Annotated in this window: 57 protein-coding genes, 2 tRNA genes and 4 pseudogenes (2 of these 63 only partly in view); 31 read left to right on the top strand and 32 right to left on the bottom strand. The window is 70.7% G+C overall.

Going from position 1 to position 54,222, the window contains the following annotated elements:
- The 13 genes in view from SLUN_RS34590 to SLUN_RS34530 are tightly spaced (at most 8 nt apart) and all read left to right on the top strand, a layout consistent with a single transcriptional unit that may run on beyond the window.
- Positions 1-816, top strand: the 3' portion of a protein-coding gene (locus SLUN_RS34590; RefSeq protein WP_108153857.1) for a right-handed parallel beta-helix repeat-containing protein. The gene continues 705 nt to the left of window position 1, outside the view; the window shows 816 of its 1,521 coding nt (coding positions 706-1,521); its start codon lies beyond the left edge, outside the window; it ends in the stop codon at positions 814-816.
- 1 nt (position 817) lies between these two features.
- On the top strand, positions 818-2,059 hold the full coding sequence (locus tag SLUN_RS34585) for an O-antigen ligase family protein (protein WP_108153856.1): 1,242 nt from the start codon (positions 818-820) through the stop codon (positions 2,057-2,059).
- 2 nt (positions 2,060-2,061) lie between these two features.
- Entirely contained in the window at positions 2,062-3,336 is a 1,275-nt protein-coding gene (locus tag SLUN_RS34580; protein ID WP_108155102.1) for a glycosyltransferase, read from the top strand.
- Positions 3,333-4,568: a class I SAM-dependent methyltransferase gene (locus tag SLUN_RS34575; RefSeq protein WP_108153855.1), complete on the top strand. Its 1,236-nt coding sequence runs from the start codon at positions 3,333-3,335 to the stop codon at positions 4,566-4,568. Before SLUN_RS34580 ends, SLUN_RS34575 begins: the two co-directional genes overlap by 4 nt.
- Complete coding sequence (locus SLUN_RS34570; RefSeq protein ID WP_108153854.1) at positions 4,565-5,395, top strand: glycosyltransferase family protein; 831 nt, start codon at positions 4,565-4,567, stop codon at positions 5,393-5,395. The genes SLUN_RS34575 and SLUN_RS34570 overlap by 4 nt, the downstream gene beginning before the upstream one ends.
- Positions 5,392-6,039 carry a PIG-L deacetylase family protein gene (locus SLUN_RS34565; RefSeq protein WP_108155101.1) on the top strand — a complete coding sequence of 216 codons (648 nt, stop codon included), beginning with the start codon at positions 5,392-5,394 and terminating at the stop codon, positions 6,037-6,039. Before SLUN_RS34570 ends, SLUN_RS34565 begins: the two co-directional genes overlap by 4 nt.
- 3 nt (positions 6,040-6,042) lie before the next feature.
- Entirely contained in the window at positions 6,043-7,068 is a 1,026-nt protein-coding gene (locus tag SLUN_RS34560) for an NAD-dependent epimerase/dehydratase family protein (RefSeq protein ID WP_108153853.1), read from the top strand.
- Positions 7,065-8,339: a DUF4910 domain-containing protein gene (locus tag SLUN_RS34555; RefSeq protein WP_175313022.1), complete on the top strand. Its 1,275-nt coding sequence runs from the start codon at positions 7,065-7,067 to the stop codon at positions 8,337-8,339. Before SLUN_RS34560 ends, SLUN_RS34555 begins: the two co-directional genes overlap by 4 nt.
- Positions 8,336-9,634: an MATE family efflux transporter gene (locus tag SLUN_RS34550; protein WP_108153851.1), complete on the top strand. Its 1,299-nt coding sequence runs from the start codon at positions 8,336-8,338 to the stop codon at positions 9,632-9,634. Before SLUN_RS34555 ends, SLUN_RS34550 begins: the two co-directional genes overlap by 4 nt.
- Positions 9,631-10,578, top strand: a complete 948-nt coding sequence (locus tag SLUN_RS34545) for a glycosyltransferase family 2 protein (protein WP_108153850.1) — start codon at positions 9,631-9,633, stop codon at positions 10,576-10,578. The genes SLUN_RS34550 and SLUN_RS34545 overlap by 4 nt, the downstream gene beginning before the upstream one ends.
- Positions 10,575-11,807, top strand: a complete 1,233-nt coding sequence (locus tag SLUN_RS34540) for a polysaccharide pyruvyl transferase family protein (protein ID WP_108153849.1) — start codon at positions 10,575-10,577, stop codon at positions 11,805-11,807. Before SLUN_RS34545 ends, SLUN_RS34540 begins: the two co-directional genes overlap by 4 nt.
- Positions 11,804-12,355 (top strand): dTDP-4-dehydrorhamnose 3,5-epimerase family protein, encoded by a 552-nt coding sequence (locus SLUN_RS34535; RefSeq protein WP_108153848.1) that lies wholly within the window; start codon positions 11,804-11,806, stop codon positions 12,353-12,355. The genes SLUN_RS34540 and SLUN_RS34535 overlap by 4 nt, the downstream gene beginning before the upstream one ends.
- 8 nt (positions 12,356-12,363) lie before the next feature.
- A complete protein-coding gene (locus SLUN_RS34530; protein WP_108153847.1) occupies positions 12,364-13,707 on the top strand; it encodes a glutamate-1-semialdehyde 2,1-aminomutase in 1,344 nt (447 codons plus the stop codon).
- A gap of 7 nt (positions 13,708-13,714) precedes the next feature.
- Here SLUN_RS34530 and SLUN_RS34525 read toward each other — a convergent pair whose 3' ends face one another.
- Entirely contained in the window at positions 13,715-14,401 is a 687-nt protein-coding gene (locus SLUN_RS34525) for a phosphatase PAP2 family protein (RefSeq protein ID WP_108153846.1), read from the bottom strand.
- 585 nt (positions 14,402-14,986) lie between these two features.
- Positions 14,987-15,568, bottom strand: coding sequence for a DoxX family membrane protein (locus tag SLUN_RS34515; protein ID WP_108153844.1), 582 nt, complete (start codon positions 15,566-15,568; stop codon positions 14,987-14,989).
- A gap of 202 nt (positions 15,569-15,770) precedes the next feature.
- On the opposite strand from SLUN_RS34515, the gene SLUN_RS34510 reads away from it, so the two are divergent.
- The gene (locus SLUN_RS34510) at positions 15,771-16,193 is read left to right on the top strand and encodes a DUF350 domain-containing protein (protein ID WP_108153843.1); all 423 of its coding nucleotides are present in this window, start codon (positions 15,771-15,773) and stop codon (positions 16,191-16,193) included.
- Between the two features lie 7 nt (positions 16,194-16,200).
- Here the strand turns inward: SLUN_RS34510 and SLUN_RS34505 are convergent, their stop codons facing one another.
- Positions 16,201-17,667, bottom strand: a complete 1,467-nt coding sequence (locus SLUN_RS34505) for an AlkA N-terminal domain-containing protein (protein WP_108153842.1) — start codon at positions 17,665-17,667, stop codon at positions 16,201-16,203.
- A 204-nt stretch (positions 17,668-17,871) separates the two neighbouring features.
- Positions 17,872-18,261 (bottom strand): VOC family protein, encoded by a 390-nt coding sequence (locus SLUN_RS34500; RefSeq protein ID WP_108153841.1) that lies wholly within the window; start codon positions 18,259-18,261, stop codon positions 17,872-17,874.
- A 129-nt stretch (positions 18,262-18,390) separates the two neighbouring features.
- Between SLUN_RS34500 and SLUN_RS34495 the strand changes: the two genes are divergently transcribed.
- Positions 18,391-18,711, top strand: coding sequence for a hypothetical protein (locus SLUN_RS34495; protein WP_108153840.1), 321 nt, complete (start codon positions 18,391-18,393; stop codon positions 18,709-18,711).
- Between the two features lie 75 nt (positions 18,712-18,786).
- Here the strand turns inward: SLUN_RS34495 and SLUN_RS34490 are convergent, their stop codons facing one another.
- The 3 genes from SLUN_RS34490 to SLUN_RS40185 all read right to left on the bottom strand — a co-directional run bounded on the left by SLUN_RS34490 (position 18,787) and on the right by SLUN_RS40185 (position 20,993).
- Positions 18,787-19,740 carry an SMI1/KNR4 family protein gene (locus tag SLUN_RS34490; RefSeq protein WP_257153850.1) on the bottom strand — a complete coding sequence of 318 codons (954 nt, stop codon included), beginning with the start codon at positions 19,738-19,740 and terminating at the stop codon, positions 18,787-18,789.
- Positions 19,741-20,011: 271 nt separating this feature from the next.
- Positions 20,012-20,380 (bottom strand): hypothetical protein, encoded by a 369-nt coding sequence (locus SLUN_RS34485; RefSeq protein ID WP_175313023.1) that lies wholly within the window; start codon positions 20,378-20,380, stop codon positions 20,012-20,014.
- 211 nt (positions 20,381-20,591) lie between these two features.
- Positions 20,592-20,993, bottom strand: a complete 402-nt coding sequence (locus SLUN_RS40185; RefSeq protein WP_170146528.1) for a hypothetical protein — start codon at positions 20,991-20,993, stop codon at positions 20,592-20,594.
- 128 nt (positions 20,994-21,121) lie between these two features.
- Between SLUN_RS40185 and SLUN_RS34475 the strand changes: the two genes are divergently transcribed.
- Complete coding sequence (locus tag SLUN_RS34475) at positions 21,122-22,246, top strand: tyrosine-type recombinase/integrase (protein WP_257153849.1); 1,125 nt, start codon at positions 21,122-21,124, stop codon at positions 22,244-22,246.
- 100 nt (positions 22,247-22,346) lie between these two features.
- On the opposite strand, the gene SLUN_RS34470 is transcribed toward SLUN_RS34475, so the two are convergent.
- A tRNA-Pro gene (locus SLUN_RS34470) sits at positions 22,347-22,420 on the bottom strand.
- A gap of 86 nt (positions 22,421-22,506) precedes the next feature.
- Entirely contained in the window at positions 22,507-23,004 is a 498-nt protein-coding gene (locus tag SLUN_RS34465; protein WP_108153837.1) for a winged helix-turn-helix transcriptional regulator, read from the bottom strand.
- Positions 23,005-23,085: 81 nt separating this feature from the next.
- Here SLUN_RS34465 and SLUN_RS34460 point away from each other — a divergent pair, with 81 nt between their 5' ends.
- The gene (locus SLUN_RS34460; protein ID WP_108153836.1) at positions 23,086-23,559 is read left to right on the top strand and encodes a DUF309 domain-containing protein; all 474 of its coding nucleotides are present in this window, start codon (positions 23,086-23,088) and stop codon (positions 23,557-23,559) included.
- Here SLUN_RS34460 and SLUN_RS34455 read toward each other — a convergent pair.
- From SLUN_RS34455 to SLUN_RS34445, 3 genes are read right to left on the bottom strand one after another with little or no spacing between them, the layout of a single operon-like run.
- Positions 23,548-24,180 carry a LutC/YkgG family protein gene (locus SLUN_RS34455; protein ID WP_108153835.1) on the bottom strand — a complete coding sequence of 211 codons (633 nt, stop codon included), beginning with the start codon at positions 24,178-24,180 and terminating at the stop codon, positions 23,548-23,550. The two genes, SLUN_RS34460 and SLUN_RS34455, sit on opposite strands and share 12 nt — an antisense overlap.
- On the bottom strand, positions 24,177-25,595 hold the full coding sequence (locus SLUN_RS34450) for a LutB/LldF family L-lactate oxidation iron-sulfur protein (RefSeq protein ID WP_108153834.1): 1,419 nt from the start codon (positions 25,593-25,595) through the stop codon (positions 24,177-24,179). Before SLUN_RS34450 ends, SLUN_RS34455 begins: the two co-directional genes overlap by 4 nt.
- Positions 25,592-26,302, bottom strand: a complete 711-nt coding sequence (locus SLUN_RS34445) for a (Fe-S)-binding protein (protein WP_108153833.1) — start codon at positions 26,300-26,302, stop codon at positions 25,592-25,594. Before SLUN_RS34445 ends, SLUN_RS34450 begins: the two co-directional genes overlap by 4 nt.
- 71 nt (positions 26,303-26,373) lie before the next feature.
- Here SLUN_RS34445 and cobF point away from each other — a divergent pair, with 71 nt between their 5' ends.
- Entirely contained in the window at positions 26,374-27,129 is a 756-nt protein-coding gene (gene cobF / locus SLUN_RS34440) for a precorrin-6A synthase (deacetylating) (RefSeq protein WP_175313024.1), read from the top strand.
- On the opposite strand, the gene SLUN_RS34435 is transcribed toward cobF, so the two are convergent.
- From SLUN_RS34435 to SLUN_RS34395, 8 genes and pseudogenes are all read right to left on the bottom strand, one after another.
- Complete coding sequence (locus SLUN_RS34435; RefSeq protein ID WP_108153831.1) at positions 27,098-27,925, bottom strand: cobalt-precorrin-6A reductase; 828 nt, start codon at positions 27,923-27,925, stop codon at positions 27,098-27,100. The genes cobF and SLUN_RS34435 overlap by 32 nt on opposite strands.
- A gap of 10 nt (positions 27,926-27,935) precedes the next feature.
- A pseudogene (locus tag SLUN_RS34430) lies at positions 27,936-28,292 on the bottom strand (GntR family transcriptional regulator); the annotation flags it as partial.
- Positions 28,293-28,333: 41 nt separating this feature from the next.
- Entirely contained in the window at positions 28,334-29,227 is an 894-nt protein-coding gene (locus tag SLUN_RS34425) for a dihydrodipicolinate synthase family protein (protein WP_108153830.1), read from the bottom strand.
- Between the two features lie 30 nt (positions 29,228-29,257).
- A pseudogene (locus tag SLUN_RS34420) lies at positions 29,258-29,689 on the bottom strand (NAD(P)/FAD-dependent oxidoreductase); the annotation flags it as partial.
- Between the two features lie 175 nt (positions 29,690-29,864).
- A pseudogene (locus SLUN_RS34415) lies at positions 29,865-30,029 on the bottom strand (sulfite exporter TauE/SafE family protein); the annotation flags it as partial.
- 53 nt (positions 30,030-30,082) lie between these two features.
- Positions 30,083-30,843: pseudogene (locus SLUN_RS34410) on the bottom strand (DeoR/GlpR family DNA-binding transcription regulator).
- Between the two features lie 438 nt (positions 30,844-31,281).
- Positions 31,282-31,575 carry a WXG100 family type VII secretion target gene (locus SLUN_RS34405; protein ID WP_108153828.1) on the bottom strand — a complete coding sequence of 98 codons (294 nt, stop codon included), beginning with the start codon at positions 31,573-31,575 and terminating at the stop codon, positions 31,282-31,284.
- Positions 31,576-31,976: 401 nt separating this feature from the next.
- Positions 31,977-32,053 (bottom strand) — tRNA-Pro (locus tag SLUN_RS34395).
- Between the two features lie 97 nt (positions 32,054-32,150).
- On the opposite strand from SLUN_RS34395, the gene SLUN_RS41745 reads away from it, so the two are divergent.
- Positions 32,151-32,273 carry a hypothetical protein gene (locus SLUN_RS41745; protein ID WP_257153848.1) on the top strand — a complete coding sequence of 41 codons (123 nt, stop codon included), beginning with the start codon at positions 32,151-32,153 and terminating at the stop codon, positions 32,271-32,273.
- 229 nt (positions 32,274-32,502) lie between these two features.
- Here SLUN_RS41745 and SLUN_RS34385 read toward each other — a convergent pair whose 3' ends face one another.
- Positions 32,503-32,871 carry an MmcQ/YjbR family DNA-binding protein gene (locus SLUN_RS34385; RefSeq protein WP_108153825.1) on the bottom strand — a complete coding sequence of 123 codons (369 nt, stop codon included), beginning with the start codon at positions 32,869-32,871 and terminating at the stop codon, positions 32,503-32,505.
- Between the two features lie 664 nt (positions 32,872-33,535).
- Here SLUN_RS34385 and SLUN_RS34380 point away from each other — a divergent pair.
- Entirely contained in the window at positions 33,536-34,732 is a 1,197-nt protein-coding gene (locus SLUN_RS34380; protein ID WP_108153824.1) for an acyl-CoA dehydrogenase family protein, read from the top strand.
- Between the two features lie 133 nt (positions 34,733-34,865).
- On the opposite strand, the gene SLUN_RS34375 is transcribed toward SLUN_RS34380, so the two are convergent.
- The 7 genes from SLUN_RS34375 to SLUN_RS34345 form a co-directional block, all read right to left on the bottom strand.
- Positions 34,866-35,438: a GAF domain-containing protein gene (locus SLUN_RS34375; protein WP_108153823.1), complete on the bottom strand. Its 573-nt coding sequence runs from the start codon at positions 35,436-35,438 to the stop codon at positions 34,866-34,868.
- Positions 35,435-36,049 (bottom strand): GTP-binding protein, encoded by a 615-nt coding sequence (locus SLUN_RS34370; protein ID WP_108153822.1) that lies wholly within the window; start codon positions 36,047-36,049, stop codon positions 35,435-35,437. Before SLUN_RS34370 ends, SLUN_RS34375 begins: the two co-directional genes overlap by 4 nt.
- Positions 36,027-36,398: a DUF742 domain-containing protein gene (locus SLUN_RS34365; protein WP_175258013.1), complete on the bottom strand. Its 372-nt coding sequence runs from the start codon at positions 36,396-36,398 to the stop codon at positions 36,027-36,029. Before SLUN_RS34365 ends, SLUN_RS34370 begins: the two co-directional genes overlap by 23 nt.
- A gap of 2 nt (positions 36,399-36,400) precedes the next feature.
- A complete protein-coding gene (locus SLUN_RS34360; RefSeq protein WP_108153820.1) occupies positions 36,401-36,835 on the bottom strand; it encodes a roadblock/LC7 domain-containing protein in 435 nt (144 codons plus the stop codon).
- Positions 36,836-36,842: 7 nt separating this feature from the next.
- Positions 36,843-38,711, bottom strand: coding sequence for an ATP-binding protein (locus tag SLUN_RS34355; protein WP_108153819.1), 1,869 nt, complete (start codon positions 38,709-38,711; stop codon positions 36,843-36,845).
- A gap of 293 nt (positions 38,712-39,004) precedes the next feature.
- Positions 39,005-40,189: an MBL fold metallo-hydrolase gene (locus SLUN_RS34350; protein ID WP_108153818.1), complete on the bottom strand. Its 1,185-nt coding sequence runs from the start codon at positions 40,187-40,189 to the stop codon at positions 39,005-39,007.
- A 110-nt stretch (positions 40,190-40,299) separates the two neighbouring features.
- On the bottom strand, positions 40,300-40,746 hold the full coding sequence (locus SLUN_RS34345) for a PPOX class F420-dependent oxidoreductase (protein ID WP_108153817.1): 447 nt from the start codon (positions 40,744-40,746) through the stop codon (positions 40,300-40,302).
- A 138-nt stretch (positions 40,747-40,884) separates the two neighbouring features.
- On the opposite strand from SLUN_RS34345, the gene SLUN_RS34340 reads away from it, so the two are divergent.
- The 4 genes from SLUN_RS34340 (at position 40,885) to SLUN_RS34325 (ending at position 44,714) form a co-directional block, all read left to right on the top strand.
- Positions 40,885-41,454 carry a carboxymuconolactone decarboxylase family protein gene (locus SLUN_RS34340; protein ID WP_108153816.1) on the top strand — a complete coding sequence of 190 codons (570 nt, stop codon included), beginning with the start codon at positions 40,885-40,887 and terminating at the stop codon, positions 41,452-41,454.
- Between the two features lie 122 nt (positions 41,455-41,576).
- Complete coding sequence (locus tag SLUN_RS41740; RefSeq protein ID WP_254709790.1) at positions 41,577-41,729, top strand: acyl-CoA dehydrogenase family protein; 153 nt, start codon at positions 41,577-41,579, stop codon at positions 41,727-41,729.
- Between the two features lies 1 nt (position 41,730).
- Positions 41,731-43,539, top strand: a complete 1,809-nt coding sequence (locus SLUN_RS41735; RefSeq protein ID WP_254709791.1) for a thiamine pyrophosphate-dependent enzyme — start codon at positions 41,731-41,733, stop codon at positions 43,537-43,539.
- Positions 43,536-44,714 carry a Glu/Leu/Phe/Val dehydrogenase dimerization domain-containing protein gene (locus SLUN_RS34325; RefSeq protein ID WP_108153815.1) on the top strand — a complete coding sequence of 393 codons (1,179 nt, stop codon included), beginning with the start codon at positions 43,536-43,538 and terminating at the stop codon, positions 44,712-44,714. Before SLUN_RS41735 ends, SLUN_RS34325 begins: the two co-directional genes overlap by 4 nt.
- Positions 44,715-44,753: 39 nt before the next feature.
- On the opposite strand, the gene SLUN_RS34320 is transcribed toward SLUN_RS34325, so the two are convergent.
- The gene (locus SLUN_RS34320; RefSeq protein WP_108153814.1) at positions 44,754-45,341 is read right to left on the bottom strand and encodes a hypothetical protein; all 588 of its coding nucleotides are present in this window, start codon (positions 45,339-45,341) and stop codon (positions 44,754-44,756) included.
- A gap of 51 nt (positions 45,342-45,392) precedes the next feature.
- On the opposite strand from SLUN_RS34320, the gene SLUN_RS34315 reads away from it, so the two are divergent.
- Both SLUN_RS34315 and SLUN_RS34310 read left to right on the top strand, forming a co-directional pair.
- Positions 45,393-46,013 carry a TetR/AcrR family transcriptional regulator gene (locus tag SLUN_RS34315; protein WP_108153813.1) on the top strand — a complete coding sequence of 207 codons (621 nt, stop codon included), beginning with the start codon at positions 45,393-45,395 and terminating at the stop codon, positions 46,011-46,013.
- A 98-nt stretch (positions 46,014-46,111) separates the two neighbouring features.
- Entirely contained in the window at positions 46,112-46,990 is an 879-nt protein-coding gene (locus SLUN_RS34310) for a carbohydrate kinase family protein (protein ID WP_108155099.1), read from the top strand.
- On the opposite strand, the gene SLUN_RS34305 is transcribed toward SLUN_RS34310, so the two are convergent.
- Together SLUN_RS34305 and SLUN_RS34300 are read right to left on the bottom strand one after the other, a co-directional pair.
- Positions 46,981-48,015 (bottom strand): DUF6745 domain-containing protein, encoded by a 1,035-nt coding sequence (locus tag SLUN_RS34305; RefSeq protein WP_108153812.1) that lies wholly within the window; start codon positions 48,013-48,015, stop codon positions 46,981-46,983. The two genes, SLUN_RS34310 and SLUN_RS34305, sit on opposite strands and share 10 nt — an antisense overlap.
- A 58-nt stretch (positions 48,016-48,073) precedes the next feature.
- The gene (locus tag SLUN_RS34300) at positions 48,074-48,400 is read right to left on the bottom strand and encodes a DUF8820 family protein (RefSeq protein WP_108153811.1); all 327 of its coding nucleotides are present in this window, start codon (positions 48,398-48,400) and stop codon (positions 48,074-48,076) included.
- A gap of 192 nt (positions 48,401-48,592) precedes the next feature.
- On the opposite strand from SLUN_RS34300, the gene SLUN_RS34295 reads away from it, so the two are divergent.
- The 5 genes from SLUN_RS34295 (at position 48,593) to SLUN_RS34275 (ending at position 53,925) form a co-directional block, all read left to right on the top strand.
- Complete coding sequence (locus tag SLUN_RS34295) at positions 48,593-49,546, top strand: STM4015 family protein (protein WP_108153810.1); 954 nt, start codon at positions 48,593-48,595, stop codon at positions 49,544-49,546.
- Between the two features lie 5 nt (positions 49,547-49,551).
- Entirely contained in the window at positions 49,552-50,697 is a 1,146-nt protein-coding gene (locus tag SLUN_RS34290; RefSeq protein ID WP_108155098.1) for an STM4014 family protein, read from the top strand.
- 64 nt (positions 50,698-50,761) lie between these two features.
- On the top strand, positions 50,762-51,568 hold the full coding sequence (locus SLUN_RS34285) for an STM4013/SEN3800 family hydrolase (RefSeq protein ID WP_108155097.1): 807 nt from the start codon (positions 50,762-50,764) through the stop codon (positions 51,566-51,568).
- Complete coding sequence (locus SLUN_RS34280) at positions 51,565-52,914, top strand: STM4012 family radical SAM protein (RefSeq protein ID WP_108153809.1); 1,350 nt, start codon at positions 51,565-51,567, stop codon at positions 52,912-52,914. Before SLUN_RS34285 ends, SLUN_RS34280 begins: the two co-directional genes overlap by 4 nt.
- Positions 52,915-52,923: 9 nt before the next feature.
- Positions 52,924-53,925 (top strand): STM4011 family radical SAM protein, encoded by a 1,002-nt coding sequence (locus tag SLUN_RS34275; RefSeq protein WP_218929504.1) that lies wholly within the window; start codon positions 52,924-52,926, stop codon positions 53,923-53,925.
- Positions 53,926-53,958: 33 nt separating this feature from the next.
- Here the strand turns inward: SLUN_RS34275 and SLUN_RS34270 are convergent, their stop codons facing one another.
- Positions 53,959-54,222: the 3' portion of an SGNH/GDSL hydrolase family protein gene (locus SLUN_RS34270; RefSeq protein WP_108153808.1), read on the bottom strand. 528 nt of this gene lie beyond the right edge of the window; only the last 264 of its 792 coding nucleotides appear in the window; the start codon falls outside the window, past its right edge — the gene reads right to left on this strand; the stop codon is at positions 53,959-53,961.

The raw sequence follows: 54,222 nt of genomic DNA, 5'->3' as shown, positions 1-54,222 counted from the left end.
GGAGGCGTCAAGTTCTGGGCCGTCAACGGCGCCGACGTACGCGGCAACTGGGTGCACGACAACCGCGGAGCCGGGTTATGGGCGGACACCAACAACAACGACTTCCGCATCGAGGACAACGTGCTCGAGGCCAACGACGGTGCCGCGCTGATCTACGAGACCAGCTACAACGCGGTCATCCGGAAGAACACGATCCGGCGGAACAACTGGGTCGAGGGCCGCAGGTACGCCGACCGCGGCGACAACTTCCCGTTCGCGACCATCTACCTGTCCGAGTCCGGCGGCGAACCACGCATCCGGGCCCGCACCGACAAGATCGAGATCTACCGGAACGTGCTGGAGAACAACTGGTCCGGGATCACCCTCTGGGAAAACGCCGACCGGTTCTGCAACAGCCCGGCCAACACCTCGTCCGGTAACTGCACGTTGCTGGTGAAGAACACCGACAGCTGCGCACAGCCGGCGATCGCCACCGCACCGCTCTACGGCGACTGCCGGTGGAAGACGCAGCGGGTGGACATCCACGGCAACCGCTTCGTGCTGGACACGTCCGTCGTCGACTGCACGGCGAAGTGCGACCGAATGGCGGTGCTGGCCAACTACGGCACCTATCCGGACTGGTCGCCGTACCAGGGCGAGCGGGTGGCCGAGGCGATCACCCGCAAGCAGCACAACCGCTGGCACGACAACGTCTACCTCGGCCCATGGAAATTCGTCGCCCACGACCCGAGCCGGATACTCGACTCCGGGCAGTGGCAGGGCACGCCGTACCAGCAGGACGCGGGCAGCACCTTCCGCGCACGGGACGGTGGTTGAGATGAGCCCAGACCACACGGACCACACGTCGAAGATCGTCGGGACGGTCTGGGGGCTGCTGGTCCTCAACACGCTCGGCTCCGCCGGGGCGAAGACCGTCATCCCGCTGCCCCGCTCTCTCATCCAGATGGTCACCATGGGCGCGCTGGTCGCCGCGTTCGCGCTGGCGCTCGCGGTCAATCTCCAGCTGCGCATCCGACCCAGCGCCTTCGTGTTCCTGCTCACCCTGCTGCTGGTGCCGAGCGTGATCTCCAGCGCCAACCTGGAGTCCGGGTTCGGCGCGCTGTTCCGCTGTGCCCGGCTGGCTCTCTTCATCGGCACGCTGTGGCTGCTCGGCCGCTGGTGGGACGGCAGCCTGACGTTCGTCCGGCACCACATCCGGATGTACTTCGCGGTGCTCGGGTCGGTGGCCGCCGGCCTGGTCATCTCACCGGGCGCGGCCATGCCCGAGCTCTACGGCGGGCGGCTGGTCGGCGCGTTGTGGCCGCTCACCCCGCCGCAGATCGGACAGTACGCCGCGGTGATCATCGGGCTCACCGTGCTGCTCGTACTGGGCCGCCGGACCGACAAGGCCAGCGCCGCGGTAGTCATCGTGCCGTCACTCGTCCTGCTCGCTCTGACCCATACCCGGACGGCCACGCTCGGCCTGTTCATCGGGCTGACGTTGGCGATCGGCTCGCTCATCCTGACCAGCGCCGCCGCCCGCCGGTTCTTCATCTGGGCGGTGCTGTGCGCCGCCGTGGCCGCGGTGGGGTTCAGCTCCGCGCTGCAGGCGTGGTTCCTGCGCGGACAGAGCCAGGAGAACTTCACCAGCCTCACCGGTCGGGCCAAGGTCTGGCACGCCCTGCTGGCAGCACCCCGCACGGCCTCGGAGCACCTGTTCGGCGCGGGCCTGGGCGACAAGTCGTTCGGCGGGCTACCGATCGACAACAGCTGGCTGGCCGTTTACCACGAGCAGGGTATGACGGGCGTCGCCCTGGTGGCGGCGATCATCATCGTGCTGGGCGGCGTCGCGTTGCTGCGGCCACCGTCGCTGCCGAGGGCCTGCGCGATCTTCCTGATCAGCTACTGCGCGATCGCGTCGTACACCGAGGCCGGCCTTGGCGACGCCTCGCCCTATCTGCTGCATCTGGCCCTGGCCGCCTCGCTGCTGGCGGCACCTGCCGCGGCCGCTCCCCTCTCGACGCCCGAAGTCCCTCGACGACGCATCCCACGATGGGCCCGAAGATCGGAGGTGACCTGAGCATGCACATCCTCGTGGTGCACAACCACTACGCCTCGGCGCAGCCGAGCGGGGAGAACAAGGTCGTCGACCAGGAGGTGGAGCTGCTGCGCACGGCCGGCCACCGGGTCGAGGTGTTCGAACGGCGCAGCGACGACATCGCCGCCCGGTCCCTGCTTGCCAAAGCCGCGGTGCCGCTGCTTGTGCCGTGGAACCCTGCGGTCCGCGCGGAACTCGCCACCCGGCTTCGCACCGAGCGGCCGGACGTGGTGCACGTCCACAACGTCTTCCCGCTCCTGTCGCCCGCGGTGCTTGCCGCCTCCGCCGACGCCGGCGTGCCCGCCGTGGCCACGCTGCACAACTACACCCAGGTCTGCCCGCCCGGCACGCTGCAGCGGGACGGCCGACCGTGCACCGAGTGCGTCGGGGCGGCGCCGCTGCCCGCCGTCCGGCACGGCTGCTACCGGAACTCCCGGCTTGCGACGGTGCCGCTCGCGGTCAGCCTGTCGGTCAACCGGCGGCGGTGGTGGTCCGGCGTGGACCGTTTCTTCTGCATCTCCGCGGCGCAGCGCGACGTCCTGGTGCAGGCGGGCATGCCACCCGAGCGGCTGGCGGTGAAGCACAACTTCGTGCCCGACCCGGGCGCCCGCCGAACGAGCGCCGGCGACCATCTGCTCTATCTCGGCCGGCTCGCGGAGGCCAAGGGCGTGAGGCTGCTCATGGCCGCGTGGGACGAGATCGCCGCGAACGGCGGTGTGGGCGTGCCGCTCGTGGTCGCCGGCGCGGGGCCGCTGGAGCGAGAGGTGACCGCCTGGGCGGCGGGCCGGGACGACGTGCGGTACGTCGGCCTGTACGACACGGCGGAGTGCCAGAAGGCCATCGCGCGGTCGGTGGCCGTGGTGGCTCCCTCAACGTGGCTGGAGGCGTTCGGCCTGGTGGTCGTGGAGGCGATGGCGGCGGGGGTCCCGGCCGTCGCCGCCGGTCACGGCGCCTTCGTCGAACTCGTCGAGGACGGGGTGACCGGGCTGCTGCACCGGCCGGGCGAGTCAGCCTCGCTCGCGTCCTGCATACGCCGGATCGCGGCGGAGCCGGACCGCAACCGGGAGATGGGCCAGGCGGCCCGGCGCCGTTACGAGCAGGGGTTCAGCCCGGCCGTCGGCCTTGAGCGCCTGGTGGAGGGGTACCGCACCGCGATCGCGGGTCGGTCCGGCGGCGGGGACAGCGCGCCGCCGGTAGGGAACGGAAACGCTGGCTCGCGGCGGGGCACCCGCGCGAGCAGGGATGGGGGCAGTACATGACACGATGCCGACTCTGCGGCTCGGCGACGCTGGCGAGCGTCGTCGATCTGGGGGCGACCCCGCCGTGTGAGAGTTTTCTCGCCGCGGACCAACTGGACACGCCAGAGCCTGCGTACCCGCTGCACCTGCGGGTCTGCACCGACTGCTGGCTCGCGCAGATCCCGCCGCTGATCACGCCGGAGGAGACGTTCAAGGAGTACGCGTACTTCTCCTCCTACTCGACCTCCTGGGTGGAGCACGCGCGCAGGTTCGTCGCCGACGCCGTACAGCGGGTGGGTCTCGGCCCCGACGCCTTCGTGGTCGAGGTGGCGAGCAACGACGGATATCTACTGAAGCACGTGGTGGACCGGGACATCCGCTGCCTCGGCATCGAGCCGTCGGTGAACGTCGGCGCTGCGGCGCGGGACGCGGGAGTGCCCACGCTCACGGAGTTCCTGGACCCTGCCACCGGCTCGGCCGTCCGCGCCAAGCACGGCCCGGCGGACCTGGTCGTGGCCAACAATGTGTACGCGCACATCCCCGACGTGGTCGGATTCACCCGGGGGCTGCGCGCCCTGGTCGCCGATGACGGCTGGGTCTCCATCGAGGTGCAGCACCTGCTGACCCTGATCGAGGAGAACCAGTACGACACGATCTACCACGAGCACTTCCAGTACTACACGGTCGCGTCCGCGATCCGGGCGCTGGCGAGCGGCGGACTCGCGCTCGTGGACGTCGAGTTGCTGCCCACGCACGGCGGCTCCATCCGGCTGTGGGCCCGGCCGGCCGACGTGGCCGGCGAGCCGACCCAGCAGGTGGCCGACGTGCTGGACCGGGAGAAGGCCGCCGGGCTGCAGGAGCTCTCCGGATACACCGAGTTCTCCGCTCGGGTGGCCAAGGTGCGCCGGGACCTCCTGCGGTTCCTCATCGAGGCGGCCGAGCGCGGCGAGACGGTCGTCGGCTACGGCGCCCCGGGCAAGGGCAACACCCTGCTCAACCACTGCGGCATCCGGCCCGACCTGCTCCCGTACACGGTCGACCGCAACCCCTACAAGCACGGCAGGTTCACCCCGGGCACCCGCATCCCGATCCTGCCGCCCGAGCAGATAGCCGCCGACAGACCGGACTACGTCCTCGTTCTCCCGTGGAACCTGCGGGACGAGCTGGTCGAGCAACTGTCCTTCGTGCACGCCTGGGGCGGCCGGCTGGTCTTTCCCATCCCGGAACTGAGCATTGTCGAGGTCAAGCCATGAAGGTCGTTCTGTTCTGCGGCGGTTATGGGCTGCGTATGCGCAGTGGAGCCGCCGACGACATGCCCAAGCCGATGGCGATGGTCGGCCCGCGGCCGCTGATCTGGCACGTCATGCGCTACTACGCGTACTTCGGGCACACGGAGTTCATCCTGTGTCTCGGGTACGGGGCTCACCACATCAAGAACTTCTTCCTCAACTACGAGGAGACGACGTCCAACGACTTCGTGCTGCGGGGCGGGCAGACCGAGCTGCTGTCCACCGACATCGCCTCCTGGACGATCACGTTCGTGCAGACCGGCATCGAGTCACCGATCGGGGAGCGGCTGCGCCGGGTGCGGCACCACCTGGACGGCGACGAGATGTTCCTCGCCAACTACGCCGACGTGCTCACCGACGCCCCGCTGCCGGAGATGATCGACCGGTTCGCCCGGCGCGACGCCGGTGCGTCGATGATGGTGGTGCCGCCGCAGTCCTCGTTCCACTGTGTGGACCTGGGCGAGGACGGCCTGGTAGGAGGCATCACCGCGGTGAGCGACATGCCTCTGTGGGAGAACGGCGGCTACTTCGTGCTCCGCCAGGAGGTCTTCGACCACATACCGGAGAACGGGGACCTGGTCGCCGACGGATGTGCCCAACTGGCCAAGTGCGGACGGTTGGTGGCGCATCAGCACCGTGGCTTCTGGAAGCCGACCGACACCGTGAAGGAGCGGGCAGCGCTCGACGACGCGTACGCCCGGGGCGACCGCCCGTGGGCCGTGTGGGAACGGGACGGCGCGGGGGCGAGCGCGACCGGCAGCAGGGACGGCGCCGGGGCGAGGACCGCGTGATCCGGCTCGGGGCAGGCCGCCTTGACCGGATCGTCGCGGTGGGCGCGCACTGCGACGACATCGCCATCGGCGCCGGCGGCACGCTGCTGACGATGTGCCTCGCGCACCCGGGTACCCGTGTCGACGCGCTGGTGCTCTCCGGCGGTGGCAGCGAGCGGGAGCAGGAGGAGCGGGCCGCGCTCGCCGCCTTCTGCCCGGGCGCCGACCTGCGGCTGACCGTGCTCAAGCTGCCGGACGGCCGGCTGCCCGCCCACTGGGAGGAGGCCAAGGCCGCCGTCGAGGAGCTGCGCGCGCGGACCGAGCCGGATCTCGTGCTGGCCCCGCGCACCGATGACGCGCACCAGGATCACGGCGGCCTGGCGAAGCTGGTACCCACCGCATTCCGCGACCACCTCGTGCTCGGCTACGAGATCGTCAAGTGGGACGGTGATCTCGTCCGTCCGCCGGCGTACCAGCCGCTCTCGCCGGAGATCGCCGAACGGAAGGTGCGGCTGCTGCAGGAGCTCTACCCCTCACAGCGGCACCGGCCCTGGTACGACCGGGAGGCCTTCCTCGGCCTTGCGCGGATCCGCGGCATCGAATGCCACGCGCGCTACGCCGAGGCGTTCGCCGTCACCAAACTCACGCTCAATCTGGGGGACTGAACCTTGCGCGTACTACTGACCGGACACCAGGGCTACCTGGGCACCGTGATGGCCCCGGTCCTCACGGCCGCCGGACACGAGGTCGTCGGTCTTGACGCCGGCCTGTTCGCCGACTGCGTCCTTGGCCCGCCGCCCGCGGACCCGCCGGGACATCGGGTGGACCTGCGCGACGTCACGGCCGACCACGTGGCGGGGGTGGACGCCGTGATCCACCTGGCCGCGCTGTCCAACGACCCGCTGGGATCGCTGGCGCCGGATCTCACCTACGACATCAACCACCACGCGTCCGTACGGCTTGCCCGGCTGGCCCGCGACGCCGGAGTGCGGCGCTTCCTGTACGCGTCGACCTGCTCGGTCTACGGCGCCGCCGGCGGGGACGACCTGGTGACCGAGGACGCCCCGCTGCGCCCGGTGACGCCGTACGCGGAGTCCAAGGTGCGGGTGGAGGACGACCTGCACGCGCTGTCCGACGGCGACTTCAGCCCGGTGTTCATGCGCAACGCCACCGCCTTCGGCTACTCGCCCCGGCTGCGCGCCGACATCGTGCTGAACAACCTGGTGGGCCACGCGCTCCTGTCCGGCGAGGTGCTTGTGCTCTCCGACGGCACCCCCTGGCGCCCACTGGTGCACGCCGCCGACATCGCACGGGCCTTCGCGGCCGCGCTGGTCGCGCCGCGCGAACCCGTGCACGACCGGGCGTTCAACATCGGCAGCGAGATCAACAACGTCACGGTCGCCGAGATCGCCGAGCAGGTCGCCGAGGCGGTATCCGGATCGAAGGTGGTGATCACCGGGGAGACCGGTGCCGATCCGCGGTCGTACCGGGTGGACTTCTCCCGGTTCCGCGCCGCGATACCCGGCTTCGACTGCGAGTGGACGGTGAAGCAGGGCGCGCTCGAACTCGCCGACGCCTACCGGAAGTTCGGGCTGACCCGGGAGGACTTCGAGCGACGCTTCACCCGCCTTGCCGTGCTGCGCGCGGCGTCCGAGGCCGGCGCCGTCGACGGCACCCTGCGGTGGCGCCGATGACCTCGTCCGGCGAAGAAATGCATGCGCTGGTGGAGCGGCTGTACCCGCTGTGCCGGAGCATCACCGGCGACGGTGTGCGCGCCACCCTGGAGATCGTCGACGAGTACGTCCCGCTGCAGGTGCACGAGGTACCGACCGGGACGCAGGTGCTCGACTGGACGGTGCCGCAGGAGTGGAACATCCGGGACGCGTACATCGCCGACACCGCCGGCAACCGGGTCGTCGACTTCGCCGCGTCCAGCCTGCACGTGCTCGGCTACAGCGTGCCGGTGTCGGCGACCATGCCGCTGGCCGAGCTGCGTGGACACCTGCACACCCTGCCGGACCACCCGGCCTGGGTGCCGTACCGCACCAGCTACTACCAGCCGGAATGGGGGTTCTGCCTGGCCCAGGAGACCTTGGACGCACTGCCGGACGGCGACTACGAGGTGCTCATCGACTCCACACTCACCGATGGCCACCTCACCTACGCCGAGCACGTGGTCCCCGGGCAGGTCCCCGACGAGGTGATCGTCTCCTGCCACGTCTGCCACCCGTCGCTGGCCAACGACAACCTGGCCGGCATCGCGGTGGCGACGTTCCTGGCCCAGGCGCTGGCGGAGGAAACGCCGTGGTACACCTACCGGTTCCTGTTCGCGCCCGGCACCATCGGGGCGATCACCTGGCTGGCCCGCAACGCGGAGCGGATCGAACGGGTCAAGCACGGGCTGGTGCTGGCCTGCGCCGGCGACTCGGGCCGGCTGACGTACAAGCAGAGCAGGCGCGGCGACGCGGAGATCGACCGGGTGATGCGGCACGTGCTTCTCGCCTCCGAACGCCCGCACCAAGTCGCCAAGTTCACTCCGTACGGCTACGACGAGCGGCAGTTCTGCTCGCCCGGGTTCGATCTCGGCGTGGGCTCGCTCAGCCGGACCCCGTACGCCAGTTACCCCGAGTACCACACCTCGGCGGACAACCTGGACTTCGTCTTCCCGGACGCGATGGAGGACACTCTCGCCGTCTGCCGTGAGGCGTTCGCCCTCCTTGACCGCAACCGCCGGTACCTCAACCTCAGTCCCTACGGCGAACCACAGCTGGGCCGACGGGGGTTGTACGACTCGCTCGGCGGCCGCAGCGACGCGAAGCAGGCCCAGATGGCCATGCTCTGGGTGCTCAGCCTCTCCGACGGCGAGCACAGTCTGCTGGACGTCGCCGAGCGGTCCGGCCTGCCGTTCGACACCGTCGCCGCCGCGGCCGACGCCCTGCACGGCGCCGGGCTGATCAAGGCATGACGCCGACGACCACCGAGGGGGAGAACACGAGGCCAACGGCGGCGACCGCCAAGCGGGCCATGGTCGGCCGGCTGTCCTGGGGACTGGCCGACCAGGCGGCCTCCAGCATGACCAACTTCGCGGTGGGGATCTACGTGGCACGCTCGCTGGGGCTGGCCGCGTTCGGCGTGTTCAGCCTTGCCTGGCTGACCTACGGCGTGGTGCTCAACGTCTCCCGCGGGCTGGCCACCGACCCGCTCGTGGTGCGCTTCAGTGGCGTGCCGGCCGCGTCCTGGCGCGCGGCGGCGGCCCGGTCGTCGGGTGCCGCGCTCGGCGTCGGTGCCGCTCTCGGCGCAGTGTGTCTGCTGGTCGGGCTCGGCCTCGGCGGCCGCGTGGGGCCCGCGTTCGTCTGCCTCGGCGTCGTACTGCCGGGGCTCTTGCTGCAGGACGCCTGGCGGTTCGCGTTCTTCGCCGCCGGCACCGGGCAGAAGGCGTTCGCCAACGACCTGGTGTGGGGCGTTGCGCTCGTCCCGGCCATGGTGGTGGCGGCCCGCGTGGGCAGCGTGGCCGCTTTCGTGCTCGCCTGGGGCGCGTCCGCCGCGGTGGCCGCGGGGTACGGCTGCCTCCAGTCCGGCATCCGGCCCCCGATGACCCAAGCGCGCGGGTGGCTTCGCGAGCAGCGCGACCTCGGCTACCGGTACCTGGTCGAGAACGTCAGCCTCAGCGGCGCGAGCCAGCTGCGGGCGTACGGGCTCGGCGCGATCGTCGGGGTCGGCGCGGTGGGCGCGGTCCGGGGTGCCGAGCACCTGCTCGGCCCGTTCCTCGCCGTGCTGATGGGTCTTTCGCTGGTCACCGTCGCGGAGGCGGCACGGGTGCTGCGGCAGGCCCCACACCGCCTTGCCAGGTTCTGCCTCCTGCTGGGCGGCGGGCAGGCCGCCGCCGCGCTGCTCTGGGGTGCGGCGCTGCTGCTGACGCCGGACCGGGTCGGCGAATTCGTACTCGGCGGCGTCTGGCACTCCGCCTCGGAGCTCATCGTGCCGGCCACGCTCGGCGTCGCGGGCGCCGGCCTCGGCAGCGGCGCGGCAGCCGGACTGCGCGCGCTCGCCGCGGCCCGGCGCAGCCTGCGCTGCCAGCTGTTCGCCTCCGCCTGCTACGTCGGCGGCGGGCTCGGCGGCGCGGCCGTGGCAGGCACGATCGGCTCGGCCTGGGGCGTCGCCGCCGCGACCGTCTGCGCCTCGGCCGTGTGGTGGCTGCAGCTGCGGTCCGCCCTGCGCGAGCGCCACCACAACCCCATCCCCGAAGTGAGGACGTCATGACCGCCCAACCCCGGCTGAGCATCGGCCTGCCCGTGTACAACGGCGAGGAGTACCTGGCCGAGTCGCTCGACGCCCTGCTCGGCCAGACCTACGAGGACTTCGAGCTGGTCATCTCCGACAACGCCTCGACCGACGGGACTCAGGAGATCTGCCGCAAGTACGCCGCGCAGGACTCGCGCATCCGGTACATCCGGCTGCCCCGCAACATCGGCGCCGCCCCGAACCACAACTACGTGTTCACCGAGTGCCGCGGCGAGCTGTTCAAGTGGGCCTCGCACGACGATCTTTACGCCCGGGACCTGCTGCGGCGCTGCGTTCAGGCGCTGGACGAGCGGCCGGACGTGATCCTCGCGCACAGCGGCCAGGCGGTCATCGACGGCGACGGCCAGGTGAAGGTCCCGTACGAGTACCGACTCGCCACCGACTCGCCGCACCCGCCCGAGCGCTTCCGCAGCCTGCTCTTCGAGCCCGGTGGCGACGACTTCTACGGGGTGATGCGGGCAGACGTGCTGCGCCGGGTGAAGCCGCACGACAGCTACCACCACGCGGACCGCACGTTCGTCGCCGAGATCACCCTGCACGGACCCTTCCACCAGGTGCCGGAGCTGCTGTACTTCCGCCGCGACCATCCCACCCGCGCCGAGCGGGCGAACCCCGGCAAGCGCGCCCGGTGCGTCAACCTGGACCCGCGCCGGGCCGGCCCGCTGCACCCGACGCCCCGGCTGCTCGCCGAGTACGTCTGGGGCTTCGCCTCGGCGATCCGGCGGGCGCCGTTGTCCCCGGCCGACCGGCGCGCGTGCTACCGCCACCTGGCCGCATGGATGACCAGCCGGGTCCGGCCGGGCGCCGGCGAGCGGGTCGAGGACCGCGCCCCGGTCGACCCGGGCCGGCTCACCGTCTCCGTCGACGCCCTCGTCGCCGGCCGTGAGGGGAGGCAGGCATGACGTCCGCTGACGAAACTCCGGTGCGCGTCGGGGTGTTCGGCCTGCTCGGCTCCGGCAACCTCGGCAACGACGGGTCGCTCGAGGCCGTGCTCGGGTACCTCCGCGCAGAGCACCCGGAGGCGGTCGTGGACGCGCTGTGCGGCGGACCCGAGGTCGTCACGGCCCGGTACGGGATCCCCGCGACGCGGCTGCACTGGTACCGCGGGGAGTACCGGACCGCGTTGCGTGCGGGCGCGATCGCGGCGAAGGGCCTGGGCAAACTCGTCGACGCCTTCCGCACCGCTGCCTGGGTGCGCCGGCACGACGTGGTGATCGTGCCCGGTATGGGCGTCCTGGAGGCCACGCTGCCGCTGCGGCCGTGGGGCTTCCCGTACTCGCTGTTCCTGCTCTGCGCGACCGGCCGACTGTTCGGCACCCGGGTCGCGCTGGTCAGCGTCGGCGCGGACGCGATCGGCAACCGGCCGACCCGGGCCCTGGTGCGCTGGTCGGCACGGCTGGCCACCTACCGGTCGTACCGCGACGCCCTGTCCCGCGACGCGATGCGGGCGATGGGCGTGAACACCGCGCGCGACGAGGTCTACCCGGACCTCGCATTCGCCCTGCCGACGCCGCGGGCGGGCGGACCCTCGGGCCCGCCGGGCCCGGTCTGCGTCGGTGTCATGGACTTCCACGGCGGCAACGACGACCGCGCCCGGGCCGAGGAGATCCACCGGCGCTACCTCGACGGGACCACCCGCTTCGTTCGCACGCTGGTTGAGGAGGGCAGGGCGGTCCGGCTGCTCACCGGCGACGAGTGCGATGCGCCGGTGGTCGCGGCGATCCTCGACGCGGTGGACTCGCCGCTGGTCACCGCCGCCGAGGCGGCCTCGCTGGCCGACCTGATGAAGGAGACGGCGGCTGCCGACACCGTGGTGGCGACCCGGTACCACAACCTGATCTGCGCGCTGAAGGTCGGCACACCGACGCTCGCACTCAGCTATGCGGCGAAGAGCGACGCGCTCATGGCGGAGATGGGTCTTGCCGCGTACTGTCACCCGGCTCGCGAGGTGGACGCAGACCGGCTGCTCGAACGGTTCCGGGCCCTGGAGAAGCACTCGGCGGAGCTGCGGCGGACCCTCGCCGAGCGGAACCTGGCCGCCGCCCGGCAACTTGAGCACCAGTTCACCGCCTTGACCACGGCCCTGTTCCCTGCGGCCGACCACGCCCACGCCCTGCGGGAGGCTCCATGAAGGCGACCGAAGTCCCGGCGATCGTCGGCGCGTACCTGTTCGAGTCGACGCCGTACGCCGACGAGCGCGGCTTCTTCTGCCGCACCTTCGACGCCGACGTGGTCCGCTCGGTGGGCCTCGACCCGGACGCTTTCGTCCAGGACAGCGTGTCCCGCTCGGTACGGGGCGTGCTGCGCGGCCTGCACCTGCGCTCCGGCGCCGGCGAGGCCAAGCTGGTGCGGTGCTCGTACGGGAGGATCTTCGACGTCGTCGTGGACCTGCGAACGGACTCGCCGACCTACCGCAACCGGGCCTTCTTCGAGCTGTCCGACGAGACGCAGGTGACCCTGTACATCCCGGCGGGGTGCGCGCACGGCTTCCAGGCGGTGACCGAAACCGCTGACACCTCGTACCGGATCGACCGCCCGCACGATCCGGCCGAGGACGTGACGATCGCCTTCGACGACCCGGAGCTCGCCATTCCCTGGCCGCTGCCGGTCACATCGATGTCCCAGCGGGACCGGGAGGCGCCGAGCCTCGCCGAGGTCCTGAAGCACAGAGAGAAGTGAGGGTCGGCGTGGACACCGAACACACCGAAGAGACCGAGGAGTTCCTCCTGCCCCGGTCGCGGACGGCGAATGAGCGGCTGCACGCGATGATCCCCGGGGGCGCGCACACCTACGCCAAGGGCGACGACCAGTACCCCGAAAACCTGGCCCCGGTCATCAGCCACGGCCGCGGTGCGCATGTGTGGGACATCGACGGCAACCGCTACATCGAGTACGGCTCCGGCCTGCGGTCGGTCAGCCTCGGCCACGCCCACCCACGCGTGATCGAGGCGGTGCGGCGGGAACTCGACCGCGGCAGCAACTTCGTCCGGCCGTCCATCGTGGAGGTCGAGGCTGCGGAACGCTTCCTTGCCACCGTGCCGACCGCCGAGATGGTGAAGTTCGCGAAGAACGGCTCCGACGTCACCACCGCCGCGGTGCGCCTCGCCCGCGCCGTCACCGGGCGCCCGCGGGTGGCCATCTGCGGCGACCATCCGTTCTTCTCCGTCGACGACTGGTTCATCGGCACCACGCCGATGTCCGCCGGCATTCCGGCGGCGACCACCGAGCTCACCGTGTCCTTCCCTTACGGGGACCTGGCCGCCACACAGGAGCTGCTCACCCGGTACCAGGACGAGGTCGCCTGCCTGATCCTCGAACCCGCCGGCCACACCGAGCCTCCGCCGGGCTACCTCACCGGCCTGCGCGAGCTGGCCGACCGGCACGGCTGCGTACTGATCTTCGATGAGATGATCACCGGCTTGCGCTGGTCCGAGGCGGGCGCCCAGGGCCTGTACGGCGTCGTCCCCGACCTCTCCACGTTCGGCAAGGCGCTGGGCAACGGGTTCGCCGTCTCCGCGCTGGCCGGGCGCCGCGAGCTGATGGAGCGCGGCGGGCTGCGTCACTCCGGCGACCGGGTGTTCCTGCTGTCCACCACGCACGGTGCGGAAACGCATTCCCTGGCAGCCGCGATGGCCGTGCAGACCACCTACGTCGAGGAGGGCGTCACCGCGCAACTGCACGCCCTCGGCGAGCGGTTGGCCGCCGGTGTCCGCGAGGCCGCGGCGGGCATGGGCGTCGGCGACCACATCGTCGTCCGGGGCCGGGCCAGCAACCTGGTCTTCGCCACCCTCGACGAGAACCGGCAGCCGTCGCAGCAGTACCGCACCCTGTTCCTGCGCCGGCTCCTCGCGGGCGGGGTGCTGGCCCCGTCGTTCGTGGTGAGCAGCGCGCTCGGCGACGCCGACATCGACCGCACCGTCGACGTGGTGGCCCAGGCATGTGCGGTGTACCGGAAGGCACTGGACGCCGCTGACCCCACCCCCTGGCTGGCCGGGCGACCGGTGAAGCCCGTATTCCGCCGCTTGGCGTGACGTGACGTCAGCGAAGCTCCCGCCGACCGGCGTCGGCCATCCGATCGACCAGCCGGTCGGCCATCCGGTCGACCAGCCACGCGGTCGCCGGTGTCACCGCCAGCGCGGTGCACCAGCCGCCGAGAACGTCGGTCGGGTAGTGCGCGCCCAGGGCGACCTGCGCCCAGCCCATGGCGACGCCGGCAACCAGCCCCGCGGCGAGCACGACTGACGTGCCGGCCGTCCTGCCGAGGCTGAGCCGGCAGGTCGCGAGCAGCGCCACCACGAGGGCGAGCGCGGTGAAGAAGGCGGTGTGCCCGCTCGGGTAGGACAGGTTGCCGTCGCCGTGGATGGTGCGTCCCACCAGGTGCTTGAGCAGCGTCGCCGTCCCCACGGTCATGCCGGCGCCGGCAACGACGAGCACCGCCGCGCGAGGACGCCGCAGCAGCAGGCAGCCCGTCACGGCGGCCACGACCAGCGCCGCCGCTCCGGCGGGCTCCCCCAAGAAGTCCGTGGCCAGAGCGACGTACCGCCACGGCGGCTGCACACTGTCCGCCGTCGGCTGGATGATCCACCTGTCCACCCTGCCGGGCTCGCTGTGGCCGGCGGACAGGACCCCGAGCACGACGACCACCAGTGCGGCGAAGGCCGCGATCAACCCGAGCCGCACGCGCAGCGATGGGGGCAGCACCGCGGGCGCCGGCCGGCCGGTCACACGCCCACCGCGGCCGGTTGACCTGCGGTGGTTTGCCGTGATCGGTGGATGGTGTTCCGGGTCTTGATTTCTTGAGGCAGGGTGAGGGTGCGGCCCTTCATCGGACCGGTGGACAGCCATGAATCAGCTCTTCCTGTTTCCGACCGCGCCCCACGACGGCGGGGCGTTGTTCCCGGACGACTCCGGTGACCGTAAGTCCGGGCACGCCACGGCGTATGTGTCCCGTCAGTACCTCGGCTCCCGCGGGCAGGTCCGAAACGGCATCGACATGGCCGGGACGTCAGATGTACGGGCTGCGCGCGGCAACACTGCCCAACAATGCGGTCGCGGCAAACCGCCGTCGGACGGTCCGCGGGTCAACATACGTCGTGGATGACGCCCTCCTGCAGGACTCCGGCTGCGCAGCGGCCGCTGTCCTGGCTTCAGGGACGCTACGACAGGCACCCTTGTTCGCAGGTTCCAGGATGGCCACGCACTCCACGTGCGAGGTCGCCGTCACCTGGTGCGCAGCACGGCGGCACACTCCTGTGGGACAGAGGGTCGCGTCCCCGGGCGGGGTACGCGCCGACGCCGGACAGAGTCCGACTACTCCTCGACGCCTTCCGGGCGGCCGCCCGAGAACGCGTCCTCGGACGGCTCCTGGTCGTCCTCGGGCTGGGCCTCGCCCTGGCCCTGCGCCCGCCTGCCGAGCACGGCGGCCGCGGCGAGCGCACTGCCGAGGAAGGCCACGGCCACCACCCACGGCCGGTCGAAGCGGTGGCCGGTCGCGTGGTCGAGGGAGTACCGGCCCGCCCCGGCGACTCCGATGGCGGCCGCGGTGAAGCCGAGGAAGGCGGGGTACTCGAAGCCACCGCCCTGGTTGAAGAATCCGGCGGGCACGTGCACCGAAACCGCCCCGGCCATGGCGCCCGCGGCCGCCGCACCGGCGGCCGGAGTGGCCAGGCCCAGGGCGAGCAGCGCCCCGCCGCCCGCCTCGCCGAGCCCCGCGGCGATGGCGCTCTCCCGGCCCGGGTGGAATCCCATGGCCTCCATGCCCTTTGCGGTCCCTTCGAGGCCGCCGCCTCCGAACCAGCCGAACAGCTTCTGCGAGCCGTGCGCGGCGAGGACCGCGCCGGTGCCCACGCGCAGGACGAGCAGGCCGAGGTCACGACGGGTGAGGCAGGCCATGGGGTCTCCCGGTGCGGATGCGATCGGTCGGCGGACGGGTCGGGGACGTACGGGATCCACTCTCCTGCGCCGGGCCGCCGTCCGCCTCGGTGCTGCGCCGTACGGGTGACGCGGGACCGGTGATCCACTGGCCGGAACCGTGCGGTAGATTTTGCGCGCCCTTGACCGGCACCACCTTTGAGACACGGAGACTGGCCCCTCAATGAGCGACATCGTCAACGGACTTGGCCGCGCGAGCGCATATGGCGCCCTCGGTGTGGTCCTCCTGATCCTCGGCATCGTCCTGGTCGACCTGCTGACGCCCGGAAAGCTCGGCCGTCAGATATGGGAGGAGCGCAACCGCAATGCCGCGCTGCTGCTCAGCTCGGCGCTCCTGGGCATCGGCGGCATCGTGTTCACCTCGATCTGGACGACGTACGACGATTTCGGCAAGGGCCTGGCCTCGACCGCCGCCTTCGGCCTGCTGGGCCTGGTGATGATGGCGGTGGCGTTCCTGGTCGTGGACCTGGTCACGCCGGGCAGGCTGGGAGCGACGCTGGTCGAGACGGAGCCGCACCCGGCGGTGTGGGTGACCGCGTCCTGCAATATCGCGGTGTCCGCGATCGTTTCGGCGTCCATCGCCTGAGGACCCGTCAGGGCGTGTTCCAGAAGTGGTGCATGGCGTACGAACTCCACGGTCGCCACCCTTCCGCGTCGGCCGTCGATGTGCCCGCGCGTCGCATCCCGGCCTGCACGGCCACGTCTGCGGCCAGCAGGACGTCCGGGTCGCCGAGGCCGCGCATCCGGATGTAGCCGGCCGTCCAAGGGCCGATGCCGGGCAGCGCGAGCAGGTGCCGCTCGGTCTCGTCGCGGTCGGCGCCCGGGTCGAGGGTGACGGCGCCCTCGGCGAGCGCGACGGTGAGCGTACGCAGGGTGGCGCGCCGCGCGTCGGGCATCCCGAGCTCCCCCAACTCGGCCTCGGCGAGGTGGTCCGCCTGCGGGAACAGATGGGTGAGGCCGCCTCTCGGCTCGGGCACCGGCTCTCCGTACGCGGCCACCAGCGCGTCGCCGCGCCGCCGCCCTGCCGCCACCGACACCTGCTGCCCTAGCACGGCCCGTACGGCGAGTTCGTGCGGGTCCGCCGTGCCGGGGGCGCGCAGTCCCGGGCGGGCGGCGACCAGCGGGGCCAGTGCCGGGTCCGCACCGAGGCGTTCGGCCACGGCGCACGGGTCGGCGTCCAGGTCGAAGAGGCGGCGCATCCGCTGCGTGGCCGTCGTCAGATCGCGCAGGTCCGCGAGGTGCAGCCGGCACTCCAGCCAGCCTCCCGCGCCCGGCTGTTCGCCGACCTCGGCGACGCCGGGGCCGCCCGGCAGGCGCAGAGTGCGCCGGTAGGTGCGGGAGCCGCGTTCGCCGACGATCTCCTCGATGCCGGTGATCGCGCGGCTGCCGAGGTAGTCGAAGACTTCCACGGAGGCGTACGGACCGCGGTGGGCCAGCCGCAGCGGCACTCCGGCGGCCGCGCCGTTCTCATGGGCGACCGGTCCGAAGCGCGAGGTGCGGCCGGGCCTGGCGGAGCGGAGTTCGGTGGGGGTGGCCGCGTAGATCTCCCGCATCGTGTCGTTGAACTGCCGAACGCTCGCGAACCCCGCCGCGAAGGCGATCTCCGCCGCCTGCAGCGTGGTGGTCTGCAGCAGTACCCGTGCGGTGTGTCCGCGCTGGGCCCGCGCCAGGGCGATGGGGCCCGCGCCGAGTTCGGCGTTGAGCTGCCGCTGCACCTGCCGGGCGCTGTAGCCCAGCCGGTCGGCGAGGCCCGCGACGCCCTCGCGGTCCACGATCCCGTCGCCGATCAGCCGCATGGCGCGCCCGACGACGTCCGCACGGGCGTTCCACTCGGCGGAGCCCGGCACGGCGTCGGGGCGGCAGCGGCGGCAGGCGCGGAAGCCCGCGCCCTGGGCGGCCGCGGCCGTCCGGTAGAACGACACGTTCCGGCGCTTGGGAGTGATCGCGGGGCAGCTGGGCCGGCAGTAGATCCCGGTGGTGGCGACGGCGAAGAAGAACACTCCGTCGAACCGGGCGTCCCGGCTGCTCACCGCCTCGTACCTGCTGTCCTCGACCGTCATACGGCCAGTATGGGCACCGCGCGGGGACCGGGCTGGCGGAAATCGGACGTGGCGTTCGCCCTGCCGCGCGGACTCGCCCGTCGGGGGCCCGCCCCGGCGAAGGACGGGCCCCGGCCGCGTCGGGTCAGCTCCCGGCGGGCCTGCCCGTGACCTTGAGATCGCGCAGGCTGCCCACGTTGGTCTGGCGCGGTGTGCGGCCTCCGATCAGGGGCGGCGGTCCGCAAGGACGCAGAACTCGTTCCCCTCTGGGTCGGCAAGTGTCACCCAGCTCTCATCGCCCGTTTGGCCGACGTCGGCGTGTCGAGCACCTAGGTCGAGCAGGCGACGGACCTCTTCGTCCTGCTCCCTGTCGGTTGGGTTGACGTCGAGGTGGAGCCTGTTCTTGACGGTCTTGCCCTCGGGCACGTGCGCGAATGTCAACGTCGGTGGCACTGGGCCAAGGTGGTTCTTGCCTTCAGGCACCACAGGGGAGCCAATTGTGACAATTCCGTCGCCTTCGTCTTGTACCTCGTAGTCAAGGACCGAGCACCAGAACCGGGCGAGACCGTGGGGATCGGCACAGTCGATCGCAAGCTCGGTGAACTTACTGGTCATGTCAGGAACTCCCAGTGAAGTAGCGGGTCCGCCAAAGGCCACACGCTAATCGCAGTGTTCAACGGCGAGGTAAGCCGCGCGTGGTGTGCGTTCGCCGAGGGCCTGGTGGGGTCGCAGAGTGTTGTAGGTGTGGCGGAACAGGTTGACTTCGACAGCGTCAACCTCGTGACGTCGGGCACCAAGTGCGCCCAGTTGTTCACCGACAAGATGGGCGACGGCTCGGCGAACTTCGGCATCCTCGCGGACACCCGCACGGCGACGAACGGGCCGAGCGGTACGGAGCGGTGCGGGCGTGCGGCGATCCCGAGCGTGCAGAACCAGAAGGCGTTCAGCGGGTTCCCGGCCCCGACGTGGCGGATGCTGGACGGTGACGGGTTCTTCGTGACCCTTCCGGGGTTCGAGCACTGCACGTCGACCGCAACTACCTGCACCTGGCGCAAGATCGGCTGACATAGCCTGAGCACCAGCACGTGAAAGCCGGAAGGGGGGCCAGCCCGCAGGGCTGGCCCCCCTTCTCGTGTGTGGTCAGCCGGTCCAGGGCTGCCACCGGTCTTCCTGTGCCGGGTCGATACTGCTGAGCCACACCAGCGCCCCGCCGATCAGGCCGGGCTTGTCCCGCGTGGCCAGGGCAGGGGCTTCGAGCATGTCGGCAGCCTCTTCCAGGTAGGTGACCAGGGTGTCGAGTACTTCATCGGGGCCTTCGTTGTAGCGGGACCACCGGCCCAGGTAGCCACTCTCGGCGTCCAGGTACAGGCCCGAGGTGCTGTCAGCCGGGCCCAAGGCCACAACCGGAATCCAGGTTGCCTTCCACACCGTGATCCGCTCGTCTTCGGGACGGTCGGCATTGAGGGCGTCCTCGTGGGCCTGGGAGTCCATCCTCACCCGGTAGACGGCGGCCACGGCGTCCAGGGTCATCAGAGCCTTATTGCCCGGAAGGCATCCCCATCCATCGCCCCCGTCGTCGCCCGCGGTCAGCAACCACAGGACGTGCAGCTCGACGGGTATCCGGATGCCGAGGTCGCCTTCCACGGCAGCGATGGCAGCGGGGCCGACACCGGCGCGGAGCGCAGCGTAGGAGTCGGGTGCGTTGTGCTTCAGCCAGCCAGTGATGCGCCGCCAGGCATCGGCGACCTCCCGTACGGTGACCGCGGCGGCAGCAGGGTCGGCGGACTGGTCCTGGTCTCGGCCCTGCTCCTGGTCCTGGTCCTGGGCGTCCGTGGAGGGCTCGGTGGAGGGAGCCGCTCTCAGAAACCGGATCTCGATCCGGTCCGGCTCGCGGATGTAGCCGACGGACAGGTCGGGGCAGTCCTCGAACACGTCGCCGTCAACCGTCACGGTCAGGATGCCGGGCAGCCCCGAGGGCCGGCCCATGTCAGGGTCGTCGGCCAGCTGGCCGGCCAGGACCTTCAGCGCGTAGGGAACGCCTGCCCCGAGCTGGGCGGCGATGTCGCGTACGTCCGGCTGGATTTCGACCTTCACAGCCTGCTGCTCCTTGCTGGTCGGATAAAGGGCGGTGCCCCTCACGCAGTAGAACGCCCGCGCTCACCGGCGGGCGGTGCGCGCGTCCTGCCGTGCGGAGGCGGGGCAGCCGGTGGTGGGCCCCCTGCGGGCGGCTGCTACGGGTTGTTGCTACGTGTCACGCCCACATCAGCAGGGATGCGAGGGTGACGGTGAATCGACTCCACTCAGCCTGAAGACCTTATTCGTGAACCAGATTCAGCGGCAGCCCGGCCCGAGCGCCGGACGTGACTCATGGCTCGGGAGAGCGGTACTCCATCCCCAGTCCCATCCGGGTCACCAACTCCAGCATCAGCAGCTCGAACATCAGCTCCTGGTCGGTGATCAGCGGTGTGAAGTGGTCGAACACCTCCAGGGCCACCTGGCTGTACATGGAGTGCCCGCAGGAGAGCATGACGATCAGTGCGCCCTGGGGGATCTCTACGCCCGTGGCGGCACGGCAGTCGGTGATCTGTGCGCGCAGCCGCGGGTCCAGCTCGTCGTCGGCGAGGACGGGGTAGGGACGGGTCGCCCACAGCCGCATGTGCTCCGTGCCCCAAAGCACCCTGAACAACCGGTTGGTGACCGGCACCACGATCTCCTTGCGGCTACTTGATGCCATGAACCAAGCCTAGGACGGGGCACTGACATCAGGGCCGATCCCCAAAGTCCGGACCCCCTGCCCTTCCTGCTCGCCCAACTACCGCGCGCATTCACCGCCGGGAAGCGTGGTCCGACGCCACAGAAGCCGAAGGGCGCCATTGGATGACGGGGAGGTGATGCAGAGAGCCTTTCGCTCCCCGGGTGCATTCGGCGGGTCGCTCGCTCCCAAGTCACCGTCCGTCCCGTCGTTCCGGCCGGTAAGGGCTCCACCCCTTCAGATGTGGTTCGAGGTCGTCCGGCGTCGGTTCACGCGTGTTCGGCATCCCCGGAAGCCGGGTCAAGGGGTCGATCGCCCGCGCGTAGCCGTACGCCCACTGCAACCAGCGCCGGGCCGAGTCCAGAGCCGACTCGTCCATGGCACCGCCCAGCTCGCCGAGACGACGTTCCAGTGCCGTGCAGTACTCACCGAGCACAGCGGCCTCCCGCCAGCGTTCGGCCTCTTCGCGAAGCACCTCGGCGAGTTGATCCTGAACTGCTCGCTCCTTCGCCTCTTCCATGGCCGCCCGCCAGCGGACTTCACGCTCCGCCCTGGCCCGCTCCTCGCCTTCCCTGCTTTGAACGGCCTCCAGCACTCGATACGGTCACCGTTAAGCAGGAGTTCCCACAGTCCACGAATCCGGAGCGCGCCGCGCGTCTCGTTGTCGAGCTTGACCACGGCCGGTCTGACCGGCCGGGTCGGTGGCGAGACCGGAAGGGCCGGGTGCTTGAGGACGCCCTGGGCTTGATTCCCGGGGGAGATCGAGGCGGGAAAGACAGCGAAGAAGAAGCGCAGGAGTGGCTCCAGGGCATCATCGAGGCCGCACAGGCCGGCCTGAGCCCGTCGCTCGCCACCATGAAGCTCGCCGAATACGGCGAAGCAAATATGGGCCTTGCCCTGCGCGGCCTGGAGTTGAAGACGCTGGACCCCTACCTCGCGGGGTGGCGGATGCGTGTGGTCCCCGCCCTGGGCCACCTCGCGGTCCCGATGATCACCAACGGCGTCGTCGACCGCACCGTGCAGAACTGGATCGCCGACGAGCACAGCCGCTCGACGGTGAAGAACACCATCGCCGTCCTGGTCCGCGTCATGGAGCAGGCAGTCCGTGACGGCATCATCAAGGTCAACCCCGCCCGGGTGACCGGCTGGCAGAAGCTATATAAGCAGGCCGAGGACGAACTCCTCGACCCACGCGCGTTGGCCCTGCCCGACTGGGAGACCTTCGTCCAACTGGCCGACGCACTCGTGGCCGCCTCCCACGACCAGTACCGCGGCTGGGGAGACGTCGTCCTCTTCGCCGCCTGCACCGCCGCCCGCATCGGCGAGGTCTCCGGATGCCGCGTTGGTGACATCGACACCAGCCAGTGGATCTGGACCGTGCGGCGTCAGACCACACCCTCACCCGGCGGGCTGACCGACAAGGGCACCAAGGGCAAGCGCGCCCGCAAGGTTCCCATCGTCGAGGAAATCCGCCCCCTCGTCGCCCAGCGCATCCTTTCCGCCGGCCCCGATCCCGATGCCCGCCTGTTCACCGGCCCGCGCGGCGGACGCATCTCCACCGCCGTCCTGCGCGACGCGACCCACTGGGACGGGGTGGTCACCAAACTCGGCTACGAACACCTGCGTCGCCACGACCTCAGGCACACCGGCCTGACCTGGTTCGCCGACGCAGGAGTGCAGGTCCACGTCCTGCGACGGATCGCCGGCCACGGCTCGCTGACCACCACGAAGCGCTACCTACACCCGGACGTACGCAAGATCACGGCCGCCGGAGCGGCGCTCTCCGCACACCTCAGCGTGCTCCGCGCCCCGCGCTCCCTGCCGAGCCCGATCGTCGTCACCCGCTGACGCCGGTCAAGGACACTGGTCCCCAACTGGTCCCCAAGAAACGGCCAAGGGCCGGTTTCGGATGCCTCCGAAACCGGCCCTGACCTGCGACTCTCTCAAGTCGGGACGACAGGATTTGAACCTGCGACCCCTTGACCCCCAGTCAAGTGCGCTACCAAGCTGCGCCACGTCCCGATGCGCGGTTCCGCCGGATTCCCGGCCGAGCACGCAGGGGGAACTTTACCCCACTCCCCGCGGGCCGCCGGACGTCCGGCCTGCGGTCATACGGGACCGTGCGCGTCCCAGCCGGGGCTGCTCACCCGCAGACGCAGATCGTCGGACACGACCTCCCGACCGCAGTGGCGGCAGCTGTGGACCATGTCCAGCTCCTCGCCGCAGGAGTGCGTGAAGACCGCCGGGGGCTCGTCGACCAGCCATCGGTCGCCCCAGGCGCGCAGCGTGGTCAGCACGACCAGCAGGTCCCTGCCCGCCTCGGTGAGGTGGTATTCGAAGCGCGGGGGGTGCTCGCTGTACTGCCGCCGTACGAGTACACCGATGGTCTCCAGATGGCGCAGGCGCACGGTGAGGACATCGCGGGGCGCGCCGGTGTTACGGGCGATCGCGCCGAAGCGGTGATTGCCGAAGCTGATCTCCCGCACGGCCAGCAGGGCCCATTTCTCGCCGACGGCCTGCAGCGAGGCCGCGACGGAGCACGGCCTGCCGCGCGAGTCCAGGGGCAGGGCGGGAAGCGTGCCGTCCCGCGTGGTACGTGCCTTCATGCCTACTAGGTTGCCACATCAAACTCACTCGCACCGATCGCCTGTAGGCCTGCGGGCCACGGCGCGGGGGACAATCGAGGCGTGGACAAGGCACGGAGGGACCGCGACGCCGAAGGGCGCGCACGCAACGCACGCCCCCGCGACGGGCTGGGACGCCCGCTTCCTTACGGCACGACAGGCGTGGAGCGGCAGCCCGAGGGCGTGCTGCGCAGCCCCGGTCAGACACTTGACGAGGCGCAGCGGCTGCTCGACGCGGGCATGCCCTTCCACGCGCACGAGGTCTTCGAGGACGCGTGGAAGTCCGGCCCCGAGGCGGAGCGCGAGCTGTGGCGGGGGCTCGCGCAGCTCGCGGTGGGGCTCACGCACGTCGCCCGCGGCAATACGGCGGGCGGCGCGCGGCTGCTGCTCAGGGGCGCGGACCGGATCGCCGCTTACCCCGACCCGTACGGCATCGATGTGACCGGGCTGACCGCGTGGGCGCGCGCGCTCGCCGCCCGCGTCGAAGGACCGGTGGACGCGGGCAGCGAGGCGCCCCGGCTGACCTCAGTCACGTAGCAGAACGACCTCCAATGTGCGGGGGCCGTGCACGCCCTCGACCCGGTCGAGTTCGATGTCGCTCGTGGCCGAGGGTCCGGAGATCCAGGTCAGCGGGCGGGTCGGGTCGAGACGGGGCATCGCCTGCGGTACGGACGCGACGATCTGGTCCGGCACGCGTACGACACAGATGTGGTGGTCGGGGATGAGCGTGATGCGCCGACGGCCCTGTCCGGGACCTGCGTCGAGCACGATCGTGCCGGTCTCGGCGATGGCGAGCGCGCATCCTGTGACGACACTGTCGACGGCGTCGAGTTCCTGTGCGGTGGAGACCGAACGGTCGTGGATCCGGGTCGCGTCGGCAGCGGAAAGCCACTCGGGCGGTAGTCCGGGCGGTACGAGCACGGTCGCGGAGCCGCGCTCCGCGAGCAGCCGCATGAGCAGCAACGGCAGTTCGTCCGCGGTCGTCCGGTGCACGATGGCCCGGTAGTCCGCGAGGTTCTCGTGCAGCAGATCGAGGATCGCGGCCGGATCGTCCGGGGTGTGGGTGGTGAGGTAGTCGCGGGTGGGCTCGGGCGCCTCGGGGGCGTCGGCCACAGCCGCACGGACACGGGCGAGGATGCGCTCGCGTGAGGCGCTCATGTGCGGTTCTTCTTCCACCAGTCACGGAAGGATTCGGCGGGCAGTTCCGGGAGTTCACGGCTGGCCGTCCAGGCACCGGCGCCCGGCGGCTTCTTCGGGTGCAGCTTGCGGGTCCTGGACGCGACGCGTTCCCCGGCGGCGAGCGCGGCGGGATGGTTCAGCACCCACCCGGCGGCCTTGATCGCCGCTTTCTCCAGCCGGTGACCCTTTCCGCCTTGGTCTGCGACCTTCTCCCGGAGGTGGACGAGGACCTCGGGGATGTCGATGGCGACCGGGCACACCTCGTAGCAGGCTCCGCAGAGGGAGGAGGCGTACGGCAGGGAGGCGTCGATCTCGCTCTGGATACCACGCAGTTGGGGGCTGAGGATGGCGCCGATCGGGCCCGGGTAGACGGAGCCGTACGCATGCCCGCCGGCCCGCTCGTACACCGGGCAGACGTTGAGGCAGGCGGAGCAGCGGATGCAGCGCAGCGCCTGCCGCCCGACCTCGTCGGCCAGCGTGTCGGTCCTGCCGTTGTCGAGGAGGACCAGGTGGAAGGTCTGCGGGCCGTCGGCGTCCACGGTGCCGGTCCACATGGAGTTGTACGGATTCATCCGCTCGGCGGTCGATGAGCGGGGCAGCGTCTGCAGGAACACCTCCAGATCACGCCAGCTCGGCACCACCTTTTCGATGCCCACGACCGAGATCAGCGTCTCGGGGAGGGTCAGGCACATCCGGCCGTTGCCCTCGGACTCGAAGACGACGAGGGTGCCGGTCTCGGCGACCATGAAGTTGGCACCGGAGATGCCGACCTTGGCCCGCAGGAACTTCTCCCGGAGGTGCAGGCGTGCCGCTTCGGCGAGTTCGGTGGGGGTGTCGGAGAGACCGTCGGGGGCGGGCCGCCCCCAGCTCCCCATCTTCTCCGCGAAGATGTCGCGGATCTCGCCGCGGTTGCGGTGGATGGCGGGCACCAGGATGTGCGACGGCCGGTCGTCGCCGAGCTGCACGATCAGTTCGGCGAGGTCGGTCTCGTACGCCGAGATGCCTTCGGCCTCGAGCGCTTCGTTGAGGCCGATCTCCTGGGTGGCCATCGACTTGACCTTGACGACCTCGCGTTCGCCGGTCGCCTTCACGAGATCGGCGACGATCCGGTTGGCCTCCTCGGCGTCGGCCGCCCAGTGCACGGTTCCGCCGGCCTCGGTGACCGCGGTCTCCAACTGCTCCAGATAGCGGTCGAGATGACGCAGTGTGCGGTTCTTGATCTGCTTGCCAGCCTCGCGCAGCTGCGCCCAGTCGGCGAGCTCCGCGACCGCCCGTGCCCGCTTGTCGCGGATGGTGTGGGTGGCGTGCCGCAGGTTGGCGCGCAGCGTCACGTTGTGCACGGCGTCCTTGGCCGCCTCGGGGAAGGACGGCATCCCGAGATACGTACCGCTCACAGCAGAGGCTCCTCTTCGGTGCTCGCGAGGATGTCGGCGATGTGCAGGGCCCGCAGCGGTTCGTCCTGACGCCGGAGGATGCCGCCGATGTGCATCAGGCAGGAGTTGTCGGCGCCGCACAGCACGTCGGCTCCGGTGGAGGCGGCGTTGCGTACCTTGTCCTGGCCCATGGCGGCGGAGACCTCGGCGTTCTTGACGGCGAAGGTGCCGCCGAAGCCGCAGCACTCCTCGGCCCCGGGCAGTTCGCGCAGCTCCAGGCCCTTGACCGCCCCGAGGAGCTTGAGCGGCCGCTCCCCCAGGCCCAGCGCCCGCAGCCCGTGGCAGGAGGGGTGGTAGGTGACGGTGTGCGGGAAGTAGGCGCCGACATCGGTGACGCCGAGGACGTCGGACAGGAACTCGGTCAGTTCGTACGTACGGGACGGGAGCGCCGTCTCCCCGAACTTCGGGTAGTGCTCACGCACCATCGCCGCGCACGAACCTGACGGGGTCACCACATACTCGTATCCCTCGAAGGCCCGGGTCGTGCGCCGTACCAGGGGCTCTGTCTCGCGCCGGTAGCCCGTGTTGAACTGCGGCTGTCCGCAACAGGTCTGCGCCGCCGGGAAGTCCACCTCCACCCCCAGCCGCTCCAGGAGTCTCACCGTGGCGATGCCGGTTGCCGGATACACAGCGTCATTGACGCAGGTGACGAAGAGTGCGACACGCATGATCGGAGGATATGCCGCTACCGGCGCCCCCGGTAGGTCCCACGATCCTCCGGGTACGGCAGACTCGAAGGGTGAGAAAGATCTATGTGATCGGCATCGGTGCGGGCGACCCCGACCATCTGACGCTGCAGGCGGTCAAGGCGCTGAACAAGGCGGATGCGTTCTTCATCCTCGACAAGGGCGAGGAGAAGTCGGATCTGACCCGACTGCGGCACGACATCCTGGACGCGCACATCGAGGACCCTTCGTACCGTCTGATCGAGGCGCGTGATCCGGAGCGGGACCGGCAGACATCGGACTACTCCCCCGCGGTCGACGACTGGCGCCGCCGACGGGCCGATCTCTACGAGCGGTTCATCGCCGAGGAACTGGGCGAGGAGGAGTGCGGTGCGTTCCTCGTCTGGGGCGATCCGGCGCTGTACGACTCGACCCTCGGCATCCTTCAGGAGATCCTGGAGCGGGGCGCGGTCACCTTCGATCATGAGGTGGTTCCCGGCATCAGCAGTGTCTCGGCACTGCTGGCCAGGCACCGTACGGGTCTCAACCGCGTCGCGCGCCCTGTGCAGATCACCACGGGCCGGCGGCTCGCCGAGGGCTGGCCGGAGGGGGTCGACGATGTGGTCGTGATGCTGGATGCCCGGCAGGCCTTCACCCGCCATCTCGACCAGGACCTGTTCATCTACTGGGGCGCCTATGTGGGCACCGAGGACGAGATCCTGGTCTCGGGGCGGTTGTCGGAGGTGTCCGGCCGGATCGAGGAACTGCGGGCCGAGGCGCGCGCCCGCAAGGGCTGGATCATGGACACCTATCTGCTGCGGCGCGGCTGAGCAGTACGCCGAGCAGTCCGAGCACCCCCGCCACATCCGGCGCGACCGGCACGTCCGGCGGCGCCGGCGGCCGGCGCACCACCACGACGGGCACCTCCAGCTCGCGCGCGGCGGTGAGCTTGGCGGCGGTGGCGGGTCCGCCGCTGTCCTTGGTGACGAGGACGTCGATCTCGTGCGTACGCAGCAGCTCCCGCTCGCCGTCGACGGTGAAGGGCCCACGGTCCAGCAGGATGTGGGTGTGGCGGGGCAGCGGCGGCTCGGGGGGCTCGACGGACCGTACGAGAAAACGCAGTTGACCGAGGTCCGCGAAGGCGACGAGGCCGAGCCGCCCGGTGGTGAGGAAGATACGCCGCCCCAGCGCGGGAAGCTGCGCGGCCGCGTCGGCGAGCGAGGCGGCCGGATACCAGCGGTCGCCCGGACCGGCACTCCAGCCGGGCCGCCGCAGCGCGCAGAGCGGGACACCGACGGCGGTCGCGGCCTGCGCGGCGCCGGCGCTGATGGCGGCGGCGAAGGGGTGGGTGGCGTCGACGACGGCGTCCACGCTCTGCTCGCGCAGCCAGTGGGCGAGGCCTTCGGGTCCGCCGAAGCCGCCGATGCGTACTTCTCCGGCGGGCAGCCGGGGCTGGGACACGCGCCCGGCGAGCGAGGTCGTCACACGGAAACCGCCGCGCCCGGTCAGCCCGGTAAGCCCCGTCAGCTCGGTCGGCTCGGTCGGCTCGGTCAGCTCGGTCAGCTCGGCGGCGAGCTGCCGGGCTTCGGCCGTGCCGCCGAGGATCAGGATGTGCGTGCCGGGCATGGCATGGATGCTACTTCGCCCACAGATCGCGTACGTGGCCGAGGTGCCGGGTCATCACGGCACGTACCGCCTCCTCGTCCCTGGCCGGCAGCGCGTCGAGCAGTTCGTGGTGTTCCTCGGCGGATTCCTCCAGCAGACCGCGCTCCACCAGGGCCGTCAGTCCGTACAGCCGTGAGCGCTTGCGCAGATCGCCGACCACATGGACCAGATGCTCGTTTCCGGCCGGCGCCAGCAGTCCGAGGTGGAAGCGGCGGTCGGCCTCGACGTAGCCGATGAGGTCGCCGGCCGCGGCGGTCGTGACGATCTCGTCTGCGGCCGGGCGCAAGGCTTCGAGCGCCGCCGGGTCCGCGTCCGCCGCGAGGGCTACGACCTTGCTGCGCATCTCGCTTCTCCCTTAGGTGGGCGGGGTCAGTTGAGGCCGGCGGCGAGTGCCTTGCCGGTGGCCGCGCGCACGGCGGCCTCCTGCTCGGGGAGGAGGGGAGTACGGGGCGGCCGGCACGGACCGCCGTGGCGTCCGGCCAGATCCATGGAGAGCTTGATCGCCTGGACGAACTCGCTACGGGAGTCCCAGCGCAGCAGCGGATGCAGCTGCCGGTAGAGCTGGGAGGCGCGGGTCAGGTCACCGGAGGTGGCCGCGCGGTAGAGCTCGACGGTGGAGGCGGGCAGGGCGTTGGGGTAGCCCGACACCCAGCCCTTGGCCCCGGCGACGGCGAGCTCCAGCAGGACGTCGTCGGCCCCGGCCAGCAGGTCCAGTTCCGGAGCGAGTTCCGCGATGCGGTAGGCCCGGCGAACATCCCCGCTGAACTCCTTGACGGCCTGGATGTGACCGTCGGTGTAGAGCGCGGCGAGGAGTTCGGGGGTGAGGTCGACCTTGGTGTCGTGCGGGTTGTTGTAGGCGACGACCGGGAGGTCCGCCTTCGCGACCTCGGCGTAGTGGGCTCGTACGGACCGCTCGTCGGCGCGGTAGGCGTTCGGCGGCAGCAGCATCACGCAGGCGCAGCCGGCGTCGCGGGCGTGCTCGGCCCAGCGGCGGGCCTCCGCCGATCCGTACGCCGAGACGCCCGGCATCACCCGCTCGCCGCCGACCGCGGCGACGGCGGTCTCGACGACCCGGGCCCGCTCCTCGGGGGTGAGGACCTGGTACTCGCCGAGCGAGCCGTTGGGGACGACGCCGTCACAGCCCTGGTCGATGAGCCAGGCGCAGTGCGCGGCGTACGCGTCGTGATCGACGCTCAGGTCGTCGCGGAACGGGAGCGCGGTGGCGACCATGACCCCGTGCCAGGGCCTTCGGATACGCGTCATGACTGCCTGCCTTCAGGGAAACGAGGTGTGGGGGTAGTGGATGCCGCCCGCGAGCCCTGGCGCCAGGTGCGGTTCCAGATCCGCCAGTTGATCTGCCGCGACCGGTGTCGCCTCGACTCCGGCCGACTTCTGGCCGTCGGCGAACCCGGCCAGGGCGGCGAGGCCGGCGGGCCTGGCGGCGACCACCAGACCGCCCTTGGCCCGGTACTCGAGGCGGCCTCCCAGCTCGACGGCGAGCCGGCGCCACAACGTCAGGGAGAGCAGGGCGAGTTGGAGCTCGGGTCCCGGCTCCTTGTTGGAGACCAGCAGATTGCCCTCACCGGCTCCGGTGGTCCCGCCGGCGACGGGCCCGCGGTCCACCAGCACCGCGCGAAGTCCGGCCCGGCTCGCGTACAGAGCGCATGCGGCGCCGACCATTCCGGCCCCGACGATCACAACGTCGCAGGTCATACGAGTGTTCACGGCAGTACAATGTCACATGCCATAGGCGGTGCCCAGAGGGCGGACACACTCTTTCCGGAACGGATCAGTTCACCAGGAGAGATGGAGCGCTTCGGGCGAGCGGTGGATCATGGTGGGCCGCATCACGGCCGGCGGCCGGCCGTCGGCGAGCCGCAGACCGGGCAGCCTGCGGGCGCCAGTGGGCGTGCCGCCGACAGGTGAGCACGGCGAACACATCACCGGCGGTGAGTACCGGCAGCAGCACCCCGGTCGACTCACGGGCGGGCCGCACCGCCGCGAAGATCGCGAGGCTGACCGTGTTCACGCCACTCACGGCGGCCTTCGAGAAGCCGACGAGCATCGCCGCCGCGGCGAGTGCGGCCAGTCCCCAGAAGGTGATGCCCAAGCCAGGAATTACACCCTGATGACCTGAGGGCCGAGCAGGGTGTAGCGCTGGGCCTCGGCCACCGGCAAACCGGTGTCGGTCACGATGGCCTCCACATCGCGCACATCGGCGAAGTGACAGAAGCTGACCGCGCCGAACTTGCTGTGCACACCGACGAATACCCGGCGCCTGGCTGCGCGCACCGCCTGGGACTTGACCTCGCTGACCGCCGGGTCGGGTGTGGTGAGCCCGTGCTCGCGGGAGATCCAGTTGGCGCCGATATAGGCCAGGTCGATGACGAAACCGGAGAGCATCCGGGTGGCCCAGTGGTCGACGGTGGCATGGTGCCGCCGCGTACCCGGCCGCCGAGCAGCAGGACGGTGGCGTTGTCGGCGCCGGACAGGGCGTGGGCGACGGTCAGCGAGGCTGTGACGACGGTCAGCGGCCGGTCCCTCGGCAGCGCGCTCGCGATCAGCTGAGGAGTGAAGCCCTCGTCGACGAAGACGGTCTCCGCGTCGCCGAGCAGGCGGACGGCGGCAGCGGCGATCCGGCCCTTCTGCGGCACAGAGCGGGTGGTGCGTATGGCAAGCGTGGTCTCGAATCCGGCGCTCTCGACGGGGTAGGCCCCGCCGTGCGAACGCCGGACCAGTCAGTGTTCCTCCAGTACGTGCAGGTCCCGGCGGATCGTTTCCTTGGCCACCTTCAGGTCCACGGCCAGGGTGGCGACCTCCACGGAGCCTGCTCGCCGGGCGAGTTGCAGAATGTCCCGTCTGCGTTCTTCGGTGTCCATGGCTCACTTCCCCGTTCTTCGGTCGCGGCTCCCCTGCCCGTTCGGGCTTGTGCGTTGTTTGTATCGGCGCGGCACGGCCTCGCACAGACCGTCAACGGCGGCGATCCTGCCCGTTCTTGCCCGTTCGCCACCGGGCATTGCCGCTGGCCGTCGCCGAACAGGGGCGCTGGGGCGGCCGTAGCTGCTCGATAGGGGCCAACAGGGGCCCATTCGGCGCCCGTTCAGATGGCTGCACATCACATCCACCATGACCCGCAGGTCAGTCCGCACATCTGCCCGGCCGCCCCGCACGACATTCGGTGAACCACTTGCCGACCCCGTCCGTCCACCGCAACGCAGGCCTCGATTCACTGAACCCCCGGATTCCTTCCGCAGGGGCCGGCCGGCCCCGGAAGGCTCGGGGCGATCCGGGGCCGGGGGCCGGCCAGTGCCGTGGGGTCAGTTCATTCCGGCCGTCGTCTGGTCGTCGGTGTCGACGAACGCGTCGGCGGTCTTCTTCAGGAATTCGCTGATCTGCCGCATCTCTTCGACGCCCGACTCGAGTTCGCGCTGGTAGTTGTCCCACATGGGCTCGAACTTCGCCTTGGACTGCGGAGTGTCATAGGAGTTGTCGACGACATGGTCGATCTTGTTCTTCGCCTCCCTGATGGCCTCCTGCATCCGTTCCCGCTGGTTGTCCATCCAGCTCGCGGCTTCCCGCATCTCCTCCGGGCTGACCTTGATGTTGCTCATGCCGGTTCCCTCCGTTGATCTGTGACGACGGCTGATCCGTGACGACGCGCTCCGTGCCGCCGCATCCGGGCACTACGGAGTCGGCGGCCAAACGGTTCACGCACGGAGGCACCGTGACGTCCGGCTGCTTCCGGACCCGCTGGAACAGGAGGAGTTGCAGAGCGCCGAGCACGGTCGCAGCGACTCGCGTGCCCGCAGCAATGCCGCGAAGATCGCGAGGCCGACCGTGTCAGCACCGCTCACAGCGGTCTTCGGGAACCTGAGGAGTGCGGATGCCGCGGCGAGCACGGCCCGTTCCCGGCTGATGATGATGTTCATGCCAGGAGCTGGTGCCATGCCCCCAGAAAACCGGCGAGGTCGTATCGGATGATTCCGATACGACCTCTGACCTGCATAAACGCTGGTCGGGACGACAGGATTTGAACCTGCGACCCCTTGACCCCCAGTCAAGTGCGCTACCAAGCTGCGCCACGTCCCGGTGCCCGCCTGACCTGGGGTTTCCCCCGGCCGAACGCGCATCAGAACAATACCGCACTTCGGCCGATGGTCACGAACCGCTTTACGCGCCCGCGGCCGTGGACGCACCCGGCCGGGACAGATTCCTGCTGTCCAAGGGGCACGGGCCGATGGCGTACTACGCCGTCCTCGCCTCCAAGGGGTTCGTCCCCGAGGAGTGGCTGCCCCGCTTCGGCTCGTAGCCGGCACCCGGACCGAGTGATCAACGTGGGGCGGATATCCCGCAGCGGATCCTCGGCCCGGACGCGGGGGGCTTGCAGGAAGGGATCACGGGCTTCCTGGGCGGAACATCCAGCCCGTCCGGCGATTGAGGACACGCGCGAAGCGCGTATGGGGGTCTGGGGGCCTGCCCCCGGTTCGGGAAGGCGCGGGCAGGGGGAACTACAGGCAACCCGTACCGCCCCCGCCCCCTCAAGGCGCCCCCGGCCGCGCCAGGTCCGGGTGCGCGTCCAGCAGTCTGCGCGGCGCCGCCTGGCGCCAGGAGTCGAGCAGGATCGCGTACAGCTCCTCGTCGTCCTCGACGGCCGCCAGCCGCACCCGCAGCCAGGCGTAGTTGTCGTCGTGCCCCGCGCGCATGAAGAACTTCTCCGGCTCGGAGGCGATCAGCTCCTCCCGGTCCTCCTTGGGGCACTTCACACCCATCGCCCTGTCATCGTCATCGAGCGAGGCGAAGATCTTCCCGCCGCTCTCCAGACGGAAGGTGGGCATACCCCAGGCGAGCTTCTCCATCGCGCCGGGAAGGGAGAGCGCGAGTCTGCGTACGTCGTCGGCAGTGGCCATGTGACGACGGTACGACGTGGCACTGACAGTCGCCCCGGGTTCGGGACGCCGTGCCACGGAGGGCTCTTCCGACCCATTGACCCCCTCTAGAGCCGGAACCTACGCTGTGCGACGCATTCGGAAAGCGCTTTCTATGGAGCACCGGGCGTGAGAGCCGGGGGCTCCCGCGCGTGGCGTGACTGGCCCGGCCGTTTCGCGCGCCGGGGCGCACGCCTCTCGCACCTCTCGTGTGCTCCGAGCGCCTGATCACACCTCCGCGCGCCGGATCCCTGCCCACATTCCCCTCCGGCAGTGCGTTCTTTTCGGTCCGGGTAAGAGCCGTATCGGTTCTGCTGATGTTCCTTGATGTCACAGCTGTGCACATCTGACGTGCCTCAATGTCCCTCAGTGCCATATGCCCACGAAACCTTTGCCGATGGCATGTGGCAGAAAGAGGCAGAGGGGGAATGTGGTACGGCAGGACCGGACGGTCCTGTACCACGCAACAGACAATCCCAATCAAACGTCAATGATCTACGTTTCGGACAACGTTGGCATCGATCTTGTGCCACCTTGAAACGATCAACACCATGATGTCGTCGGCCTGTTCGGGACGGGACCACTGCCGATGCACCACCTGCTCGAACAACCGCCCGAGCAGGCGTTTCGCAGAGGAAGGCTCGCGATGGACGGCTATTTCGCCAGTCGAATGCATCATCAACTACGCGATCATGTCCGTGAATTCGCCGAGAGCGAGGTGCGTCCGCGGATCCCCGCGATGGAAGCAGCCCGCTCGGTACACCACGATCTGTCCCGGCTGATCGCGCGGCAGGGCTGGCTCGGCGCCACAATAAGCAAGGACCACGGCGGGTTAGGAATGGGACATCTCGCCAAGACCATCATCATTGAGGAACTGTCCCGGGTCAGCGGGGCCATGGGAGCGATGGTTCAGGCCTCCCAGCTCGGTGTGGCCAAAATTGTTCACTTCGGCAGCGACGAGCAGAAGAAGACCTGGCTTCCCGCCATCGCCGCCGGCGAATGCCTGCCGACGATCGCGGTCACCGAACCCGATTCGGGCGGCCATGTCCTGGGCATGAGCGCCACCGCCGTACGGGACGGCGACGATTACATCCTCAATGGCCGAAAGATTTTCGTCGGAAACAGTCATGTCGGCGATCTGCACGGCGTGGTGGTGCGGACAGGGCCCGGATCCAAGGGGCTCACGGCCTTCCTGGTGGAGTCGGACCGGCCCGGTTTCCGCATCGGCGAGCAGAAGCCGACCATGGGACTGCACGGCTTCAGCTTCGGCGAGCTGCACTTCGACAACTGCCGCATCCCCGCGCCGAACCGGCTCGGCGACGAGGGCGACGGACTGGCCGTGGCGTACTCCTCCAGCGTGCTCTACGGGCGCGCCAACCTCACCGCCGTATCACTCGGCATCCATCAGGCGATCCTGGAGGAGACCACGAGGTTCTGCGCGGAACGGAACCGCTACGGCGAGCAGCTCCATGAGCTGCCCTCCATCAAACTGAAGTTGGGAGCGCTGCAGTCACGGCTGATGACCGCCAGACTCGCCGCTTACCACGCCGTGCATCTGCTGGACCAGGGATTGCCGTGCGATGCGGAGCTGATGAACGCCAAGCTGGTGAATGTCGAGTCGGCGATCGACTCCGCGCGCAACGCCATGGAGATCCATGCCGCGGCCGGTCTCTTCACCGACCGCCCCATCGAGCGTTATCTGCGGGACGCGCTGCACCTGTTCGCCCCGGCCGGCACTTCCGACATACAGCTGCTGCGCCTGGCGGAGGTGGCGCTGGGCACCGCGAAGGGCCAGTGGTCCGAACGGCTGTCCGACGCGGTCCGCTTGGAGGCGGCGGTCTGAACCCTGGGGCTCCGCCCCCGGACCCCCAGCGCCTCAAACTCCCCCCACGCCCTGCGGGCGTGGGGGGACCCCCAGCGGGACTGACGCTGCAGCCCGTCCGGCGGTTGAGGACAGGACGACCTGGGGCCTCTCGCTAGAAGCCGCCTTCCTCGCGGCGGTGGATCTGCTCGATCAGCTCCGCCGCCAGCGACTTGATGGTCTCCAGGCCCGCCCGGCCCCACGGCCGCGGCTCGGTGTCGACGACACAGATCGTGCCGAGCGCGATCCCCGTACGGTCGATCAGCGGCGCCCCGAGATAGGAACGGATACCGATCTCGTCCACAACCGGGTTCCCCGCGAACCGCGGATAGTCGCAGACGTCCTCCAGGACGAGCGCTTTGCGCCGTACGACCACATGCGGGCAGTAGCCGTGGTCACGCGCCATGAAGCGGCTGACGTCACCGCTCGCCGCGGCCGTGGCACCCAGATCGGCGCCGGAGTGCGTACCGGTCGGGGTGTGCAGCCCGGCGAAGAACTGCCGGTTCTCGTCAATGAAGTTGACCATGGAGTACGGCGCCCCGGTCACCTTGGCCAGCTTGTGCGCGAATTCGTCGAACGCCGGGTCCGGCCGGTCCCCGAAGCCCAGTTGGCGCAGCCGCCGCACCCGGACGGGCGCCTCGCGGTCGACGGGGGTCAGCAGCAGATGGCCGGTCGGGTCGTACGTCATGTCGGTGCTCCATAGCTCGGTGCCGGGGCGGGCACCGCGGTGGTGGTGAGCAGATGCTGAACGAGGGTGACCAGGGTCCCGATCCCCGAGCTGGCGATCCGCGCGTCGCACAGCACGACCGGCACCTCCGGCTTGAGGTCGATCGCGGCCCGTACTTCGTCCGGGTCATAGCGGTAGGCGCCGTCGAACTCGTTGACGGCGACGACGAATCCGATGCCGCGCCGCTCGAAGAAGTCCACTGCGGAGAAGGAGTCCTCGAGACGGCGGGTGTCGGCGAGGATGATCGCGCCGAGCGCTCCCTCGGAGAGCTCGTCCCACATGAACCAGAAGCGCTCCTGGCCGGGCGTGCCGAAGAGATAGAGCACATGTCGCTCGTCCAGCGTGATCCGGCCGAAGTCCATGGCGACCGTGGTGGTGGTCTTGGACTCGATGCCGTCCAGGCTGTCGGTCGCCACGCTGACCTGGGTCAGCAGCTCCTCCGTACTCAGCGGTTCGATCTCACTGACCGCTCCCACGAGGGTGGTCTTGCCCACCCCGAAGCCGCCCGCGACCAGGATCTTCAGCGCGGTGGGGAAGAGCTCGTCGAGTTCAGAGCCGTCGTCGTAGGCCATCGAGCACCGCCTCCAGCAAAGAACGGTCGGTGGGTGTGTCGTAGAAGCGGGGCGCACGCGCGGTGACCGCGCCGCAGTCCACGAGATCGGAGAGCAGCACCTTGGTGACGACCGCGGGGAGCCTGAGGTGCGCCGAGATCTCGGCGACCGAGGTCGGCCCGCCGCAGAGCCCGAGCGCCACGGCGTGTTCGGGGCCCAGATGCGTCTGCGGCACGGTCCCCGTGGCCATCACCAGCGAGAGCAGATCCAGTGCGGCCGTGGGACGGGTGCGGCCGCCGCTCACCGTGTACGGGCGGATGAGCCGGCCGGCCGCGTCGTCGAGCAACGGCCCGTCCATCGGGGCCGGCACTCTCATTGCCCCGCGGCGGTCCGCGCCCCCGCCGACTGTCTGGCCGGGGTGGTCAGATACGGCCGTACGCTCTTGACCAGCATCGCCATCTCATAGCCGAGGACGGCGGCGTCCGCCTCGCGCCCGGCGAGCACGGCGAGACAGGTGCCGGACCCGGCGGTGGAGACGAACAGCAGGGTGGAGTCGAGCTCCACCACCACCTGGCGCACCTCACCGCCGTCGCCGAAGCGGGCTCCGGCGCTGCGCCCCAGTGAGTACAGGCCGGAGGCGAGCGCCGCCATATGGTCGGCGCTGTCCGGGTCCAGACCGTGTACGGATTTCACCAGCCCGTCGGAGGAGAGCAGAACGGCGTTGCGGGTGTACGGCACACGCTGGACCAGGCCGCTCAGCAGCCAGTCGAGGTCCGAGACATGGCCGTTCGGCACATCGCTCACCATGGTGCATCTACTCCTTGGAGGTGTTGTCGAAGTGCTGGGGCTGAGGCTGCGCCGCGGGGTCCGCGAGGGGCTGGGACTCGGCGAGGCCGATGCCCCGCTGGAAGGCCGCCATCAGGCCCGGGTCGTGGATGGCCTGGTCGTCGTCCTTGCGGGGCGCCGGGGCGTCCCTGAGCTGAGGGACGAGGTGTTCCTGACTGCGGCGCTTGGGCAGTTGGGGCCGGCCCATCCCGTCGGAGTTCTCCGATGGTGCCGAGCGGTTGGCCGGTGCCGAACCGTTCGCAGGTGCCGAGTGGTTGGGCGGTGAGGTGTGGTCGGGCGGTGACGGCTGGTTGGGCAGCGACGCATGGCTGACGCCCGGGCGGGCGGCGGCCGGGTTGGGGCGGTCGCTCTGTTCCCCGCGTACGGGGAGGGGCCCGGCGCCGAGGGTGGCGGTCACCGGCTCGCGCTGCGGCTGCTGCTGTTGCAGCGGTGGCTGAAGCTGCCGGAAGACCGGTGCCTGCTCCGGCGTCGAGTGCGGTTGCTGCGGTATCGACGGCGCCGCCGCGGCCGGCTGTACCCAGGCTGTCGGTACGACGGCGCTCTGCACCCCGGTCGCCGAGTCGGACGACGACGGGGCGGCTTCGGCCCGCGAGAATCCCCCGGGTTCGGTGCCGAGCAGTCCCTGTGGCAGTACGAGGATGGCCTGGACGCCGCCGTAGATATTGGACTGGAGCCGTACCGCGATGCCGTGTCTGCGGGCCAGCGCGGAGACGACGAAGAGTCCGATCCTGCCGTCCTGCAGCATATGGGCGACATTCACCTGATCGGGGTCGGCGAGCAGCGCGTTCATCTTGTGCTGCTCGTCGGCGGGCATACCGAGGCCGCGGTCCTCGACCTCGACCGCGAGTCCGGCCGTGACGTGCTGGGCGCGCAGCAGCACTTGGGTGTGCGGGGCGGAGAACAGCGTGGCGTTCTCGACCAGTTCGGCGAGCAGGTGGATCACGTCGGCGACGGCGTGGCCGCGCAGGGTGCCGTCGATCGGCGGCACCAGCTTGACCCTCGGATACTGCTCCACCTCGGCGATGGCGGACCGGAGCACCTCGGTCATGGTGACCGGGTTGGACCACTGCCGCCGGGACATGGCGCCGCCGAGAACGGCGAGGTTCTCGGCATGCCTGCGGATACGGGTGGCCAGGTGGTCCACATGGAAGAGGCCCTTGAGCAGCTCGGGGTCCTCGACCTCGTTCTCCAGCTCGTCGAGGAGCTGGATCTCGCGGTGGACCAGCGACTGGAGCCGCCGGGCCAGATTGACGAAGACTTCGACCTTCTGTTCGTTGCCGACGCTGCTGGAGAGCCGGGAGGCCTGCACCACCGCCACCACGGCGGCCTCGTGGGACCGGCTCAACTCCTCTGTCAGCAGATCGAATTCATCGCCACCGGGCGGTGCCGACTGTGATGTGGGCCGGACGGGCGGGCCTTCACCCCGTCTGAGCCGGTCGACCACGGTGCGCAGGTCGGCCTGCCCGCGCGCGGTGGAACGGCGCAGGGTGGCACAGCGGTCGAGTACGGACTTGGCCATCCGGTCCGCCCCCACCGCCGCCGCCGCCACGGAGGCGATGGCCAGCACGGCGGAGCCGGTCAGCACGGCCCACAGGCCGGTGGAGGGCTGGGCGTCGGCGGAACGGATGGCGACTATCACCGCGGCCATGCCGCTGAGCGCGGCGACGACTGCGGGCAGGACTGCGGTGCGCAGGAGTTGAGGGCGTATACGGGCTTCCGGCGAAGAGGGCACGGGATGCGGCTTCCCCGATGACGACAGGGAGCGGGTGCCTGGCCGGCCGTGGCGCCCGCCCTCGCGGCGGTCGGGCCGCGCGGCGGGTGCGCGTAGTTGAGACATCAGCGTCCTTGGTACGTGGGGCCCCAGGAATCGGCGTAGAGCATGCGGTCAGCTTCGGCGCAGCGAAGGGCTCGTTGTTCACCATTTGAGCCCACCGTTGATCACCGGCCACACACGGTAGTCGCCAAGCAGGCACTTGCGACGGGCAGTTGACAAACTTGCCCGTCATTCGTCCCGCTCTGGTATGAGGCTTCGCACCCAAGCCCGAAAATGCTGGATTGACCCCGCCGCCGCAGGGACGGGCGGCGGGGCCGGGCACCGCAGGGTCAAACGCAGAGGTCGGGCGCCACGATTCAGGCGCTGGGCGCCACCTCGGGGCTGCCCGTACCGGCCGTGGGGGACCATCCCGCGGCGGGCGCCGTGGCGACAGCACGCCACCACGGCTCGGACGGAATTCCTTCGGCGGTCGGCTCGAAGGGCTCACCGGGCTGCGGCAGGGCGATGCGCGCGCCTTCGGCGGCCGCCGCCGCTACCGTGCCCTCGCCCGGCTCCGCCCACGGGTGCGGTGCGAGGTTGAAGGTCCCCCAGTGGATCGGCAGCATCGCACCGGACGGCTGCCCGCCCTGAAGGTCGAGGTGGGCGCGAATGCCTTCGGCGGGCGTCATGTGGATGTCGGGCCAGTACTCGCTGTACGCGCCGATCTGGATCATCGTGGCGTCGAAGGGGCCGTGCTCGGCGCCGATGTCCTTGAAGCCGGGGAAGTATCCGGTGTCGCCGCTGTGGTAGATCCGGTGCTCGGACCCGGCGACGGCCCAGGACGCCCAGAGGGTGTGCTGCTTGTTGCGGATGCCGCGGCCGCAGAAGTGGCGCGCGGGGGTGGCGGTCAGCCGGAGACCGGCCACCTCCGTCGACTCGTTCCAGTCCAGCTCGCGCAGCCGGTCGGCGGGCACGCCCCAGCGCTCCAGGTGTGCTCCGACGCCGAGCGGCACCGCGAAGACCGTGTCCGTCGAGGCCAGGGCGCGGATGGTGGGCAGATCGAGGTGGTCGTAGTGGTCGTGGGAGATCACGACGACGTCGACCGGGCCGAGGGCGGCCAGCGGCACGGGCACGGGATGCAGCCGCTTGGGTCCGGCGAAGGGGAAGGGTGAGCAGCGCTCGCCCCAGACCGGGTCGAAGAGCACCCGCCGGCCGTCGATCTCGGCGAGGACGCTGGAGTGTCCCATCCAGGTGAGCCGCAGTCCGGAGGCCGGGGGCTTGGCGATATCGGCGAGCGTGGTGGCGTGCAGGGGCACGAGTCCGACCGGGGACCGGTGCGCCCGCGCTTCCTTCCGGAAGTAGATCTTGGCGAATTCGACCATGGAGCCGCCGGAGGGTCTGGTCCGGGCACCCACGGGGTTCTGGAAGACACCGTCGAGGAAATTCGGCGAGCGGCGGATCCGCTCCCACCGCTCTCCCGACGGATCGGCGCCGAACGCGGCGGGTCGCAGCGCGCGCAGCCGGGAGCTGAGCGGCGAGTGGGGGGAACCAGCGCCGGTCACGGCACCTCCTGATGTTGGATTTCTTCCATTATGTGCGGGGGGTACGACAGTGCGGGAACGGCCTGGTTACGGCGCCGGGCTCGGCCGCGCGGGTCTCAGCCGCGCGGGTCTCAGCCGCGCGGCTGGCCATAGGCCCGCTCGACGCGCAGCCGCAGCACAATGCGCTTGTCGCGGACCATGGCCTGCCGGTAGTCGTCCCAGTCCGGGTGCTCCCCCTGGACGTCGCGGTAGAGCGTGATCAGCTCTTCGACCGTGGCGTCGTGCGGGTCGGCGGCGACCGGGGAGAGCTCGGCGGTGCCCTCGACGACGGTCCAGGCCCAGCGGTCGCCGCTGGTGACGTGGTATCCGGCGCGGGGGTCGCGGCGCAGATTCGCGGTCTTGGCCCGGCCGTCGGTGATGGACACCCTGATGGTCCGCTCGTCCGGGTAGTACGCGTGGTTCACATTGGAGAGCTGGGGCCTGCCGTCCCGCTTGATCGTGACGAGCACCCCACCGCTGTGCTCGGCGACGAGCTTCAGCAGGGCGTCCTCCGTAACGTCGGCTTCCGTTTCCGTCATGTCCCAAGCAACGCCTGTCCCCGCTCCGGTGTTCCTTCCGGTGTTCCTGAGAATTCCGCGCTCCCCGATGTCACATCCCGGGGCACCCCGTCCGTCGTACGCGTGAAAGGACATCCACCACACCTCCGGAGGCCCGTCATGGCCCGTGTTTCACTCACCCCGCGCCGCTCGCTCCTGTTCCGCGTCACCGAGTGGTACTCCAAGCGCACGTACGGCAAGGTCCTCGACCCCGCCCGGGCCATGGCCCACAACCCCCGGGTTCTCTGGTCCGATCTGCGCTTCGAGCAGTCGGTGGCCAAGTGGAAGAGTCTCGACGCCGATCTGAAGGCACTGGCCGTGATGGCCTCGGCGGCGGCGATCGGGTGCAGCTGGTGCATGGATTTCGGCCACTGGGAGAGCCAGGAGCGCGGCATGGACGTGCGCAAGCTGCACGATGTGCCCGTGTGGCGTGACAGCGACGTCTACACCCCGCTGGAGCGCGACGTCATGGAGTACGCGGAGGCGATGTCCGCCAGTCCGCCCGTGGTCGGGGACGAGCTGGCGGAGCGGCTGGTCGCCACCCTCGGCGAGGCTGCGTACGTCGAACTGACGGCGATGGTGGCGGTGGAGAACCTGCGCTCGCGGATGAACGCCGCGCTGGGTCTGACCAGCCAGGGTTTCAAGGACCAGTGCGAGATTCCGGCTCGTCCGGACGCCGCCGCCCGCTGATCCACGCGTAACGGGTCAGCCGCCCGCCAACTTCGTTGACGATCATGTTGACAGGGGAGCTCACTCCTCCAGATACTGACCGACGGTTCAGTTAATCTGTCGTCGTCGCGCCTGGAGGCAGCATGTCCGAGCTCCCCACCGAGCCGGTCCCGCTCACAACGGAGCGGCGCGACCCCGAGTTTCCCGTGGAGCAGTGGATGCGTGACGCCAAGCCGGAGGAGATCGAGGAAGGCACCTCGGACATGATGCGGCTGATCATCTCGAGGAGCATGTGACATGGCTGCGACCGTTCTGACCGGCGGCGAAGCAGTCGTACGGGCGCTGGCGGCGCACGGCGTCACTCAGGCCTTCGGGATTCCGGGCACGCACAATCTGGAGATCTACCGGCATCTCGCCGCCTATGGAGTCGCGCATGTGACACCGCGTCACGAGCAGGGCGCGGGGTACGCGGCAGACGCCTATGCCCGGGTGAGCGGCCGGCCCGGAGTCGCGATCACCACGACCGGTCCCGCGCTGCTGAACATCGCGGCGGCGGTCGGCCAGGCGTACTCGGACAGCGTGCCGCTGCTCGTCGTCTCCCCCGGGATGCCGCTGCGCCACCCGCGGCAGCCGACCGGGCTGCTGCACGAGATGCGCAGCCAGACGGAGGCGCTGCGCGGCGTCGCGGCCTTCAGCCACCGGGTGTCGGCGGTCGAGGAGATCGCCGCGGCGCTCGCGCGGGCCTTCACGCTCTTCACGACCGGGCGGCCCCGGCCCGTGCACATCGAGATTCCGCTCGATCTGCTGGAGGCGGCGGAGCCGGTGGGCCGGGTACGGATCGCACCGCAGGCCGGGCCGGCTCTCCCGGCGCCCGCCGAGCTCCGGCGGGCCGCCGACGCTCTGCGCGCGGCGAGCCGTCCCGCGCTCGTGCTCGGCGGCGGTGCGCGCGAAGCCGCCGCGGAACTGCTCGCCCTGGCCGAGGAGTTGGCCGCGCCCGTGGTCACCACCGCCAACGGCAAGGGCATCGTGGACGAGTCCCATCCGCTGTCGCTGGGTGTGTCGCTGCACAGCCCGGCCGTGCAGAAGTGGCTGGCCGACCGGGATGTGGTGCTGGCCGTCGGTACGGAGCTGGCCGAGTCCGATCTGTGGTCCGCGCCACCGGAGTTGAGCGGCACGCTGGTGCGTGTCGACGTGGACCCGGCCCAGATGTACGCGGAGGTGCCGGCGGACGTGGCGCTGGTCGGCGACGCACGCCAGTCGCTGCGCGAACTGCTGGCCGCGTACCGGAGCCGCGGACCTCTCGGCGGGGGCGCCGGTCGCCAGTGCACCGCCGAGCCGCGCGTGGCGCGGGAGGGCGAGACCGGTGCCGTACCGCCGCGTGCCGCGGAGCTGCGGCTCGTACGGGACACCGGGCCCGGTGACGGGGACGCACGCGCCGAAGCCCTCGCCTCCGCCCGCGAGGCCGTCACCGAGCTGCGGATCGCGCGGGACGCCCACGCGGAGGCCCTGGCCGGCGCCCACCGGGGCGTCGCCGGGCTGCGCCGCGAGCGGGACGCCGAGACCCGCGACCGGGACGCGCGCTGGCTGCCGTACCTCGCGGCGATCCGCGCCACCCTCGACACCGACGCCGTCATCACCTCCGACAGCGCCCAGTGCTGCTACTACGGCGCGATCCCGCACCTCCCCGTCGCCCCGGACGGCCGCTATCTGCATCCAACCGGCTTCGGCACCCTCGGCTACGCGCTGCCCGCCGCGATCGGCGCGAAGACCGCTGCCCCGGACCGGCAGGTGATCGCGCTCAGCGGGGACGGCGGGCTGCAGTTCAGCGTGCAGGAGCTCGCCACCGCTGCCCAGCTCCAACTCCCGCTGCCCGTCGTGGTGTTCGACAACGGCGGCTACGGCGAGATCCGCGACGAGATGACCGCGCGCGGCGACGCCCCCGCAGCCGTCGACCTCGCGCCCGTCGATCTGCCCGCCCTCGCCCGTGCCTACGGCGGCCACGGCGAGCACGCCACGACGCCCGAAGCGCTCGCCGCCGCACTCGCACGGGCACTCACCACTCCAGGCCCCACCGTGATCACCGTTCCCGAGGAGACCGCCCGATGACCACACCCCTGCTGTCGCTCACCTGGACCGACCATGTCACCGGCCGCCAGGGCCATCTGGTCGTCGACCGGCTCGTGCGCGGCGTCTCCAGCGGCGGACTGCGGATGCGCGAGGGCTGCACGCTGGAGGAGGTGGCGGGCCTCGCCCGCGGGATGACGATGAAGGAGGCCCTGCACTACAACCCCGAGGGCCGCTACATCCCGCTCGGCGGCGCCAAGGGCGGTATCGACTGCGACCCGCAGGACCCGCGGGCGTACGGGATCCTGGTCCGCTATCTGCGCGCCGTGCGCCCGTACATCGAGAACATGTGGACCACCGGCGAGGACCTCGGCCTCACCCAGGACATCGTCGACAGGGCCGCGGCCGAAGCCGGTCTGGTCTCCTCCATCCAGGCGGTCTATCCGCTGCTCGACGACGAGGCGACGGCGCGCCGGCGGCTCGCGGACGCCTTCGCCGTCGAGGTGGACGGCATCGGGCTCGACGAGCTCGTCGGCGGCTGCGGCGTCGCCGAGTCGGTGCTGGTCGCGCTCGACCGGGCGGGCGTGGCGTACGAGGGGACGCGTGTGTCCGTCCAGGGGCTCGGCACGATGGGCGGGGCCACGGCCCGGTTCCTCGCCCGCGCCGGGCTGAAGATCGTCGCCGTCGCCGACATCAAGGGAACCGTCGCCAACCCGGCCGGGCTCGACGTCGACGCGCTGCTCGCGGCCCGTGACTCGTACGGGACGGTCGACCGTACGGCGCTGCGGCCGGAGGATCTGGAGCTGCCGGGCGACGCATGGCTGTCGGCCGACGCGGAGGTGCTGGTACCCGCCGCGGTCTCGTACGCCGTGGACACCGCCAACCAGGCGCAGATCACGGCCCGTTGGATCGTCGAGGCGGCGAACATGCCGGTGCTGCCGGACGCGGAGGAGCTGCTCGCGCGGCGCGGGATCACCGTACTGCCGGATGTCGTCGTCAACTCCGGTACGAACGCTTGGTGGTGGTGGACGTTGTTCGGGGACATCGGCGCCGACGCGGAGGAGGCGTTCGCGTACACCCGTCGCTCGATGCGCGAGCTGATCGGTCAGATGCTGGCCCGCGCGGAGGCGGACGGGACGACGGCGCGGGGCGCCGCGCACGCGATCGTCGCGGACCGGCTGCCGGTGATCGCCGAGCGCTTCGGCTGGTACGGATGACGGCTTCGCTCGAGCCCGGCAAGATCCAAACGAGAGGCCCTAGACCCGCGTGCGGGCTGCCACCAGGCGGTGGCCGTCCAGCACCGCGGAGAGCTCGGCGAGGAAGGCCGCCGAGAGCATCGGCCAGTTCCAGAAGGTCAGTCCGAGCTGCGCCACCGCGACCGGCGGGGAGAAGTTCCAGTCGATGAAACCGGCCTGCCGTCCGCACCGTACGCACGAGGCGTGGTCCGGACCGCTCCCGCCGAACCACGCGTAGAGCGCGTCCAGCAGCGGCAGCCACTCATCGGTCCACCGCCCGTGCCCGTCCGCCGCCGACTCCTCCGTGCGCGCGGCACAGTGCGGGCAGCGGGCCGTCCAGATGTCCACGCAGACATAGACGCGGCGTTCGATGTCCACGCTCACCCCGTTCGCCCCGCCCATCAGCGCGAACGCTCCGTCGTGCGCACCGAGGGCGTGCGCGTACCGCGGCCCGGGCGCCCGTCCCAGCTCGTCGCCGAGCAGGCAGTGCGTCAACTCGCCCGCCACGACGCCCTGCTCCTCGAGCCAGTGCACCACCCGCCCGGCGAGCGCCTCCGCGTCCTGCGGCCGGGCGTCCGTGTCGGCCACCCATACGTACCCCTCACCCATGGCAATCCATGGCACGGACGGTATCCAAGATCGGCTGTGTAGGGTGACGACGTGGCAAGAGTCCGGTTGAGTGTGGCGGAGCGGCGTGAAGAACTGCTGGGCGCCGCCGTCGAGCAGATCGAGGAACGCGGTGTGGCGGCGGTGCGGATCGCCGATGTCGCCGCGGCCCTCGGCGTGAGCAACGCCCTGGTGCTCTACCACTTTTCAACGAAGGAGAAGCTCGTCGCGGCCGCGTTCACGCACGCCGCCGACGGCGATCTCGCCCATCTGCGCAAGCTGCTGGGCCGCCGCACCTCCGCGCTGCGCCGCCTGCGTGCCGCCGTCCGCTGGTACGCCCCGACCGGTCAGGCCAAGGGCTGGCGGCTGTGGATCGAGGGCTGGGCCGCCGCGCTGCGCGAGCCGGCGCTGCGGGACGTCACCCGGGATCTCGACCAGCAGTGGAAAGCCGCTCTGACCGAGGTCATCGCGGAGGGCGCGGCCGCGGGCGAGTTCCCGTGCGAGGACCCGGCGGCGACGGCCTGGCGGCTGACGGCGTTCCTGGACGGACTCGCCGTGCAGATGACCTCGTACGCGGGGTCCCTGTCGCGCGCGGCGATGCTGGAGTGGACCGACGACGCGCTCGCTCGTGAACTCGGCGTGGACCGCGACGCGTTGACCGCGGCCGCACGCTGACACCCCGGCCACCCGCGAGCACACTCCACCCCCCATACTGGGCAACTGTGTCTCAGCAGCCGCAGGACCAGCAGACGGATCACCCCCCTCACGATGTGCTGGTGATCGGCGGCAGCGGGGTGGACACCGTCGTCCGCGTCGACTCCCTGCCGGTCCCGCTCGCCGACTCCGTCGGGGTGGGCCCGATCCGCGAATCGCCGGGCCACACCGGCGGCAACGTGGCCCTGGGCTGCCGGGCCCTGGGCCTGAATGTCACGCTCCTCGACTACATCGGCGACGACTGGCCGGGGCGCCAGGTCCGTGAACGCCTCGCCGCGGGCGGCGTGGACTTCGAGGCGCTGATCTCCCCGGCCGGGACCCGGCGCGCGGTCAATCTCGTCGACCCGGCGGGCCGCCGGATGTCCTTCTACGACGCCCGCGATCCCGGTGAGCTGCGGATGCCGCGCGAGGTCTACCTCCCGCATCTGCGGCGCGCCCGCCATGTCCATCTCTCGATCGTGAACTTCGCGCGGTTCCTCTACGACGACATCGAGGAGCTGGGCGTCCCGGTCTCCACCGATCTGCACGACTGGGACGGACTGGCCGACCACCACCGGGAGTTCGCCCTCCGCTCGGACGTGGTCTTCCTCAGCGCGGCCGGCGCGGGCGAGCGCATTGCGTCCGTCATGCGGGAGATCCTGCGCGACGGGCGGGCGCGGGCGGTGGTCGCGATGGCGGGCGCCGGCGGCTCGTACCTCCTGACCCGGGACGGCGGCAGCACCCCGCGCCCGATCCCGGCGGCCGTCCCGCCCGCTCGCGTGGTGGACTCCAACGGCGCGGGTGACGCCTACGTCTGCGGCTTTCTCTACGGGCGGCTGTCCGGCCGTGACCTGGAGGAGAGCGCCAGGCTGGGCGCGGTGGCGGGCGCCCACGCCTGCACGAGCGAGGGCAGCTCGTCGCTTATCAGCCCCGCCGATCTCGTACCGCATCAGGTCTGACGCACCGGTTCGTACGCCTCGGCCTGCAGCCCGAAGGTCCAGGCGACGCCCTCCTTCGCCGTCCGGGTCGTGGGCGGCACCCGCAGCCAATAGGTACGGTGGCTGCCGTCCGGCTCGGGGGTGGAGTTGACCACTTCGACCATCGCCACGTCCTCGTCGTCGTCCAGCGCGATCCGCCAGAGGATGCCTGTCTCGTCGCGATGCACAGGCTGGGCTTCCGACTCGGCGAGATAGCGGTCGTAGCCGTAGTACTCGAGCATCACGCGGCGCAGCTCGGCGTTCTCCTCGCTGCGTATGCGCTGCGGGGTGAGCGAGGTCAGTCCGCCGAGGAAGTCCGCGGGCACCGGCATGCCACGCCATGCGTACAGGGCGAAGCCGTCGGGGAATTCCAGAGCCGGACCGTCGCCCCTGTCGAGCCTGCCGGCCTCGTCCCGGTGGAGCTCCGCCGGCCGCTCGCAGATCACCACCGACTTCTCGTACGGCCACCACCAGCCTGCGTGCGCGGCGACCGTGGCGAGCCCCTGGAGCCGGTCGCTACGGCCGTCGAACGCGCAGAGCCAGGCCGCGTCGTGCTGGCCGAGCACCGCGTCGAGCAAGGTCAGCCGGATCTCCGTCTCCCTCGCCGTCACGTCGCTGGTGTCCGCCGTGTCCGCCGTGTCCTGAACGGCCGGCGCGTCCACCACCCCCGTCCGTATCCGCTCGGCCAGTGCCCGCGTGGTGTCCCAGAGCCGGGCGCCGGTGAGGCTCCACAGCTCGGCCCAGCCGGTCGGCCCCAACTCGTCGTGGATACGGCGGCGTTCCTCCGCCCACGCGCGGGTGCGCACCTCGTCGCGCACCGAGCGCCCGGGGTCGTCGAGCGAGCGGACGACGGCAACGGCCGCCCGCGGAGAGTCCGCCCACACGATCCGCTCCGGCTCGGCGAGCCCTGCCGTGCGGTAGGCGAGACACACGCCTTCCTCGGCGGCGGCCCGGTCCGCCGGTCCGGTCGCCGCCGCAACGGCCCGCCACTTGTCCACGTACTGCATGTGATGCCCCGTCCCCTGCTTGTCCGAATCAGTCTGTTGCTCTGCCGCTCGTCGTCATTCAGTCGGCGACGATGCGGACCGCGCCCGGCAGGTACTCTCGCTGCCGCACCACGCGGTACCAGCCCTTCGTCAGCGGTATGGCCGCATGCTCCTCGTGCACCACCCGGCCGCCTTCGGGCAGATGCAGAAGCATCGGGCCGAACGGGCCCGGCTCGCACACCAGTCGGCCCGGGCCGGTCACGGCGTGCGCGTGACCCGTGACCTCACCCAGCGCGAGTACCAGACGCCCCCGGGCATCCCTTGCCTCACTCGGCGCGTCCACGGCATGCGACGGCACGGCTTCGTCCGTGATGGGCACGATGAGCACGTCTCCCTGCCGGTACATGGCTCTCCTCTCCACGCCCGGCGCCGAGTGCGCCGAACCTGGAAACGACGCTAACGGGAGGGTCTGACAACGGGCTTGGCCGTGGCACCCAGCCGTCCCCTCACCTGCCCCCGTGACGGCTGCTGTCAGTGCGGCTTGGTAGAACTGCTGGCACATCAGCCGATCAAGACCGTCCGGTGTCTGGAGCCCGTCATGACCATTTCGGACCATCTGCAGGAGCTGCACGGCCTGCCCGTGTTCGACTTCCCCGACGCCGAGTCGAAGGCCGAGCTGCCCCAAGCTGCCTCCGTGGCCTGGCGGATTGCCGTCGAGGCGTACGAGAGCGGTGAGGCGTGGGAGGAAGCGCTCGCCCGCTTCCTCGCTGCGGTGGACACCACCGAGGTGCGGGCGCTGGTTGTCGGGGCGTGGAGCGATGTGTACGACTCGCCGCCCGACGCCGTGATCACCGCCCTGCTCGACGCGAAGGAGCAGTTGCCCGGCCTGCGGGCAATCTTCCTCGGTGACATCACCTTTGAGGAGTGCGAGATCTCCTGGATCAACCAGGGGCTGGTGACGCCGCTGCTCGACGCCTTCCCCGAACTGCTGGAATTCGGGGTACGCGGCGGCCAGGAGCTGGAGTTCCCCGCCGTACGGCACGACAAGCTCCGCTCGCTGACCGTCGAGGCGGGCGGGCTCGACGCGCAGGTCGTGCGCGGCATCGCTGCCAGCGACCTGCCCGCGCTGGAGCATCTCGACGTATGGCTCGGCACCTCCTGGTACGGAGCGAACGCCGAGGTGTCGGACCTGGAGCCCATCCTGACCGGCGTCCGCCTTCCTCGTCTGCGGTCTCTGGCCCTGCGCAACAGCGAGATCCAGGACCAGATAGCCGTCGCGCTCTCCGGCGCGCCGGTCGTCCCCCGTCTCAGCACGCTGGATCTGTCGATGGGCACCCTTGGCGATGAGGGAGCGGAAGCCCTGCTGAACGGACAGCCGCTGACTCATCTGGAGAAGCTCGACCTCCACCATCACTTCCTCAGCGAGCCGATGGTGCAGCGGCTGACCAAGACCTTCGAAGCCACGGGCGTGGAGATCGACCTCTCCGAGGGCCAGGCTGCGGAGCGGGACTCCGAAGGCCGGGAAGACCGCTATACCTCTGTCGCGGAATGACCGGGATGCGGGACCTCCCGGGCCTTGGAACAGACCTCCGTCTCGCCGTCGTCGGCAATCCGGCCAACCGCCGCGTCGCGCTCTTCCAGGATGCGGTGCACGCCGCAGGGCTGCCCGTGGCCCGCGTTGTGCCCTGGCTCGACGTGCTGCGCGGGCGGGCGGAGTTCCGGCCGGGCGAGCAGGTGCGGATCGACTCGCCCGGCGAGGACCCCCTGGTGGAGCGGGAGTTGCGCGGTACGGACGACCCGACCCGGGTGGAGGGGACAGCCCGCTGGTACGCGCGCTTCACTTCCGCCGTGCGGGAGGTGGAAGGCCTGGCGGTGGTCGGCGGGGCGACGTTGCTGGATGATCCGCACGAGCTCGCGGTGCTGTTCGACAAGCGGCTGTGCCATGGCGTGCTGCGCCAGACCGGGGTGACTGTGCCACAGTCGCCCACGTCCGGTGCCGACGTCCCCGCCGTGCGCGGCTGGGACGACGTCCGTGCGCTGCAGGAGCTGAGCGGTCTTCACCGGATGTTCGTCAAGCCGGCGCACGGCTCGTCGGCCTCCGGCGTGCTCGCCGTGGAGACGGCGGGCCGGGGCCGCGTGCAGGCCACCACCTCGGTCGAGCGTGACGCCGACGGCCGACTCTTCAACTCCCTGCGGGTTCACCGCTATTCAACCGAGTCGGAAGTCGGCGCACTCATCGATGCCCTGGCGCCGGACGGTCTGCACATCGAGCGCTGGCTGCCCAAGGCCTCGCAGAACGGCCGTTCCGCGGATCTGCGGGTCGTCGTCATCGGGGGCCGCGCCACCCACGCCGTCGTCAGGACGAGCCGCTCCCCCATCACCAATCTCCACCTCGGCGGCAGCCGGGGAGACCTCGCGGCGGCACGAGCGGCCACCGAAGCAGCCGGCGGCAGCTGGGCCGGCATGCTCGACCTGTGCGAGCGGGCCGCGGCCTGCTTCCCCGGGGCCCTGCGGGTGGGCGTCGATCTGCTGCCCGCCACCGGGTGGCGGCGCTTCGCCGTCGGCGAGGTCAACGCCTTCGGGGATCTCCTGCCGCGCCTCACCGGCCTCCCGGGCAGCGGCGCCGAGGGCCAGGACACCTACGCGGCGCAGGTCGCCGCTGTACTACGGAGAGCAAGGAACCGCCATGGTGCAAGCGCCTGACAGTCCCGCACGCCAGGACGGGCCGGCCACCCGCGACATCCCGACCACCCCCGCCACCCCCGACATGACCGAGGTCGTCGGCCGCGACGACCTGCTGCTCGTCACTCTCGACACACTGCGCTTCGACGTCGCCGCCGAGCTCGCCGCCGCGGGCCGGATCCCGAATCTCGCCCGCCATCTGCCCGGCGGGGTCTGGGAGAAGCGGCACGCTCCGGGCAGTTTCACCTACGCCTCCCACCAGGCGATTTTCGCCGGCTTCCTGCCCACTCCGGCCGCACCGGGGCCGCATCCACGGCTGTTCGCCGCACGCTTCGCGGGCAGTGAGACCACCGCGGCCCGTACCTTCGTCTTCGACACCCCGGACCTTGTCTCGGGTCTCGCGGACGCCGGATACCGCACGGTGTGCATCGGCGGAGTCGGGTTCTTCAACAAGCTGGGACCGCTCGGCTCCGTACTGCCGGGAATGTTCCAGGAGAGCCACTGGGAGCCGGAGTTCGGGGTGGCGTCACCCACCTCGTTCGAGGGCCAGGTGGACCTGGCCGAGAAGGTCGTCGCCGGACTCCCGTACGACCAGCGGCTGTTCCTGTTCGTCAACGTGCCATCGCTGCACCAGCCGAACTGGTTCCACCTACCCGGCGCCACCCGGGACGCTGGTGATTCGCGCGAGACGCACGCTGCCGCACTTGAGTACGTCGACCGGCACATCGGGCGGCTCTTCGCCGCCGCGAGCGGCCGGCGCCGCTGCTTCGCGATCGTCTGCTCCGACCATGGCACGGCGTACGGGGACGACGGCTTCACCGGCCACCGGCTCGGCCATGACGTGGTCTGGACGGTTCCGTACGCCCACTTCTTCCTCGAGGCCGCAGCATGAGCAGCAGTTTTCGGAGCAGCGCACCGCGCCCGTACCAGAGTTACGTCTACGCCTATCCGCACAAGACGGCCTACCGGCCCTTCCCGGAGGGCGGACGGCCCGCGCTGAGCGAGCGCTGGGCGGGGGAACGCAAGGACGCGCTCTCCCTCTATCTCCACATACCGTTCTGCGAGGTCCGTTGCGGCTTCTGCAATCTCTTCACGCGGATCGGCGCGCCCGACGAGCTCACCACGCGCTATCTCGACGCGCTCGACCGCCAGGGGACCGCCGTGCGCGACGCCCTCGGCGACGACGAGCCGGTGCGTTTCGCCGCGGCCGCGTTCGGGGGCGGCACCCCCACCTTCCTCACCGCCGGGGAGCTGGACCGGCTCTGTGACATCGCCGAGAAGCGGATGGGCGCCGATCTGCGCGCTGTCCCGCTCTCCGTCGAGACGTCCCCCGCCACCGCCACCGCCGACCGGCTCACCGTCCTCGTCGAGCGGGGCGCCACCCGGCTCAGCATCGGCGTGCAGAGCTTCGTCGACGAGGAGGCGAGGGCGGCCGTGCGCCCGCAGCGCCGCGCCGATGTCGAGTCGGCCCTGGCCCGCATCCGCGACGCCCGCACACCCGTCCTCAACATCGATCTCATCTACGGCATAGCCGGCCAGACCGAGCGCACCTGGCGGCTGTCACTGGACGCCGCGCTCGCCTGGCAGCCCGAGGAGCTGTATCTCTACCCTCTGTATGTGCGTCCGCTGACCGGGCTCGGCCGTGCCGGAGAGACGGCCGACCGGGCCTGGGACGCCCAGCGTCTGCGCCTGTACCGCGAGGGCCGCGACCATCTTCTCTCGCACGGCTACGAGCAGGTGTCGATGCGGATGTTCCGCCGCTCGGACGCGCCGCCGCAGGGCCCGGACGACTACGCCTGCCAGACCGACGGCATGATCGGTCTCGGCTGCGGTGCCCGCTCCTACACCTCGACCCTGCACTACTCCTTCGACTACGCCGTCGACATGCGCGAGATACGCGGCATCATCGACACCTACACGGCGACCGAGGACTTCAGCCGCGCCGAAGTGGGACGCGAGGTCGACGAGGACGAGGCGCGCCGCCGCCATCTCCTCCAGTCACTCCTCCGGGCCGAGGGCATGGAAGTGGCCGGATACCGTGAACGGTTCGGCCGCCACCCGGTCGAGGACTTCCCGTCCGAGCTCGACCATTTCGGTTCCCTCGGCTGGCTCGACGAGAGCGCCGGGCCCGACCGGCTGAGGCTGAGTGCCGACGGTCTGGCGTACTCGGACGCTCTGGGCCCCGAACTCTTCTCCCCCGCCGTGCGCGCCGACATGGCCGCGTACGAACTCAAGTGAGGTTCAGCTGTGGACCTGACGATCCTCTACCGTGGCCCGCTCGCCTCCTGCGACTACGACTGCCCGTACTGTCCCTTCGCCAAGCGGCACGACAGCCCCGATCAGCTGCGTGCCGACCGTTCCGCGCTCGAACGCTTCGCCGACTGGGCGTCCGAGCAGACGGACGACCAGTTGTCGATTCTGTTCACGCCGTGGGGCGAGGGCCTGGTCCGCTCCTGGTACCGCCGCACCCTCACCGAGCTCTCCCGGCTGCCGCACATCCGCCGGGTGGCCATCCAGACGAACCTCAGCTGCCGCACCGGCTGGGTCGCGGACGCCGATCCCGACACCCTCGCACTCTGGTGCACGTACCACCCGGGCCAGACCCCGTACGACCGATTCCTCGGCAAGTGCCGTGACCTGTCCGGGCGCGGGGTCCGGTTCAGCGTCGGCGTCGTGGGGTTCCCCGAGCACCTGGCCGACGCCCGTCGCCTGCGCGCCGATCTGCCCGCCCACGTCTACCTCTGGGTGAACGCGGCCGAGGGACGCAGCTACAGCGACGCCGAGGCAGCCGAGTGGACAGAGCTGGATCCGCTCTTCGCGTACAGCCGCGATCCGCACCGCTCGGCAGGACTCCCGTGCCGGACGGGCGAGTCGGTGATCTCGGTGGACGGCGACGGCACGGTGCGGCGCTGCCACTTCGTCCCGGACGAGCTCGGCAATCTCTACGACGGCTCCTACCGGCGGGCGCTGCGTCCGCGCGACTGCCCGTCGGCCGTCTGCGACTGCCATATCGGCTATGTCCATCTGGAGGCGCTGCCGCTGTACGACGTGTTCGCGGGTGGTGTCCTGGAGCGGATCCCGGCCGTGCCCGCCGCTTCTCAGGCGTCGTACGGAGCCGGAAGGCCGATCCCCGTCAGCCTCGCCGGCTCATCCCCCAGTCGGCGCGCCACCGCCTCGTCCTGCACCCGCGCCGAGAACGCCGTCAGCTTCGGGACGCCCGTGAAGAAGCCGAGAGGGGAAGGGCCGTAGTACTCACCGGCCCGTACCCGCACCCCGTCGCCGTCACAGGGGCAGCAGATTCGGCCGCTTGGCTTCCACATGGTCGCCGGAGCTCTCGCCGCGCAGCCTCCGTCCGATCCACGGCACCAGGTGCTCGCGCGCCCAGTGGATGTCGTCGCGGCGCACTTCGAGCGGGCCGCGCGGCGGCAGGGGCGGCCACGACTGGTCGGGGTCGGCGGGCACCTCCAGGCCGAGCACCTGGGCGGCGCGCAACGCGACCCTGGTGTGGCCCTCGGGTGACAGATGCAGTCTGTCGCCGTCCCAAGC

It is taken from the genome of Streptomyces lunaelactis, from assembly GCF_003054555.1.
In the GTDB taxonomy this organism is placed as follows: domain Bacteria; phylum Actinomycetota; class Actinomycetes; order Streptomycetales; family Streptomycetaceae; genus Streptomyces; species Streptomyces lunaelactis.
Note: the sequence above shows the minus strand (reverse complement) of the source record. Positions and strands in the feature narration are given on the sequence as shown.

What these genes read in the sequence shown, in the direction of transcription:
- SLUN_RS34320 (WP_108153814.1), bottom strand. Translation starts at nt 45,341, where the DNA reads ATGGGTGAGGGGTACGTATGGGTGGCCGACACGGACGCCCGGCCGCAG.
- SLUN_RS34545 (WP_108153850.1), top strand. Translation starts at nt 9,631, where the DNA reads ATGACCGCCCAACCCCGGCTGAGCATCGGCCTGCCCGTGTACAACGGC.
- SLUN_RS34375 (WP_108153823.1), bottom strand. Translation starts at nt 35,438, where the DNA reads ATGACGTACGACCCGACCGGCCATCTGCTGCTGACCCCCGTCGACCGC.
- SLUN_RS41740 (WP_254709790.1), top strand. Translation starts at nt 41,577, where the DNA reads ATGTCCGAGCTCCCCACCGAGCCGGTCCCGCTCACAACGGAGCGGCGC.
- SLUN_RS34300 (WP_108153811.1), bottom strand. Translation starts at nt 48,400, where the DNA reads ATGTACCGGCAGGGAGACGTGCTCATCGTGCCCATCACGGACGAAGCC.
- SLUN_RS34505 (WP_108153842.1), bottom strand. Translation starts at nt 17,667, where the DNA reads ATGACGGTCGAGGACAGCAGGTACGAGGCGGTGAGCAGCCGGGACGCC.
- SLUN_RS34295 (WP_108153810.1), top strand. Translation starts at nt 48,593, where the DNA reads ATGACCATTTCGGACCATCTGCAGGAGCTGCACGGCCTGCCCGTGTTC.
- SLUN_RS34285 (WP_108155097.1), top strand. Translation starts at nt 50,762, where the DNA reads ATGACCGAGGTCGTCGGCCGCGACGACCTGCTGCTCGTCACTCTCGAC.
- SLUN_RS34325 (WP_108153815.1), top strand. Translation starts at nt 43,536, where the DNA reads ATGACCACACCCCTGCTGTCGCTCACCTGGACCGACCATGTCACCGGC.
- SLUN_RS34380 (WP_108153824.1), top strand. Translation starts at nt 33,536, where the DNA reads ATGGACGGCTATTTCGCCAGTCGAATGCATCATCAACTACGCGATCAT.
- SLUN_RS34280 (WP_108153809.1), top strand. Translation starts at nt 51,565, where the DNA reads ATGAGCAGCAGTTTTCGGAGCAGCGCACCGCGCCCGTACCAGAGTTAC.
- SLUN_RS34445 (WP_108153833.1), bottom strand. Translation starts at nt 26,302, where the DNA reads ATGCGTGTCGCACTCTTCGTCACCTGCGTCAATGACGCTGTGTATCCG.
- SLUN_RS34305 (WP_108153812.1), bottom strand. Translation starts at nt 48,015, where the DNA reads ATGCAGTACGTGGACAAGTGGCGGGCCGTTGCGGCGGCGACCGGACCG.
- SLUN_RS34570 (WP_108153854.1), top strand. Translation starts at nt 4,565, where the DNA reads ATGAAGGTCGTTCTGTTCTGCGGCGGTTATGGGCTGCGTATGCGCAGT.
- SLUN_RS34515 (WP_108153844.1), bottom strand. Translation starts at nt 15,568, where the DNA reads ATGGCCTGCCTCACCCGTCGTGACCTCGGCCTGCTCGTCCTGCGCGTG.
- SLUN_RS34405 (WP_108153828.1), bottom strand. Translation starts at nt 31,575, where the DNA reads ATGAGCAACATCAAGGTCAGCCCGGAGGAGATGCGGGAAGCCGCGAGC.
- SLUN_RS41735 (WP_254709791.1), top strand. Translation starts at nt 41,731, where the DNA reads ATGGCTGCGACCGTTCTGACCGGCGGCGAAGCAGTCGTACGGGCGCTG.
- SLUN_RS34345 (WP_108153817.1), bottom strand. Translation starts at nt 40,746, where the DNA reads ATGACGGAAACGGAAGCCGACGTTACGGAGGACGCCCTGCTGAAGCTC.
- SLUN_RS34580 (WP_108155102.1), top strand. Translation starts at nt 2,062, where the DNA reads ATGCACATCCTCGTGGTGCACAACCACTACGCCTCGGCGCAGCCGAGC.
- SLUN_RS34340 (WP_108153816.1), top strand. Translation starts at nt 40,885, where the DNA reads ATGGCCCGTGTTTCACTCACCCCGCGCCGCTCGCTCCTGTTCCGCGTC.
- SLUN_RS34455 (WP_108153835.1), bottom strand. Translation starts at nt 24,180, where the DNA reads ATGAGCGCCTCACGCGAGCGCATCCTCGCCCGTGTCCGTGCGGCTGTG.
- SLUN_RS34290 (WP_108155098.1), top strand. Translation starts at nt 49,552, where the DNA reads ATGCGGGACCTCCCGGGCCTTGGAACAGACCTCCGTCTCGCCGTCGTC.
- SLUN_RS34510 (WP_108153843.1), top strand. Translation starts at nt 15,771, where the DNA reads ATGAGCGACATCGTCAACGGACTTGGCCGCGCGAGCGCATATGGCGCC.
- SLUN_RS34465 (WP_108153837.1), bottom strand. Translation starts at nt 23,004, where the DNA reads ATGAAGGCACGTACCACGCGGGACGGCACGCTTCCCGCCCTGCCCCTG.
- SLUN_RS34355 (WP_108153819.1), bottom strand. Translation starts at nt 38,711, where the DNA reads ATGTCTCAACTACGCGCACCCGCCGCGCGGCCCGACCGCCGCGAGGGC.
- SLUN_RS34370 (WP_108153822.1), bottom strand. Translation starts at nt 36,049, where the DNA reads ATGGCCTACGACGACGGCTCTGAACTCGACGAGCTCTTCCCCACCGCG.
- SLUN_RS34535 (WP_108153848.1), top strand. Translation starts at nt 11,804, where the DNA reads ATGAAGGCGACCGAAGTCCCGGCGATCGTCGGCGCGTACCTGTTCGAG.
- SLUN_RS34425 (WP_108153830.1), bottom strand. Translation starts at nt 29,227, where the DNA reads ATGACGCGTATCCGAAGGCCCTGGCACGGGGTCATGGTCGCCACCGCG.
- SLUN_RS34485 (WP_175313023.1), bottom strand. Translation starts at nt 20,380, where the DNA reads ATGGCATCAAGTAGCCGCAAGGAGATCGTGGTGCCGGTCACCAACCGG.
- SLUN_RS34385 (WP_108153825.1), bottom strand. Translation starts at nt 32,871, where the DNA reads ATGGCCACTGCCGACGACGTACGCAGACTCGCGCTCTCCCTTCCCGGC.
- SLUN_RS34550 (WP_108153851.1), top strand. Translation starts at nt 8,336, where the DNA reads ATGACGCCGACGACCACCGAGGGGGAGAACACGAGGCCAACGGCGGCG.
- SLUN_RS34540 (WP_108153849.1), top strand. Translation starts at nt 10,575, where the DNA reads ATGACGTCCGCTGACGAAACTCCGGTGCGCGTCGGGGTGTTCGGCCTG.
- SLUN_RS34575 (WP_108153855.1), top strand. Translation starts at nt 3,333, where the DNA reads ATGACACGATGCCGACTCTGCGGCTCGGCGACGCTGGCGAGCGTCGTC.
- SLUN_RS34435 (WP_108153831.1), bottom strand. Translation starts at nt 27,925, where the DNA reads ATGCCCGGCACGCACATCCTGATCCTCGGCGGCACGGCCGAAGCCCGG.
- SLUN_RS34585 (WP_108153856.1), top strand. Translation starts at nt 818, where the DNA reads ATGAGCCCAGACCACACGGACCACACGTCGAAGATCGTCGGGACGGTC.
- SLUN_RS34360 (WP_108153820.1), bottom strand. Translation starts at nt 36,835, where the DNA reads ATGGTGAGCGATGTGCCGAACGGCCATGTCTCGGACCTCGACTGGCTG.
- SLUN_RS34500 (WP_108153841.1), bottom strand. Translation starts at nt 18,261, where the DNA reads ATGACCAGTAAGTTCACCGAGCTTGCGATCGACTGTGCCGATCCCCAC.
- SLUN_RS34555 (WP_175313022.1), top strand. Translation starts at nt 7,065, where the DNA reads ATGACCTCGTCCGGCGAAGAAATGCATGCGCTGGTGGAGCGGCTGTAC.